At 70.7% G+C, this 57,671-nt stretch carries 53 protein-coding genes (2 of these 53 running past the window's edge); 47 read left to right on the top strand and 6 right to left on the bottom strand.

Translation table 11 applies throughout. The annotated features are described in order from the left end of the window. The 10 genes from pdxT to SSP24_RS11310 all read left to right on the top strand — a co-directional run. Positions 1–14, top strand: partial view of a pyridoxal 5'-phosphate synthase glutaminase subunit PdxT gene (gene pdxT / locus SSP24_RS11260; protein ID WP_141309363.1) — the 3' end only. Its footprint begins 598 nt before the window's first position; 14 of the gene's 612 nt are visible here — the last part of the coding sequence; its start codon lies off the left edge, out of view; it ends in the stop codon at positions 12–14. A 49-nt stretch (positions 15–63) separates the two neighbouring features. Beyond that, positions 64–816: a YebC/PmpR family DNA-binding transcriptional regulator gene (locus SSP24_RS11265; RefSeq protein ID WP_141309364.1), complete on the top strand. Its 753-nt coding sequence runs from the start codon at positions 64–66 to the stop codon at positions 814–816. A gap of 127 nt (positions 817–943) precedes the next feature. Further along, positions 944–1,489 (top strand): crossover junction endodeoxyribonuclease RuvC, encoded by a 546-nt coding sequence (gene ruvC, locus SSP24_RS11270; protein ID WP_141309365.1) that lies wholly within the window; start codon positions 944–946, stop codon positions 1,487–1,489. Continuing rightward, entirely contained in the window at positions 1,486–2,091 is a 606-nt protein-coding gene (gene ruvA / locus SSP24_RS11275) for a Holliday junction branch migration protein RuvA (protein WP_141309366.1), read from the top strand. Before ruvC ends, ruvA begins: the two co-directional genes overlap by 4 nt. A 92-nt stretch (positions 2,092–2,183) precedes the next feature. Then, complete coding sequence (gene ruvB / locus SSP24_RS11280) at positions 2,184–3,254, top strand: Holliday junction branch migration DNA helicase RuvB (RefSeq protein WP_141309367.1); 1,071 nt, start codon at positions 2,184–2,186, stop codon at positions 3,252–3,254. A gap of 174 nt (positions 3,255–3,428) precedes the next feature. Continuing rightward, positions 3,429–3,914, top strand: coding sequence for a preprotein translocase subunit YajC (gene yajC, locus SSP24_RS11285; protein ID WP_268255078.1), 486 nt, complete (start codon positions 3,429–3,431; stop codon positions 3,912–3,914). Between the two features lie 131 nt (positions 3,915–4,045). Continuing rightward, positions 4,046–5,815 carry a protein translocase subunit SecD gene (secD, locus tag SSP24_RS11290; RefSeq protein ID WP_141309368.1) on the top strand — a complete coding sequence of 590 codons (1,770 nt, stop codon included), beginning with the start codon at positions 4,046–4,048 and terminating at the stop codon, positions 5,813–5,815. 1 nt (position 5,816) lies between these two features. Next, on the top strand, positions 5,817–6,932 hold the full coding sequence (secF, locus tag SSP24_RS11295; RefSeq protein WP_141309369.1) for a protein translocase subunit SecF: 1,116 nt from the start codon (positions 5,817–5,819) through the stop codon (positions 6,930–6,932). Then, positions 6,929–7,477 carry an adenine phosphoribosyltransferase gene (locus SSP24_RS11300; RefSeq protein ID WP_141309370.1) on the top strand — a complete coding sequence of 183 codons (549 nt, stop codon included), beginning with the start codon at positions 6,929–6,931 and terminating at the stop codon, positions 7,475–7,477. The genes secF and SSP24_RS11300 overlap by 4 nt, the downstream gene beginning before the upstream one ends. A 288-nt stretch (positions 7,478–7,765) precedes the next feature. Continuing rightward, positions 7,766–10,333, top strand: coding sequence for a RelA/SpoT family protein (locus SSP24_RS11310; RefSeq protein ID WP_141309372.1), 2,568 nt, complete (start codon positions 7,766–7,768; stop codon positions 10,331–10,333). Between the two features lie 63 nt (positions 10,334–10,396). Here SSP24_RS11310 and SSP24_RS11315 read toward each other — a convergent pair whose 3' ends face one another. Together SSP24_RS11315 and SSP24_RS11320 are read right to left on the bottom strand one after the other, a co-directional pair. Further along, on the bottom strand, positions 10,397–11,626 hold the full coding sequence (locus SSP24_RS11315; RefSeq protein WP_141309373.1) for a DUF349 domain-containing protein: 1,230 nt from the start codon (positions 11,624–11,626) through the stop codon (positions 10,397–10,399). A 136-nt stretch (positions 11,627–11,762) separates the two neighbouring features. Continuing rightward, the gene (locus SSP24_RS11320) at positions 11,763–12,605 is read right to left on the bottom strand and encodes a peptidylprolyl isomerase (protein ID WP_141309374.1); all 843 of its coding nucleotides are present in this window, start codon (positions 12,603–12,605) and stop codon (positions 11,763–11,765) included. A gap of 168 nt (positions 12,606–12,773) precedes the next feature. On the opposite strand from SSP24_RS11320, the gene SSP24_RS11325 reads away from it, so the two are divergent. From SSP24_RS11325 to nusB, 18 genes are all read left to right on the top strand, one after another. After that, positions 12,774–13,481 (top strand): MBL fold metallo-hydrolase, encoded by a 708-nt coding sequence (locus tag SSP24_RS11325; RefSeq protein ID WP_141309375.1) that lies wholly within the window; start codon positions 12,774–12,776, stop codon positions 13,479–13,481. A 13-nt stretch (positions 13,482–13,494) separates the two neighbouring features. Continuing rightward, positions 13,495–14,757: a histidine--tRNA ligase gene (gene hisS / locus SSP24_RS11330; protein ID WP_141309376.1), complete on the top strand. Its 1,263-nt coding sequence runs from the start codon at positions 13,495–13,497 to the stop codon at positions 14,755–14,757. Positions 14,758–14,931: 174 nt separating this feature from the next. Further along, complete coding sequence (locus SSP24_RS11335) at positions 14,932–15,588, top strand: vitamin K epoxide reductase family protein (RefSeq protein WP_174864640.1); 657 nt, start codon at positions 14,932–14,934, stop codon at positions 15,586–15,588. 47 nt (positions 15,589–15,635) lie between these two features. Further along, positions 15,636–16,991: a replication-associated recombination protein A gene (locus tag SSP24_RS11340; protein WP_141309378.1), complete on the top strand. Its 1,356-nt coding sequence runs from the start codon at positions 15,636–15,638 to the stop codon at positions 16,989–16,991. 299 nt (positions 16,992–17,290) lie between these two features. Beyond that, complete coding sequence (gene rpsD, locus SSP24_RS11345; RefSeq protein ID WP_141309379.1) at positions 17,291–17,905, top strand: 30S ribosomal protein S4; 615 nt, start codon at positions 17,291–17,293, stop codon at positions 17,903–17,905. A 197-nt stretch (positions 17,906–18,102) separates the two neighbouring features. Continuing rightward, positions 18,103–18,537, top strand: a complete 435-nt coding sequence (locus SSP24_RS11350; protein WP_167529564.1) for a DUF948 domain-containing protein — start codon at positions 18,103–18,105, stop codon at positions 18,535–18,537. A gap of 8 nt (positions 18,538–18,545) precedes the next feature. Further along, positions 18,546–18,896: a hypothetical protein gene (locus SSP24_RS11355; RefSeq protein ID WP_141309381.1), complete on the top strand. Its 351-nt coding sequence runs from the start codon at positions 18,546–18,548 to the stop codon at positions 18,894–18,896. Continuing rightward, complete coding sequence (gene alaS, locus SSP24_RS11360) at positions 18,896–21,568, top strand: alanine--tRNA ligase (RefSeq protein WP_141309382.1); 2,673 nt, start codon at positions 18,896–18,898, stop codon at positions 21,566–21,568. Before SSP24_RS11355 ends, alaS begins: the two co-directional genes overlap by 1 nt. Positions 21,569–21,592: 24 nt before the next feature. Beyond that, positions 21,593–22,057: a Holliday junction resolvase RuvX gene (gene ruvX / locus SSP24_RS11365; RefSeq protein ID WP_141309383.1), complete on the top strand. Its 465-nt coding sequence runs from the start codon at positions 21,593–21,595 to the stop codon at positions 22,055–22,057. A 122-nt stretch (positions 22,058–22,179) separates the two neighbouring features. Further along, positions 22,180–23,865 (top strand): endolytic transglycosylase MltG, encoded by a 1,686-nt coding sequence (mltG, locus tag SSP24_RS11375; protein ID WP_141309384.1) that lies wholly within the window; start codon positions 22,180–22,182, stop codon positions 23,863–23,865. Next, a complete protein-coding gene (locus SSP24_RS11380; protein ID WP_141309385.1) occupies positions 23,865–24,692 on the top strand; it encodes a shikimate dehydrogenase in 828 nt (275 codons plus the stop codon). The genes mltG and SSP24_RS11380 overlap by 1 nt, the downstream gene beginning before the upstream one ends. A 200-nt stretch (positions 24,693–24,892) precedes the next feature. Continuing rightward, positions 24,893–26,077: a chorismate synthase gene (gene aroC / locus SSP24_RS11385; protein WP_141309386.1), complete on the top strand. Its 1,185-nt coding sequence runs from the start codon at positions 24,893–24,895 to the stop codon at positions 26,075–26,077. After that, the gene (locus SSP24_RS11390) at positions 26,074–26,589 is read left to right on the top strand and encodes a shikimate kinase (RefSeq protein ID WP_141309387.1); all 516 of its coding nucleotides are present in this window, start codon (positions 26,074–26,076) and stop codon (positions 26,587–26,589) included. The genes aroC and SSP24_RS11390 overlap by 4 nt, the downstream gene beginning before the upstream one ends. Further along, entirely contained in the window at positions 26,586–27,677 is a 1,092-nt protein-coding gene (gene aroB, locus SSP24_RS11395) for a 3-dehydroquinate synthase (RefSeq protein WP_141309388.1), read from the top strand. Before SSP24_RS11390 ends, aroB begins: the two co-directional genes overlap by 4 nt. 173 nt (positions 27,678–27,850) lie before the next feature. Beyond that, a complete protein-coding gene (locus SSP24_RS11400; RefSeq protein WP_141309389.1) occupies positions 27,851–28,717 on the top strand; it encodes a Pro-rich N-terminal domain-containing protein in 867 nt (288 codons plus the stop codon). A gap of 343 nt (positions 28,718–29,060) precedes the next feature. Next, a complete protein-coding gene (locus tag SSP24_RS11405; protein WP_141309390.1) occupies positions 29,061–30,167 on the top strand; it encodes an aminopeptidase P family protein in 1,107 nt (368 codons plus the stop codon). Between the two features lie 61 nt (positions 30,168–30,228). Continuing rightward, complete coding sequence (efp, locus tag SSP24_RS11410) at positions 30,229–30,795, top strand: elongation factor P (RefSeq protein WP_141309391.1); 567 nt, start codon at positions 30,229–30,231, stop codon at positions 30,793–30,795. Positions 30,796–30,797: 2 nt separating this feature from the next. After that, positions 30,798–31,235: a transcription antitermination factor NusB gene (gene nusB, locus SSP24_RS11415; RefSeq protein ID WP_141309392.1), complete on the top strand. Its 438-nt coding sequence runs from the start codon at positions 30,798–30,800 to the stop codon at positions 31,233–31,235. A 178-nt stretch (positions 31,236–31,413) separates the two neighbouring features. On the opposite strand, the gene bldD is transcribed toward nusB, so the two are convergent. Beyond that, positions 31,414–31,917 (bottom strand): transcriptional regulator BldD, encoded by a 504-nt coding sequence (gene bldD, locus SSP24_RS11420; RefSeq protein ID WP_004990661.1) that lies wholly within the window; start codon positions 31,915–31,917, stop codon positions 31,414–31,416. Positions 31,918–32,193: 276 nt separating this feature from the next. On the opposite strand from bldD, the gene pyrR reads away from it, so the two are divergent. The 14 genes from pyrR to SSP24_RS11490 all read left to right on the top strand — a co-directional run bounded on the left by pyrR (position 32,194) and on the right by SSP24_RS11490 (position 48,710). Continuing rightward, positions 32,194–32,754, top strand: a complete 561-nt coding sequence (gene pyrR, locus SSP24_RS11425) for a bifunctional pyr operon transcriptional regulator/uracil phosphoribosyltransferase PyrR (RefSeq protein ID WP_141309393.1) — start codon at positions 32,194–32,196, stop codon at positions 32,752–32,754. Between the two features lie 104 nt (positions 32,755–32,858). Continuing rightward, positions 32,859–33,836 (top strand): aspartate carbamoyltransferase catalytic subunit, encoded by a 978-nt coding sequence (locus SSP24_RS11430; protein ID WP_141309394.1) that lies wholly within the window; start codon positions 32,859–32,861, stop codon positions 33,834–33,836. Between the two features lie 5 nt (positions 33,837–33,841). Continuing rightward, positions 33,842–35,128 (top strand): dihydroorotase, encoded by a 1,287-nt coding sequence (locus SSP24_RS11435; RefSeq protein WP_141309395.1) that lies wholly within the window; start codon positions 33,842–33,844, stop codon positions 35,126–35,128. Further along, on the top strand, positions 35,125–35,694 hold the full coding sequence (locus tag SSP24_RS11440; RefSeq protein ID WP_141309396.1) for a PH-like domain-containing protein: 570 nt from the start codon (positions 35,125–35,127) through the stop codon (positions 35,692–35,694). Before SSP24_RS11435 ends, SSP24_RS11440 begins: the two co-directional genes overlap by 4 nt. Beyond that, on the top strand, positions 35,691–36,833 hold the full coding sequence (carA, locus tag SSP24_RS11445; RefSeq protein WP_141309397.1) for a glutamine-hydrolyzing carbamoyl-phosphate synthase small subunit: 1,143 nt from the start codon (positions 35,691–35,693) through the stop codon (positions 36,831–36,833). Before SSP24_RS11440 ends, carA begins: the two co-directional genes overlap by 4 nt. Then, entirely contained in the window at positions 36,826–40,134 is a 3,309-nt protein-coding gene (gene carB / locus SSP24_RS11450) for a carbamoyl-phosphate synthase large subunit (protein WP_141309398.1), read from the top strand. The genes carA and carB overlap by 8 nt, the downstream gene beginning before the upstream one ends. Before the next feature lie 94 nt (positions 40,135–40,228). Then, positions 40,229–41,335 carry a quinone-dependent dihydroorotate dehydrogenase gene (locus SSP24_RS11455; RefSeq protein ID WP_141309399.1) on the top strand — a complete coding sequence of 369 codons (1,107 nt, stop codon included), beginning with the start codon at positions 40,229–40,231 and terminating at the stop codon, positions 41,333–41,335. After that, positions 41,332–42,174, top strand: a complete 843-nt coding sequence (gene pyrF / locus SSP24_RS11460; RefSeq protein WP_141309400.1) for an orotidine-5'-phosphate decarboxylase — start codon at positions 41,332–41,334, stop codon at positions 42,172–42,174. Before SSP24_RS11455 ends, pyrF begins: the two co-directional genes overlap by 4 nt. Before the next feature lie 253 nt (positions 42,175–42,427). Continuing rightward, positions 42,428–42,751 carry an integration host factor gene (locus SSP24_RS11465; protein ID WP_003977346.1) on the top strand — a complete coding sequence of 108 codons (324 nt, stop codon included), beginning with the start codon at positions 42,428–42,430 and terminating at the stop codon, positions 42,749–42,751. 59 nt (positions 42,752–42,810) lie between these two features. Beyond that, positions 42,811–43,368 carry a guanylate kinase gene (gmk, locus tag SSP24_RS11470; protein ID WP_141309401.1) on the top strand — a complete coding sequence of 186 codons (558 nt, stop codon included), beginning with the start codon at positions 42,811–42,813 and terminating at the stop codon, positions 43,366–43,368. 51 nt (positions 43,369–43,419) lie between these two features. Next, the gene (gene rpoZ / locus SSP24_RS11475) at positions 43,420–43,692 is read left to right on the top strand and encodes a DNA-directed RNA polymerase subunit omega (protein WP_003988945.1); all 273 of its coding nucleotides are present in this window, start codon (positions 43,420–43,422) and stop codon (positions 43,690–43,692) included. A gap of 107 nt (positions 43,693–43,799) precedes the next feature. Continuing rightward, positions 43,800–45,005 (top strand): bifunctional phosphopantothenoylcysteine decarboxylase/phosphopantothenate--cysteine ligase CoaBC, encoded by a 1,206-nt coding sequence (gene coaBC, locus SSP24_RS11480; protein WP_141309402.1) that lies wholly within the window; start codon positions 43,800–43,802, stop codon positions 45,003–45,005. Between the two features lie 237 nt (positions 45,006–45,242). Next, on the top strand, positions 45,243–46,451 hold the full coding sequence (gene metK, locus SSP24_RS11485; protein ID WP_141309403.1) for a methionine adenosyltransferase: 1,209 nt from the start codon (positions 45,243–45,245) through the stop codon (positions 46,449–46,451). Between the two features lie 105 nt (positions 46,452–46,556). Beyond that, positions 46,557–48,710 (top strand): primosomal protein N', encoded by a 2,154-nt coding sequence (locus SSP24_RS11490; RefSeq protein WP_141309404.1) that lies wholly within the window; start codon positions 46,557–46,559, stop codon positions 48,708–48,710. 132 nt (positions 48,711–48,842) lie between these two features. Here SSP24_RS11490 and SSP24_RS11495 read toward each other — a convergent pair whose 3' ends face one another. Continuing rightward, positions 48,843–49,385, bottom strand: coding sequence for a hypothetical protein (locus tag SSP24_RS11495; protein WP_141309405.1), 543 nt, complete (start codon positions 49,383–49,385; stop codon positions 48,843–48,845). Positions 49,386–49,643: 258 nt separating this feature from the next. Between SSP24_RS11495 and fmt the strand changes: the two genes are divergently transcribed. Together fmt and SSP24_RS11505 are read left to right on the top strand one after the other, a co-directional pair. Beyond that, positions 49,644–50,576: a methionyl-tRNA formyltransferase gene (gene fmt, locus SSP24_RS11500; protein ID WP_141309406.1), complete on the top strand. Its 933-nt coding sequence runs from the start codon at positions 49,644–49,646 to the stop codon at positions 50,574–50,576. A 69-nt stretch (positions 50,577–50,645) separates the two neighbouring features. After that, entirely contained in the window at positions 50,646–52,064 is a 1,419-nt protein-coding gene (locus SSP24_RS11505; RefSeq protein ID WP_141309407.1) for an RsmB/NOP family class I SAM-dependent RNA methyltransferase, read from the top strand. Here the strand turns inward: SSP24_RS11505 and SSP24_RS11510 are convergent. Beyond that, on the bottom strand, positions 52,045–54,237 hold the full coding sequence (locus SSP24_RS11510) for a beta-galactosidase (protein ID WP_141309408.1): 2,193 nt from the start codon (positions 54,235–54,237) through the stop codon (positions 52,045–52,047). The two genes, SSP24_RS11505 and SSP24_RS11510, sit on opposite strands and share 20 nt — an antisense overlap. A gap of 28 nt (positions 54,238–54,265) precedes the next feature. Then, the gene (locus SSP24_RS11515; RefSeq protein ID WP_167529565.1) at positions 54,266–55,354 is read right to left on the bottom strand and encodes a LacI family DNA-binding transcriptional regulator; all 1,089 of its coding nucleotides are present in this window, start codon (positions 55,352–55,354) and stop codon (positions 54,266–54,268) included. A 233-nt stretch (positions 55,355–55,587) separates the two neighbouring features. On the opposite strand from SSP24_RS11515, the gene rpe reads away from it, so the two are divergent. The 3 genes from rpe to SSP24_RS11530 form a co-directional block, all read left to right on the top strand. Beyond that, on the top strand, positions 55,588–56,274 hold the full coding sequence (gene rpe, locus SSP24_RS11520; protein ID WP_141309409.1) for a ribulose-phosphate 3-epimerase: 687 nt from the start codon (positions 55,588–55,590) through the stop codon (positions 56,272–56,274). Between the two features lie 89 nt (positions 56,275–56,363). Beyond that, a complete protein-coding gene (locus SSP24_RS11525) occupies positions 56,364–57,407 on the top strand; it encodes a sugar-binding transcriptional regulator (RefSeq protein ID WP_141309410.1) in 1,044 nt (347 codons plus the stop codon). A gap of 76 nt (positions 57,408–57,483) precedes the next feature. Continuing rightward, positions 57,484–57,671 carry the 5' portion of a barstar family protein gene (locus tag SSP24_RS11530; protein WP_141309411.1) on the top strand. It continues 124 nt past the right edge of the window, so 188 of the gene's 312 nt are visible here — the first part of the coding sequence; it begins with the start codon at positions 57,484–57,486; the stop codon falls past the right edge of the window.

Below are 57,671 nucleotides of genomic sequence, written 5' to 3' on the forward strand. Positions count from 1 at the left end.
CGGAGTCCTTGTAGGATCTCTGGCGTTCGTTGCAGAGATGGGTTACGCGAAGGAGACAGGCAGATGTCCGGCCACTCTAAATGGGCCACGACGAAGCACAAGAAGGCCGTGATCGATGCCAAGCGCGGCAAGCTCTTCGCGAAGCTGATCAAGAACATCGAGGTCGCCGCCCGAATGGGCGGCGCGGACCCCGAGGGCAACCCGACGCTGTACGACGCCATCCAGAAGGCGAAGAAGTCGTCGGTCCCCAACAAGAACATCGACTCGGCGGTCAAGCGCGGCGCGGGCCTGGAGGCCGGCGGTGCCGACTACGAGACGATCATGTACGAGGGTTACGGCCCGAACGGCGTCGCGGTGCTCATCGAGTGCCTCACCGACAACCGCAACCGCGCCGCTTCCGAGGTCCGCGTCGCCATGACCCGCAACGGCGGCTCCATGGCCGACCCGGGCTCCGTGTCGTACCTGTTCAACCGCAAGGGCGTCGTCATCGTCCCCAAGGGCGAGCTGACCGAGGACGACGTCCTGGGTGCCGTCCTGGACGCGGGCGCCGAGGAGGTCAACGACCTCGGTGAGAACTTCGAGGTGATCAGCGAGGCCACCGACCTGGTCGCGGTCCGCACGGCCCTGCAGGACGCCGGCATCGACTACGACTCCGCCGAGGCCAACTTCGTGCCGTCCGTCCAGGTCGAGCTGGACGAGGAGGGCGCCAAGAAGATCTTCAAGCTGATCGACGCGCTGGAGGACAGCGACGACGTGCAGAACGTCTTCGCCAACTTCGACGTGAGCGACGAGATCATGGAGAAGGTCGAGGCGTAACGCCGTCGCACGAGCGCCACGGGCCGACGGGACACCCCGTCGGCCCGTCGCTTTGCCGGGCGTTGGAGCGGGGCGTTGTCGGTGGCACCCGATAGCCTGCACAAACAGGCGAGCGAAGGAGGGGCGGGTGCGCGTACTGGGGGTGGACCCGGGGCTGACCCGGTGCGGCGTCGGCGTCGTCGAGGGGGTTCCCGGGCGGCCGCTCACGATGCTCGGCGTCGGAGTCGTCCGCACGCCGGTGGACGCGGAGTTGGGGCTCCGGCTGGTCGCCATCGAGCGGGGCATCGAGCAGTGGCTCGACGAGCACCGGCCCGAATTCGTGGCCGTGGAGCGGGTGTTCAGCCAGCACAACGTGCGCACGGTGATGGGCACCGCCCAGGCCAGCGCCGTCGCCATGCTCTGCGCGGCCCGCCGCGGCATCCCCGTCGCCCTGCACACCCCCAGCGAGGTCAAGGCCGCCGTCACCGGCACCGGACGCGCCGACAAGGCGCAGGTCGGCACCATGGTCACCCGGCTGCTAAGGCTCGACGCACCGCCGAAACCGGCCGACGCCGCCGACGCCCTCGCACTCGCCATCTGCCACATCTGGCGCGCCCCCGCCCAGAACCGCCTCCAGCAGGCCGTCGCCCTGCACACCGCAAAAGCAACCGCATCGAAAGGCCGTACGGCATGATCGCCTTCGTCAGCGGCACGGTCGCCGCACTCGCTCCCGACGCCGCGGTGGTCGAGGTCGGCGGTGTCGGCATGGCCGTCCAATGCACGCCCAACACGTTGTCGACGCTCCGGGTCGGCAAGCCCGCCAAGCTCGCCACCTCCCTCGTCGTACGGGAGGACTCCCTCACGCTGTACGGCTTCGCGGACGACGACGAGCGGCAGGTCTTCGAGCTGCTCCAGACCGCGAGCGGGGTCGGCCCCCGGCTCGCCCAGGCCATGCTCGCCGTGCACACCCCGGACGCCCTGCGGCGCGCCGTCGCGACCGGCGACGAGAAGGCGCTCACGGCCGTCCCCGGCATCGGCAAGAAGGGTGCGCAGAAGCTGCTGCTGGAGCTGAAGGACCGCCTGGGCGAGCCGATCGGCGCCCCCGCGGTCGGCGCGCCGGTCAGCACCGGCTGGCGCGACCAGCTGCACGCCGCCCTGATCGGCCTCGGGTACGCGACCCGGGAGGCCGACGAGGCGGTCGCCGCGGTCGCCCCCCAGGCCGAGGCCACCGACGGCACGCCCCAGGTGGGGCAGTTGCTGAAGGCGGCGTTGCAGACTCTGAACAGAGCGCGCTGAAACAGGCGGGGCCCGCGTCCGAAGCGGCCTGAAACAGCCCCCGTACGACCCGTCCGACCGCAACCCCAACCGCAACCCCCGAGGCACACTCCATGAACTGGGACGACTCGACCGACACCCCCGCCCCCGAGCGGCTCGTCGGTGCGTCCGCCGACCGTGAGGACCAGGCCGTCGAGGCCGCGCTGCGGCCCAAGGACCTGGGCGAGTTCATCGGCCAGGAGAAGGTCCGCGAGCAGCTCGACCTCGTCCTGCGCGCCGCACGCGCGCGGGGCGCCACCGCCGACCATGTGCTGCTCTCCGGCGCCCCGGGCCTCGGCAAGACCACCCTCTCCATGATCATCGCGGCCGAGATGGGCGCCCCGATCCGCATCACGTCCGGCCCCGCCATCCAGCACGCCGGCGACCTCGCCGCCATCCTCTCCTCCCTCCAGGAGGGCGAGGTCCTCTTCCTCGACGAGATCCACCGCATGTCCCGGCCCGCCGAGGAGATGCTGTACATGGCGATGGAGGACTTCCGCGTCGACGTCATCGTCGGCAAGGGCCCCGGCGCCACCGCCATCCCCCTGGAGCTGCCCCCGTTCACCCTGGTCGGGGCCACCACGCGCGCGGGCCTGCTGCCGCCCCCGCTGCGCGACCGCTTCGGCTTCACCGCGCACATGGAGTTCTACGAGCCCGCCGAGCTGGAGCGCGTCATCCACCGCTCGGCGAACCTGCTCGACGTCGAGATCGACACCGACGGAGCCGCCGAGATCGCCGGCCGCTCCCGCGGCACGCCCCGGATCGCCAACCGGCTGCTGCGCCGCGTCCGGGACTACGCGCAGGTCAAGGCCGACGGGATCATCACGCGCGAGATCGCCGCGGCGGCGCTGCAGGTCTACGAGGTCGACGCCCGCGGCCTGGACCGCCTCGACCGCGGCGTGCTCGAAGCGCTGCTGAAGCTGTTCGGCGGCGGACCGGTCGGCCTGTCCACGCTCGCCGTGGCGGTGGGGGAGGAGCGCGAGACCGTAGAAGAGGTCGCCGAGCCGTTCCTCGTAAGGGAGGGCCTGCTCGCCCGCACCCCGCGCGGCCGGGTCGCCACACCCGCCGCCTGGGCGCATCTCGGCCTGACCCCGCCCCGCTCGGGCGCCGCGGGAAACGGACAACAGGACCTGTTCGGGGCGTGACGGCAGGCATGACGGCGAGGGATTGGCCGGACCAGGAACCCGGGTGCCATGCTGAGCGTTGTTCCATGCGCGCGGACTCGCTTAGACTCCGCCGATGCCGCCATCCTCGGCGGCTGACATACCCCCAGCCAACAGGCCGCCCACCTGCGCGGTCGTGCGAAGGAAAATCGTCCCGTGAATAGCCTCGTGACCCTCCTCCCGTTCATTGTGCTCATCGGGGCCATGATCCTGATGACCCGCTCGGCCAAGAAGAAGCAGCAGGCCGCCGCCGACATGCGGAACCAGATGCAGCCCGGTTCCGGAGTCCGCACCATCGGGGGCATGTACGCAACGGTCAAGGAGGTCAACGAGGACACGGTCCTCCTCGACGCCGGCCCGGGCGTCGACCTCCTGTTCGCCAAGAACTCCATCGGTGCGGTGCTCTCCGACGACGAGTACAACCGCATCGTGCACGGCATCGAGCACGACCTGAAGGCCGACGCGGACACCGTCCCGGACGACGCCTCCTCCCTCACCGAGACCGACGAGCCGGTCGACGCCGCCCCCTCCGACGAGAAGTCCGTCGACCTCGGCAAGAAGGACGCGGACGAGGAGCCCGCCGCCGAGGCGAAGCAGGGCGAGGAGCCGAAGAAGACCGACGGCGACGCCGACGCGAAGTAGTCATGTCCCGGTGTGCGCGGGCCGGGCTCGCGTGCCCGGGACATGCGCATCCCGCACGGGATCCCGACACCATGTCATGGCCGCCCGCCCGCTGACCCGGAGTGAGGCGGCCCGAGAGGGAGTACGAGAAGGTGGCAGCACCTAAAAAGGGCCGGAGCGCGAGCGCTCAGAGCAAGCCATGGCGCTCGCTGGTCCTGATCCTGATCGCCATCGTGGCGCTCACCGGGGGAATGTTCGCCTCCGGGCACACCACTCCGCGTCTCGGCATCGACCTGGCCGGTGGTACGAGCATCACGCTCGGGGCTGTTCCCGAGGACGGCAACGAGGCCGCGATCAACCCGACCAACATGAAGACCGCGGTCGACATCATGGAGCGCCGCGTCAACGGTCTGGGTGTCTCGGAGGCCGAGGTCCAGACGCAGGGCGATCGCAACATCATCGTCAACATTCCCAAGGGCACCAACTCACAGCAGGCCCGGGAACAGGTCGGCACCACCGCCAAGCTCTACTTCCGCCCGGTCCTGGCCACCGAGCCCTCCGGCGGCAACGGCGCGCCGACCCCCTCGCCCAGCGCCTCCTCCAGCGCCTCCTCCGGCGACAAGGACAAGGCCACCGGCTCGGCGAGCCCCTCCGCGTCGGACTCCGCGAGCCAGAGCGCGACCCCCTCGGCCACCGCGACCACCCAGGGCCGTGCCGTCACGGACGCGCTGAAGGCCGACCCCACCCCCTCGGCGACCGGCTCCGCCTCTCCCAGCGGCTCCCCGTCGGCGAGCAGCGGCGCCACCGGCGACGACGACAGCAAGCTCCAGGCGGAGTACGCGGCGCTGGACTGCAGCAAGAAGGCCGTCCGCGCCACCACCGGCGAAGGCGCCAAGCCCACCGAGTCCACCGTGGGCTGCGGTGAGATCGACGGCGTCTGGTACAAGTACCTGCTCGGCCCGGCCGCCGTCGACGGCACCGAGGTCGACGACGCGCAGGCCGTCTACGACACCCAGAGCGGCGCCGGCTGGAAGGTCCAGATGGACTTCACCGACGCCGGTGCCAAGAAGTTCGCCGACATCACCGGCAAGCTCGCCCAGAACCAGTCCCCGCAGAACCAGTTCGGCATCGTCCTCGACGGCGAGGTCGTCTCCAGCCCCTACGTCAGCCAGTCGATCACCGGCGGCAACGCCGAGATCTCCGGCAGCTTCACGCAGGAGGAAGCCCAGGGCCTCGCCAACATGCTGTCGTACGGCGCCCTGCCGCTGACCTTCCGCGAGGAGAGCGTCACCACGGTGACCGCGGCGCTCGGCGGCGACCAGCTTCAGGCCGGTCTGATCGCGGGCGCCATCGGTCTCGCCCTGGTCGTGATCTACCTGCTGGTCTACTACCGCGGCCTGTCGTTCATCGCGATCCTCTCGCTGCTGGTCTCCGCCGCCCTCACCTACACGATCATGTCGGTGCTCGGCCCGACCATCGGCTTCGCGCTGAACCTGCCGGCCGTCTGCGGTGCCATCGTCGCCATCGGCATCACGGCGGACTCGTTCATCGTGTACTTCGAACGGGTCCGGGACGAGATCCGCGAGGGCCGCTCGCTGCGCCCCGCCGTCGAGCGGGCCTGGCCGCGCGCCCGGCGCACCATCCTGGTCTCCGACTTCGTGTCGTTCCTCGCCGCCGCGGTGCTGTTCATCGTCACGGTCGGCAAGGTGCAGGGCTTCGCGTTCACGCTCGGCCTGACCACCCTGCTCGACGTGGTCGTGGTGTTCCTCTTCACCAAGCCGCTGCTGACCCTGATGGCCCGCCGCAACTTCTTCGCGAGCGGCCACAAGTGGTCCGGCCTCGACCCGAAGAGCCTGGGTGCCAAGCCGCCGCTGCGCCGCACCCGACGTCCCGTCGCCCCCGTCGAAACGAAGGAGGCGTGAGATGTCGAAGCTCGGCAACCTCGGCGCCCGACTGCATCGTGGCGAGATCGGCTACGACTTCGTCAAGAACCGCAAGATCTGGTACGGCATCTCCATCCTGATCACCATCACGGCGATCGTCGGCCTGGCGGTGCGCGGCCTGAACATGGGCATCGAGTTCCAGGGCGGTGCCGTCTTCACCACGCCGAAGACGTCCGTCTCGGTCTCCCAGGCCGAGGAGTACGCGGAGGAGGCCTCCGGGCACGACGCGATCGTCCAGCAGCTCGGCAACGGCAGCCTCCGCATCCAGATCGCGGGCATCGACACGGGCCAGGCGGACCGGATCAACCAGGCGCTGGCCGAGGACATGAAGGTCGACGCCGAGAAGATCAACGCCGAACTGGTCGGCCCCAGCTGGGGCGAGCAGATCGCCAACAAGGCCTGGCAGGGCCTCGCGATCTTCCTGGTGCTCGTCGTGATCTATCTGGCGATCGCCTTCGAATGGCGTATGGCGATCGCCGCGTTCGTCGCCCTGATCCACGACATCACCATCACGGTCGGCATCTACGCCCTCGTGGGCTTCGAGGTCACACCGGGCACGGTGATCGGTCTGCTGACGATCCTCGGTTACTCGCTCTACGACACGGTCGTGGTCTTCGACAGCCTCAAGGAACAGACGAAGGACATCGGCAAGCAGACCCGCTGGACCTACAGCGACATCGCCAACCGCTCCATCAACAGCACCCTGGTCCGCTCGATCAACACCACGGTCGTCGCACTGCTGCCGGTGGCGGGCCTGCTGTTCATCGGTGGCGGTGTGCTCGGCGCGGGCATGCTCAACGACATCTCGCTGTCGCTGTTCGTCGGCCTCGCGGCCGGTGCGTACTCCTCGATCTTCATCGCCACGCCGCTCGTCGCCGACCTCAAGGAGCGCGAGCCGCAGATGAAGGCGCTGAGGAAGCGGGTCCTCGCCAAGCGGGCCCAGGGTGCCGACCAGGGCGAGACGGTGGCCGTCGACGGCGCCGGTGAACCGCTCGCCGACGAGCCGGAGGACGCCGCTCCCGCGGTCGTCGGCCCGCGCAACCAGCCCGCGTCCCGCACGCGCGGGCGTGGGCGACCGTCGGGGAAGCGCCGATGACCGAGCTCACCGACATCAGGGCGCTGCTGCTCAGCCGCATCCGTGACGTGGCCGACTATCCGGAGCCGGGCGTGATGTTCAAGGACATCACCCCGCTGCTGGCGGACCCGTCGGCGTTCACCGCGCTGACGGACGCGCTGGCCGAGATCGTGGAGCGCACCGGCGCCACGAAGGTTGTCGGCCTGGAGGCCCGCGGCTTCATCCTCGGCGCCCCGGTCGCCGTGCGGGCCGGCGTCGGCTTCATCCCCGTACGCAAGGCGGGCAAGCTCCCCGGCGCGACCCTGAGCCAGGCATACGACCTGGAGTACGGCTCGGCGGAGATCGAGGTGCACGCCGAGGACCTCACCGAGGTCGACCGCGTCCTGGTCGTCGACGACGTCCTCGCCACCGGCGGCACGGCGGAGGCCTCCCTGGAGCTCATCCGCCGGGCCGGCGCCGAGGTCGCGGGCCTGGCCGTCCTGATGGAACTCGCCTTCCTGAACGGCCGTACCCGCCTGGAACCGGCTCTCGCCGGTGCCCCGCTGGAGGCCCTGCTCACGGTCTGACGGACAGCACCCTGCCTGTGAAGGCGCCCCTCACCATCCGAGGGGCGCCTTCGCTGCTTCGGGGAGCGCTCGCCGGGTGCCCGCAAGCCGCGCGTAAGGCGCAGGCAAGGCGTGCGCAAGGCGTGTGACACCGTTGAGGTGGGGGCGGAGGAATCCGAAACCCGTCTCAGGCGTTGCTCGGGTAGACGGCCCTCACATCGGCCTGAAGGCGATCCTGGAGCTCAGGATCGCTACCATGGGGTCTCCGGAGCCTGACCGGGGGACCCGGATCGCGCACGAGGAGCCCTCTTGCCAGACGAGGCCCAGCACCTGACCGCCGCCAAGCCCGAGCGCGCCTCGGACCCCGCGGCTCAGCCCGCGCAGCACGCGAAGAACGACACGCGCGGGTCGGTCGAGCACGCCCAGTCCGCGCCCGTCGCGAAGGCCGCCGAGCAGCCGCGCCCCAAGCCTTCCCCGGCTTCCGACTCCGCACGAGCGGGTGGGCCCCCCTCTCCCGAGCGCCCCGCGCCTACGCCCCCGATCCGCCCCGCCGCGACGCCCCAGACGCCCCGCTCCGGCTCCTCCAACCGCGTCCGCGCCCGCCTGGCCCGCCTCGGCGTCCAGCGCGCCAACCCGTACAACCCGGTCCTGGAACCCCTGCTGCGGATAGTCCGCAGCAACGACCCCAAGATCGAGACATCGACGCTGCGCCAGATCGAGAGGGCCTACCAGGTCGCCGAGCGCTGGCACCGCGGCCAGAAGCGCAAGAGCGGCGACCCGTACATCACGCACCCCCTCGCGGTGACGACGATCCTCGCCGAGCTGGGCATGGATCCGGCCACTCTCATGGCGGGCCTGCTGCACGACACCGTCGAGGACACCGAGTACGGCCTGGAGGACCTGCGCCGCGACTTCGGCGACGTGGTCGCCCTGCTCGTCGACGGCGTCACCAAGCTGGACAAGGTCAAGTTCGGCGAGGCCGCGCAGGCCGAGACCGTGCGCAAGATGGTCGTCGCCATGGCCAAGGACCCGCGCGTCCTGGTCATCAAGCTCGCCGACCGCCTGCACAACATGCGCACCATGCGCTACCTCAAGCGCGAGAAGCAGGAGAAGAAGGCGCGCGAGACCCTGGAGATCTACGCGCCGCTCGCCCACCGCCTCGGCATGAACACCATCAAGTGGGAACTGGAGGACCTCGCCTTCGCGATCCTCTACCCCAAGATGTACGACGAGATCGTACGGCTGGTGGCCGAGCGGGCTCCGAAGCGTGACGAGTATCTGGCCATAGTGACCGACGAGGTCCAGCAGGACCTGCGCGCCGCCCGCATCAAGGCGACCGTCACCGGCCGCCCGAAGCACTACTACAGCGTCTACCAGAAGATGATCGTCCGCGGCCGTGACTTCGCGGAGATCTACGACCTGGTGGGCATCCGTGTCCTTGTCGACACCGTCCGCGACTGCTACGCCGCCCTCGGCACCGTGCACGCGCGATGGAATCCGGTCCCCGGCCGGTTCAAGGACTACATCGCGATGCCCAAGTTCAACATGTACCAGTCGCTGCACACGACGGTCATCGGGCCCAACGGCAAGCCGGTCGAACTCCAGATCCGTACGTTCGACATGCACCGCCGCGCCGAGTACGGCATCGCCGCGCACTGGAAGTACAAGCAGGAGGCCGTCGCCGGCGCCTCCAAGGTGCGCACCGACGTGCCCAGGGCGTCGGGCAAGGACAAGGACGCCATCAACGACATGGCGTGGCTGCGGCAGCTCCTCGACTGGCAGAAGGAGACCGAGGACCCCAGCGAGTTCCTGGAGTCGCTGCGCTTCGACCTGTCCCGCAACGAGGTCTTCGTCTTCACCCCCAAGGGCGACGTCATAGCGCTCCCCGCGGGTGCCACCCCCGTGGACTTCGCGTACGCCGTGCACACCGAGGTCGGTCACCGCACCATAGGGGCGCGGGTCAACGGCCGTCTCGTACCGCTCGAATCCACCCTGGACAACGGCGACCTGGTGGAGGTCTTCACCTCCAAGGCGGCCGGCGCGGGCCCCTCCCGCGACTGGCTGGGCTTTGTGAAGTCGCCGCGCGCCCGCAACAAGATCCGGGCGTGGTTCTCCAAGGAGCGCCGCGACGAGGCGATCGAGCAGGGCAAGGACGCCATTGTCCGCGCGATGCGCAAGCAGAACCTGCCGATCCAGCGCATCCTCACCGGCGACTCCCTCGTCACCCTCGCGCACGAGATGCGCTACCCGGACATCTCCGCGCTGTACGCGGCGATCGGCGAGGGCCATGTCTCCGCGCAGAACGTCGTGCAGAAGCTCGTCCAGGCCTTCGGCGGCGAGGAGGCGGCCACCGAGGAGATCGACGAGAGCGTGCCGCCCACGCGCGGGCGCGGCCGCAAACGCCGTACCAGCGCCGACCCCGGCGTGGTCGTCAAGGGTGTCGATGACGTGTGGGTCAAGCTGGCCCGCTGCTGTACGCCCGTCCCCGGTGACCCGATCATCGGTTTCGTCACGCGCGGTAGCGGTGTATCGGTTCACCGCAGCGACTGTGTGAACGTGGAGTCGCTGTCCCGTGAGCCCGAGCGCATCCTCGACGTCGAGTGGGCGCCCACCCAGTCGTCGGTCTTCCTGGTCGCCATCCAGGTCGAGGCCCTGGACCGCTCCCGGCTGCTGTCGGACGTCACGCGCGTGCTGTCCGACCAGCACGTCAACATCCTGTCCGCGGCCGTCCAGACCTCACGCGACCGCGTCGCCACCTCACGCTTCACCTTCGAGATGGGCGACCCGAAGCACCTCGGGCACGTCCTGAAGGCGGTCCGGGGCGTGGAGGGCGTGTACGACGTGTACCGGGTGACGTCGGCGCGCAGCAGGTCGTAACCGCCGTACGGACACGAAGAAGGGGCTCCCCGCAGGGAGCCCCTTCTCATCTCGGCCGGATCGTCAGCCGCCGAACTCCTGCAGACCCTTCAGCGCCTGGTCCAGCAGCGCCTGGCGGCCCTCCAGCTCCTTTTCGAGCTTGTCGGCCTTGGCGTTGTTGCCCTGGGCGCGCGCCTGCTCGATCTGCTTCGTGAGCTTGTCCACGGCGGCCTGGAGCTGGCCGGTCAGACCCTCGGCACGCGCGCGTGCCTCCGGGTTCGTCCGGCGCCACTCGGCCTCCTCGGCCTCCTGGATGGCCCGCTCCACGGCGTGCATCCGGCCCTCGACCTTCGGCCGGGCGTCGCGCGGCACATGGCCGATGGCCTCCCAGCGCTCGTTGACCGAGCGGAAGGCGGCCCGTGCGGCCTTCAGGTCGGTGACCGGGAGGATCTTCTCGGCCTCCTCGGCCAGCTCCTCCTTGAGCTTGAGGTTCTCCGCCTGCTCCGCGTCCCGCTCGGCGAAGACCGAGCTGCGGGCGGCGAAGAACACGTCCTGGGCGCCGCGGAAGCGGTTCCACAGGTCGTCCTCGTGCTCGCGCTGAGCGCGGCCCGCCGCCTTCCACTCCGTCATCAGCTCGCGGTAACGCGCGGCCGTCGGACCCCAGTCCGTCGAGCTCGACAGCGCCTCCGCCTCGGCGACCAGCCGCTCCTTGGTCTTGCGGGCCTCCTCGCGCTGCGCGTCCAGCTGCGCGAAGTGCGCCTTGCGGCGCTTGGAGAACGCCGACCGGGCGTGCGAGAAGCGGTGCCACAGCTCGTCGTCCGACTTGCGGTCCAGCCGCGGCAGCCCCTTCCAGGTGTCCACCAGGGCCCGCAGCCGCTCACCGGCAGCCCGCCACTGGTCGGACTGGGCCAGCTCCTCCGCCTCGGCGACCAGCGCCTCCTTGGCATGCCGGGCCTCGTCGGTCTGCCGCGCCCGCTGCGCCTTGCGCTCCTCCCGGCGCGCCTCCACGGTCTGGACGAGCTTGTCCAGCCGGGCCCGCAGCGCGTCCAGATCACCGACCGCGTGGTGCGCGTCGACCTGCTCGCGCAGATGGTCGATGGCCGCCATCGCGTCCTTCGCCGACAGGTCGGTGGTCTGCACTCGCTTCTCGAGGAGGCCGATCTCGACAACCAGGCCTTCGTACTTGCGCTCGAAGTAGGCCAACGCTTCCTCGGGGGAGCCGGCCTGCCAGGAACCGACGACCTGCTCGCCGTCGGCCGTACGCACGTACACGGTCCCCGTCTCGTCGACGCGGCCCCACGGGTCGCTGCTCACAGCGCCTCCTCCACATGATGCCTGCATGGGGCTTCAGCACCCCCGGGCATCGTCCACAGTTTCGTCACGGCCAACATAGGCGACCGGCGGGTTACCTGTCCGCATCCCGCGCGACCGAAATTGTGCAGTTGGGCGGTCAGGACGCGCTGACCGTGGCCTTGTTGATCACCACCGTCGCGTTCGGCGCGGTGTTGCCCGTCGTGGGGTCGGGGGCCTGCGCACCGGCGTCGGCGATCTTCTTGAGGACGGTCATGCCCGCCTCGGACACCGTGCCGAACGGCGTGTAGTCGGGCGGCAGCGGACTGTCCTGGTAGACGAGGAAGAACTGGCTGCCGCCGGAGTTGCGGCCCTCGCCGGTCTGCGCGTTGTACTGGTTGGCCATCGCGACCGTGCCCGCCGGGTAGACGTCGCCCTTGAGGCTCTTGTCCTTGAGGTTCTCGTCCGGAATCGTGTACCCGGGACCGCCGCTGCCGGTGCCCGTCGGGTCGCCGCACTGCAGCACGAAGATGCCGCTGTCGGTCATCCGGTGGCACTTGGTGTGGTCGAGGTAGCCCTTGTTCGCGAGGAAGTTGAACGAGTTCACCGTACGCGGAGCGGCCGACGCCTTGAGCGCGATGTCTATGTCACCGCAGGTCGTCGAGAGCTTCATCGTGTAGTCGGCCGACTTGTCGATGGTCATCGCCGGCTCCTTCTTCCAGGTCTCCGTCTTGACCTTGCCGGCGGCCGGCTTGTCGCACGGGTCCGGTGCCTTGGACGGCGAGGCGCTCTCCGTGACCTCCGCGCCCGCGTTGGTCTTGTCGACGTCCTTGAGCACGCCGGTCGTGTACAGCGCGAGGCTGCCGATCAGGACCACGCCGAGCGCCGAAGCGATCACGGCATTGCGCGTGCGCGCCTTGCGCCGGGCGTCGGTGCGCCGCTGCTGCTGCCGCAAGAACTTCTCCCGGGCGAGCTGACGCCGCCGCTGTTCCTGGCTGACCACCGGATTTACTCCTCATGCGTCTCGTACGTCGACCGGTACGCGTGCGTTGTGCGGGCCGACCGCCTGCGTGTGCCCCGTACCGTATATGGGTTCGCTGAGGAATCGGCAGCGCCGGTAGGCTCTTGACCACTGCCGTAGCCGCCCGTATCGACACAACGAAGGACGATCGTGCTCATTGCCGGGTTCCCCGCCGGGGCCTGGGGGACGAACTGCTATCTCGTCGCCCCCGCCGCCGGTGAGGAGTGCGTGATCATCGACCCGGGCCACGAAGCGGCCCCCGGAGTCGAGGAAACGCTGAAGAAGCATCGGCTCAAGCCCGTCGCCGTCGTCCTCACCCACGGCCACATCGACCACGTGGCCTCGGTCGTCCCGGTCTGCGGAGCACACGACGTACCCGCCTGGATCCACCCCGACGACCGGTACATGCTGAGCGACCCCGAGAAGGCGCTCGGCCGTTCCATCGGGATGCCGCTGATGGGCGAGCTGACCGTGGGGGAGCCGGACGACGTCAAGGAGCTGACCGACGGGGCGAAGCTGGAGCTGGCCGGTCTGGAGTTCTCCGTCGCGCATGCACCGGGCCATACCAAGGGGTCGGTGACCTTCCGGATGCCCGAGGCCGCGGACATCCCGTCCGTGTTCTTCTCCGGGGATCTGCTCTTCGCCGGCTCCATCGGACGCACCGACCTGCCCGGCGGTGACATGGCCGAGATGCTCGACTCGCTGGCCCGTGTGTGCCTGCCGCTCGACGACTCGACCGTGGTGCTGTCCGGCCACGGCCCCCAGACCACCATCGGCCAGGAGCGCGCCACCAACCCTTATCTGCGGCAGGTGGCCGCCGGCCAGGGAGTCCCCGGGACTCCCCGACGAGGAATGTGACGAGAGACCTTCCGTGAGCACCTTCAAGGCCCCCAAGGGCACGTACGACCTGATCCCGCCGGACAGCGCCAAGTACCTGGCCGTCCGCGAGGCGATCGCGGCCCCGCTGCGTAACTCCGGCTACGGCTACATCGAGACGCCCGGCTTCGAGAACGTCGAGCTGTTCGCGCGCGGTGTCGGCGAGTCCACCGACATCGTCACCAAGGAGATGTACGCCTTCGAGACCAAGGGCGGCGACAGGCTCGCCCTGCGCCCCGAGGGCACGGCGTCCGTGCTGCGCGCCGCCCTCGAGGCCAACCTGCACAAGGCGGGCAACCTGCCGGTCAAGCTCTGGTACTCGGGCTCGTACTACCGCTACGAGCGCCCCCAGAAGGGCCGTTACCGCCACTTCTCCCAGGTCGGTGCCGAGGCCATCGGCGCGGAGGACCCCGCCCTCGACGCCGAGTTGATCATCCTGGCCGACCAGGCGTACCGCTCGCTGGGCCTGAGCAACTTCCGGATCCTGCTCAACAGCCTGGGCGACAAGGAGTGCCGTCCCGTCTACCGGGCCGCCCTTCAGGACTTCCTGCGCGGCCTGGACCTCGACGAGGACACCCTGCGCCGGTCCGAGATCAACCCCCTGCGCGTCCTCGACGACAAGCGCGAGTCGGTCCAGAAGCAGCTGACCGGCGCCCCGCTGCTGCGCGACTACCTCTGCGACGCCTGCAAGGCCTACCACGAGGAGGTCCGCGAGCTGATCAGCGCGGCGGGCGTCGCCTTCGAGGACGACCCGAAGCTGGTGCGCGGCCTGGACTACTACACGCGGACCACCTTCGAGTTCGTCCACGACGGACTCGGCTCGCAGTCCGCGGTGGGCGGCGGCGGCCGCTACGACGGCCTGTCCGAGATGATCGGCGGCCCCGCGCTGCCGTCCGTCGGCTGGGCCCTCGGCGTCGACCGCACGGTGCTCGCCCTGGAGGCGGAGGGCATCGAGCTGGAACTCCCCGCCGCCACCAGCGTGTTCGCGGTACCGCTCGGCGAGGAGGCCCGCCGGGTGCTGTTCGCCAAGGTCACCGAGCTGCGCAAGGTCGGCATCGCCGCCGACTTCTCCTACGGCGGCAAGGGCCTCAAGGGCGCCATGAAGAACGCCAACCGCAGCGGCGCCCGCTACACGATCGTGGCCGGCGAACGCGACCTCGCCGAGGGCGTGGTCCAGCTCAAGGACATGGAGTCCGGCGAGCAGACGGCCGTCGGCGTCAACGAGATCGTGGCCGAACTGGAAGCCCGGCTGGGCTGATCACGTCGGTGAGGGCGCCAGAGGTCCTACGGGACATCCGGTGCCCTCACATATGTCCGGAACCGATCGGCGGGCCGCATGCGTCCCTTGTGTGCAACGGTGGACTTACAGGCGCGTGCGGCACAATGTCGCCTGCCGGAAGCAGATCTCTCCTCAAGTGACGGAATCGGCGTGATGAGCAAGACCACAATCAACGACGTCTCCACCGAGCCCCAGCCGCGTGGCACGGCCGTCGAGCCGCGTACGGTCGGCGGCAGCCGGGCCTTCGCCCTGCTGTTGGTGATCACGGGCGCGGCAGGACTGCTCGCCGCGTGGGTCATCACGCTCGACAAGTTCAAGATCCTCGAAGCCAAGGCCCGTGGCGAGACGTTCACGCCGAGCTGCAGCCTCAACCCGATCGTCTCCTGCGGCAGCGTCATGGAGAGCCCCCAGGCCTCCGCCTTCGGATTCCCCAATCCGATGCTGGGCCTGGTCACCTACGGCATCGTGATTTGCGTCGGCATGAGCCTGCTCGCCCGGGCCCGCTTCCCGCGCTGGTACTGGCTCACCTTCAACGCCGGCACACTCTTCGGGGTGATCTTCTGCGCCTGGCTGATGTTCCAGTCGCTGTACCGGATCAACGCGCTGTGCCTGTGGTGCTCGCTGGCCTGGGTCGCCACGATCGTCATGTTCTGGTACGTGACCTCGTTCAACATCCGCAACGGCTTCCTGCCCGCGCCGGACGGCCTCAAGCGGTTCTTCGCCGAGTTCACCTGGGTGCTGCCGGTCACGCACGTCGGCATCATCGTCATGCTGATCCTGACCCGCTGGGGCAGCCAGCTCTGGGCCTGAGGCCACGCCCGGCGGCGTTGTCAGTGCCGTGATTTAGGGTTTCTGGCGTGGAGCCCGACCTGTTCACCGCCGCCGCAGAAGAACGCCAGGAGAAGGACCCGACCGCGAGTCCCCTGGCGGTGCGGATGCGCCCACGCACCCTCGACGAGGTCGTGGGCCAGCAGCACCTGCTGAAACCCGGCTCACCTCTGCGCCGACTGGTCGGCGAGGGCGCCGGGGGACCGGCGGGCCCGTCCTCGGTGATCCTGTGGGGCCCGCCCGGCACCGGCAAGACGACCCTGGCGTACGTCGTCTCCAAGGCGACCAACAAGCGGTTCGTGGAGCTGTCCGCGATCACCGCCGGCGTCAAGGAGGTCCGCGCGGTCATCGACGGCGCCCGCCGCGCCACCGGCGGCTTCGGCAAGGAGACCGTCCTCTTCCTCGACGAGATCCACCGCTTCAGCAAGGCCCAGCAGGACTCTCTCCTGCCCGCCGTCGAGAACCGCTGGGTGACGCTGATCGCGGCCACGACCGAGAACCCGTACTTCTCGGTGATCTCCCCCCTGCTCTCCCGCTCCCTGCTGCTGACCCTCGAACCCCTCACGGACGACGACATACGCGGCCTGATCCAGCGCGCCCTCACCGACGAACGTGGCCTGAACAGCGCGGTCTCCCTCCCCGAGGACACCGAGGCCCACCTTCTGCGGATCGCGGGCGGTGACGCCCGCCGCGCCCTGACCGCCCTGGAGGCCGCCGCCGGCGCCGCCCTCGACAAGGGCGAGACCGAGGTCGGGCTCACGACGCTGGAGGAGACGGTCGACCGCGCCGCCGTGAAGTACGACCGCGACGGCGACCAGCACTACGACGTGGCCAGCGCCCTCATCAAGTCGATCCGCGGCTCCGACGTCGACGCCGCGCTGCACTATCTGGCCCGGATGATCGAGGCCGGCGAGGACCCCCGCTTCATCGCCCGCCGTCTGATGATCTCCGCCAGCGAGGACATCGGCCTCGCCGACCCGAACGCCCTGCCCATCGCGGTGGCCGCCGCCCAGGCCGTCGCCATGATCGGCTTCCCCGAGGCCGCCCTCACCCTCAGCCACGCCACCATCGCCCTGGCCCTCGCGCCCAAGTCCAACGCCGCGACCACCGCGATCGGCGCCGCCCTGGACGACGTACGCAAGGGGTTGGCGGGGCCGGTGCCCGCGCATCTGCGCGACTCGCACTACAAGGGCGCGAGCAAGCTCGGTCACGGGCAGGGGTACGTCTACCCGCACGACCTGCCCGAGGGCATCGCCGAGCAGCAGTACGCGCCGGACGCCCTCAAGGACCGCGAGTACTACACCCCGACCCGGCACGGCGCGGAGGCGCGGTACGCGGACGCGGTCGAGTGGACCAGGAGGCACCTCGGGCGAAAGCAGTCCTGAGCCCCCTGTAGACTTTTCTGCAGTGCTGAGTCCCGTGTCCGACTCCGGTCGGCGCCTCAGGCGGGACATCCAGCCGGATCTTTTGATCCAGGAGCGTCGCGCACCGTCGTAGGTGTCGCGGGCAGCCCACCACCGCCCGGAATCCCGGGACCGGTCGGTGGGCCGTTCGTGTGCTGCACGTATGTGCCCAGACCAGGGAGCGGCTGCCCGACGGGTCCCTCATGGACCTGGCGGGAATCCCCGGCTGCGGATGCGACCTCCCCTAACCCTGAGGCAGCCGACAAGGAAAAGGAAAAGAAGTGGCGAACCAGTCCCGCCCCAAGGTCAAGAAGTCGCGTGCCCTCGGCATCGCGCTGACCCCGAAGGCCGTCAAGTACTTCGAGGCCCGTCCGTACCCGCCGGGTGAGCACGGCCGTGGCCGCAAGCAGAACTCGGACTACAAGGTCCGTCTGCTGGAGAAGCAGCGTCTGCGCGCCCAGTACGACGTGTCCGAGCGCCAGCTCGTCCGCGCCTACGAGCGTGCCTCCAAGGTTCAGGGCAAGACCGGTGAGGCCCTGATCATCGAGCTCGAGCGCCGTCTCGACGCCCTGGTCCTGCGTTCGGGCATCGCCCGCACGATCTACCAGGCCCGTCAGATGGTCGTTCACGGCCACATCGAGGTCAACGGCCAGAAGGTCGACAAGCCGTCCTTCCGCGTCCGCCCGGACGACGTCGTGATGGTCCGCGAGCGCAGCCGTGACAAGACGCTCTTCCAGGTCGCCCGCGAGGGTGGCTTCGCCCCCGACGGCGAGACCCCGCGCTACCTCCAGGTGAACCTCAAGGCCCTGGCGTTCCGCCTGGACCGCGAGCCGAACCGCAAGGAGATCCCGGTGATCTGCGACGAGCAGCTCGTCGTCGAGTACTACGCCCGCTGACCCGGACGTAGCACCACCCGCGCAACAGCCCGCCGTCTCCCTGCCCCTTTCGGGTGGGCGAGGCGGCGGGCTTGCGCATATTCGACCGGGCCGTAATCCGGTACGGAGCGCAAGCCCCGGCGCGATAGGCTCGGTGCACGACTTTTTCGATGTTCAGGCACGTTCAGGTGCAGGCACGTTTAGGGAGCGGGTGCGCAGTGTCCGGTGGAGAGGTGGCCGGGATCCTGGTGGCCGTCTTCTGGGCGATCCTGGTCTCCTTCCTCGCCGTGGCCCTGGCGAGGCTGGCCCAGACGCTCAGGGCGACCACCAAGCTGGTGGCGGACGTGACCGACCAGGCCGTCCCACTGCTGGCGGACGCCTCCTCCGCGGTGCGCTCCGCGCAGACCCAGATCGACCGGGTCGACGCGATCGCCTCGGACGTCCAGGAGGTCACCTCGAACGCCTCCGCGCTGTCCACGACCGTCGCCTCCACCTTCGGCGGCCCGCTGGTCAAGGTCGCCGCCTTCGGGTACGGCGTGCGCCGGGCCCTCGGCGGCCGCCGGGAGGACGTGCCCGCGAAGCCGTCGAGGCGTACCGTGATCGTGGGCCGGACAGTCCCGGCCGCGCGGCGGGTCAAGCGGAAGAAGGACTGAGACCAGCGATGTTCCGCCGTACGTTCTGGTTCACCACGGGCGTCGCCGCCGGGGTGTGGGCCACCACCAAGGTCAACCGCAAGCTGAAGCAGCTGACCCCCGAGAGCCTCGCCGCCACGGCCGCGAACAAGGCGATCGAGGCGGGCCACCGGCTCAAGGACCGGGCGGTGGGCTTCGCCCTCGACGTCCGCGCCAACATGGCGCAGCGGGAGGCCGAACTCGAGGACGCGCTGGGCCTGCACGCGGACCCGGAACTGCCCCCCACGCGGCGTTACGCCGTCATCGAGAACCGCAACAAGCCGAAGACGTACGTCATCGACAACACGACGTACTCGTACAACCGGAATGAGGACCACTGATGGAGTCGGCTGAGATCCGCCGTCGCTGGCTGAGCTTCTTCGAGGAGCGCGGGCACACCGTCGTCCCTTCGGCGTCGCTCATCGCGGACGACCCGACTCTGCTCCTCGTCCCGGCCGGCATGGTGCCCTTCAAGCCCTACTTCCTGGGCGAGGTCAAGCCGCCGTTCCCGCGCGCCACCAGCGTGCAGAAGTGCGTGCGCACGCCGGACATCGAGGAGGTCGGCAAGACCACCCGGCACGGCACGTTCTTCCAGATGTGCGGCAACTTCTCCTTCGGCGACTACTTCAAGGAAGGCGCCATCAAGCTCGCCTGGGAGCTGCTCACCACGCCCCAGGACAAGGGCGGTTACGGCCTCGACCCCGAGCGCCTGTGGATCACCGTCTACAAGGACGACGACGAGGCCGAACGCATCTGGCACGAGGTCGTCGGTGTGCCCATGGAGCGCATCCAGCGCCTGGGCATGAAGGACAACTTCTGGTCCATGGGCGTCCCCGGCCCCTGCGGACCCTGCTCCGAGATCAACTACGACCGCGGCCCCGAGTTCGGCGTCGAGGGCGGCCCCGCCGTCAACGACGAGCGGTACGTGGAGATCTGGAACCTCGTCTTCATGCAGTACGAGCGCGGCGAGGGCATCGGCAAGGACAACTTCGAGATCCTCGGGGACCTGCCGAGCAAGAACATCGACACGGGCCTCGGTATGGAGCGGCTCGCCATGATTCTGCAGGGCGTGCAGAACATGTACGAGATCGACACCTCCATGGCCGTGATCAAGAAGGCCACCGAGCTGACCGGCGTGGCCTACGGCGACGCCCACGACTCGGACGTCTCCCTGCGCGTGGTCACCGACCACATGCGCACCTCCGTGATGCTCATCGGTGACGGCGTCACCCCCGGCAACGAGGGCCGCGGCTACGTGCTGCGCCGCATCATGCGCCGCGCCATCCGCAACATGCGCCTCCTCGGCGCCACCGGCCCGGTCGTCAAGGACCTGATCGACACGGTCATCGAGATGATGGGCCAGCAGTACCCCGAGCTCATCACCGACCGCGAGCGCATCGAGAAGGTCGCCGTCGCCGAGGAGAACGCCTTCCTCAAGACGCTGAAGGCCGGCACCAACATCCTCGACACCGCGGTCAGCGACACCAAGGCCGCCGGTGGCACCGTCCTTCCCGGCGACAAGGCCTTCCTGCTCCACGACACCTGGGGCTTCCCGATCGACCTCACCCTGGAGATGGCCGCCGAGCAGGGCCTGACCGTGGACGAGGACGGCTTCCGCCGCCTGATGAAGGAGCAGCGGGAGCGCGCCAAGGCCGACGCCCAGGCCAAGAAGACCGGCCACGCCGGCGTCGGCGCCTACCGCGAGATCGCCGACAGCGCCGGCGAGACCGAATTCATCGGCTACACCGACACCGAGGGCGAGTCGACGATCGTCGGCATCCTGGTCGACGGCGCCTCCTCGCCCGCCGCCACCGAGGGCGACGAGGTCGAGATCGTCCTCGACCGCACCCCGTTCTACGCCGAAGGCGGCGGCCAGATCGGCGACACCGGCCGGATCAAGGTCGACACCGGCGCCGTCATCGAGATCCGCGACTGCCAGAAGCCGGTCCCGGGTGTGTACGTCCACAAGGGCGTCGTCCAGGTCGGCGAGGTCACCGTGGGTGCCAAGGCCCACGCCACGATCGACGCCCGCCGCCGCACGGCCATCGCCCGCGCCCACTCGGCCACCCACCTCACCCACCAGGCCCTGCGTGACGCCCTCGGCCCGACGGCCGCCCAGGCCGGTTCCGAGAATCAGCCCGGCCGCTTCCGCTTCGACTTCGGCTCCCCGTCCGCCGTCCCGACGGCCGTGATGACCGACGTCGAGCAGAAGATCAACGAGGTGCTCGCCCGCGACCTCGCCGTGCACGCCGAGGTCATGGGCATCGACGAGGCCAAGAAGCAGGGCGCCATCGCGGAGTTCGGCGAGAAGTACGGCGACCGGGTGCGCGTCGTGACCATCGGCGACTTCTCCAAGGAGCTGTGCGGCGGCACGCACGTGCACAACACCGCCCAGCTGGGCCTGGTGAAGCTGCTCGGCGAGTCGTCCATCGGCTCCGGTGTACGCCGTATCGAGGCCCTGGTCGGCGTGGATGCCTACAACTTCCTCGCCCGCGAGCACACGGTCGTCAACCAGCTCACCGAGCTGCTCAAGGGCCGCCCGGAGGAGCTGCCGGAGAAGGTCTCCGCCATGCTCGGCAAGCTGAAGGACGCCGAGAAGGAGATCGAGAAGTTCCGCGCCGAGAAGGTGCTCCAGGCCGCCGCCGGTCTCGCCGAGTCCGCCAAGGACGTACGCGGCGTGGCTCTGGTCACCGGCCAGGTCCCGGACGGCACCACCGCCGACGACCTGCGCAAGCTGGTGCTCGACGTGCGCGGCCGCATCCAGGGCGGCCGGGCCGCCGTGGTGGCGCTGTTCACGACGGTCAACGGCAAGCCGCTGACGGTCATCGCCACCAACGAGGCCGCCCGCGAGCGCGGCCTGAAGGCCGGTGACCTGGTCCGTACGGCCGCGAAGACGCTCGGTGGCGGCGGTGGCGGCAAGCCGGACGTCGCCCAGGGCGGTGGCCAGAACCCGGCCGCGATCGGCGAGGCCGTCGACGCCGTCGAGCGCCTGGTCGCCGATACCGCCAAGTAAGACAAGTAAGAAACGGCCGAAAACATGCGCAGAGGACGTCGACTCGCGATCGACGTCGGGGACGCCCGCATCGGGGTCGCCTCGTGCGACCCCGACGGGATCCTCGCCACGCCCGTCGAGACGGTCCCCGGGCGGGACATCCCGGCAGCGCACCGTCGGCTGAAGCAGCTCGTCGAGGAGTACGAGCCGATCGAGGTCGTCGTCGGCCTGCCTCGCTCTCTCAAGGGGGGCGAGGGCCCGGCCGCGGTCAAGGTCCGCGGCTTCGCCCAGGAGCTGGCCAAGGGCATCGCCCCGGTCCCGGTCCGGCTCGTGGACGAGCGGATGACGACCGTCACCGCCGGACAAAGCCTTCGGGCTTCCGGGATGAAATCCAAGAAGGGCCGCTCGGTCATCGATCAGGCCGCCGCTGTCATCATCCTGCAGCAGGCGCTGGAATCCGAACGGGTGTCAGGCAAAGCACCCGGCGAGGGCGTCGAAGTGGTCATCTGATCGCGATACGGTAACGTTCCGCGCGATGCGGCAGCATTCGAACGGCCGCCGCACAGCAAGAGGCGGGACGGGAGCCGAGCCGGGAAGCCACGCGACCGCCGCCTCGCGGCTCTAGGGGATCGATGACTGAGTATGGCCGGGGCCAAGGCTCCGAACCGTGGCATCCGGAGGACCCGTTGTACGGGGACGGCGGATGGGGAGGACAGCAGGCCCAGCCTGGCCAGCAGTCCCCCTACGGCGGCCAGCCGCAGCACCATCCAGAGCAGCCGCAGCAGCCGCAGTACGGCGACTGGGGCACCGGCGAGCACCCCGGATACGGTCAGGCGCAGCAGCAGTACCAGCAGCAGTACGACCAGCAGCAGTACGACCAGCAGCAATACGCCGGACAGGCGCAGCAGACGTACGACACCCAGCAGCAGTACGACACCGGCACCTGGGCCACCGGCCCGCAGCCGCACCTGCCGTACACCGGCGACCCGACGGACCCGTACCCCCAGCAGACGGCTGCCTTCGGCGGGGAACAGCCCGACCTCTACGGCACGCCCGACGCCTATCCGCCGCCCGAGCCGCCCAGCCGCCGGCGTGCCGAGCCGGAACCCAAGACCGACTGGGATCCGGGCCCCGACCAGGGCGAGCACGCCTTCTTCTCGGGCGAGGGCGATGACGACGACGAGCCGGGGGACCGGCGCGGACGCGGTGAGCGGCGGGGCCGCGGCGGCAAGAGCAAGAAGAGCCGCAACGGATGCGCCTGCCTGGTGGTGGCCCTGGTCTTCGGCGGCGGCCTGGCCGGGGTCGGCTACTTCGGCTACCAGTTCTACCAGGATCGTTTCGGCGCGGCCCCGGACTACGCGGGCGACGGCACGAGCGAGCAGGTGACCGTCGAGGTCCCCAAGGGGGCGAGCGGAGCCGAGATCGGCCGCCGGCTGAAGGCGGCCGGTGTCGTCAAGAGCGTCGACGCGTTCGTGGCCGCGCAGTCGCAGAACCCCGACGGGGACTCGATCCAGGCCGGCGCCTATCTGCTGAAGAAGCAGATGTCCGCCGCGAGCGCCGTCGAGATGATGCTCGACCCGAAGAGCCAGAACAACGTGATGGTCACTCCGGGCCAGCGCAACGTGGCCGTCTACAACAAGATCGACGAGAAGCTCGGCCTGGAGTCCGGCACCACCAGGGACGTCGCCGAGAAGCAGTACAAGAGCCTCGGTCTGCCCAGCTGGGCGAACAACAACGGCGACATCAAGGACCCGCTGGAAGGATTCCTCTACCCGGGCACCTATCCCGCGGCCAAGGGCATGAAGCCCGAGGCGGTCCTCAAGGAAATGGTCACCCAGGCCAACCGGCAGTACGCCCAGTACGACCTCGCCGCCAAGGCCGAAGCGCTGGACCTGGAGAACCCGCTGCAGGTCATCACGGTCGCCAGCCTCGTCCAGGCCGAGGGCAAGACGGAGGACGACTTCCGCAAGATGGCCGAGGTGGTCTACAACCGCCTCTCGTCCGACAACACGGAGACCAACCAGCTGCTCCAGTTCGACTCGACCTTCAACTACCTGAAGGGCGAGAGCAACATCGACATCGGTGCGGACGAGATCAACAGCAACCAGGACCCGTACAACACCTACACCAACAAGGGCCTGCCTCCCGGCCCGATCGGCAATCCCGGTGACGAGGCACTGAAGGCCACGCTGAACCCGACGGACGACGGCTGGATGTACTTCGTCGCCACGGACGGCAAGCACAGGACCGAGTTCGCCAAGACGATCGAGGAACACCAGAGGCTGGTCGACGAGTTCAACGCGTCGAGGGACAACTGATGCCCGTATCTCGAAGGGCCGCAGTACTCGGCTCTCCGATCGCCCACTCCCTCTCCCCGGTGCTGCACCGCGCCGCGTACGCCCAACTGGGCCTGCAGGGGTGGACGTACGACCGCTTCGAGATCGACGAGGCGGCGTTGCCGGGCTTCTTCAGCACGCTCGGCCCCGAGTGGGCGGGGCTGTCGCTGACCATGCCGCTGAAGCGGGCCGTGATCCCGCTGCTCGACGAGATCAGTGACACCGCCGCCTCGGTCGAGGCGGTCAACACGGTCGTGTTCACCGACGACGGCCGCCGCGTCGGCGACAACACCGACATCCCCGGCATGGTCGCGGCCCTGCGCGAGCACGGCATCGAGCAGGCCGACTCGGCCGCGATCCTCGGCGCCGGCGCCACCGCGTCCTCGGCCCTCGCCGCGCTGGCCCGGATCTGCACCGGCGAGATCGTCGTGTACGTCCGCAGCGCGGCCCGGGCCGCCGAGATGCGTCAGTGGGGCGAGCGGCTCGAGGCCGAGGTACGGATCGCGGACTGGGCGGACGCGGCCGAGGCCCTGCGCCGCCCACTGGTCGTCGCCACCACCCCGGCCGGTACGACCGACGCGCTCGCCTCCGCCGTGCCGGAGCGGCCCGCGACGCTCTTCGACGTGCTGTACGACCCGTGGCCGACCATGCTGGCGGCGCGCTGGTCGGCGTACGGAGGGGCCGTCGTCAGCGGGCTCGACCTGCTGGTGCACCAGGCCGCACTCCAGGTGGAGCAGATGACGGGCCGCGCGCCCGCGCCGCTGGACGCGATGCGCAAGGCCGGTGAGCACGCCCTCGCCGGTCGTTAGCGGTCCCAGCCGGACGGCGTGCCTTCGGTCTCTTCCTGACATATTCGCGTCCGCCTGCTGGACCGGCGGCCTGGTCGACGGCCGCGACGTGGGAGGATCGAACGTGGCGGGCCAGGGCCGCGCACCCCGGTCGCGCCATCGCGATACGCGAGCAGACGCGTACGCGAGGCAGTACCGGGCGCGAGCACAGAGGAGCACCGTTGAGCAGGTTGCGCTGGCTGACCGCGGGGGAGTCCCACGGTCCCGCACTCGTCGCGACGCTGGAGGGCCTTCCCGCCGGCGTGCCGATCACCACGGAGATGGTGGCGGACCACCTGGCGAGGCGGCGGCTCGGCTATGGACGCGGTGCGCGCATGAAGTTCGAGCAGGACCAGGTCACCTTCCTCGGCGGCGTCCGGCACGGCCTGACCCTGGGCTCGCCGGTCGCCATCATGGTCGGCAACACCGAGTGGCCGAAGTGGGAGAAGGTCATGGCGGCCGATCCCGTGGACCCGGCCGAGCTGGCCGAGCTGGCCCGCAACGCGCCGCTGACCCGCCCGCGCCCTGGTCACGCCGACCTCGCGGGTATGCAGAAGTACGGCTTCGACGAGGCCCGTCCGGTGCTGGAGCGGGCGTCGGCGCGGGAGACCGCGGCCCGCGTGGCACTGGGCGCGGTGGCGCGGTCGTACCTGAAGGAGACCGCCGGCATCGAGATCGTCAGCCATGTCGTGGAGCTCGCGGCGGCGAAGGCCCCGTACGGCGTCTACCCGACCCCGGCCGACGTCGAGAAGCTCGACGCCGACCCCGTGCGCTGCCTGGACGCCGACGCGTCGAAGGCGATGGTCGCGGAGATCGACCAGGCCCACAAGGACGGCGACACACTCGGCGGTGTCGTCGAGGTGCTCGCGTACGGCGTGCCGGTCGGCCTCGGCTCGCACGTGCACTGGGACCGCCGGCTGGACGCACGGCTGGCCGCCGCGCTGATGGGCATCCAGGCGATCAAGGGCGTCGAGGTCGGCGACGGCTTCGAGCTGGCCCGGGTGCCGGGCTCGAAGGCGCACGACGAGATCGTCAGCACCGACGAGGGCATCCGGCGCGCCACCGGCCGCTCCGGCGGCACCGAGGGCGGACTGACCACCGGTGAGCTGCTGCGGGTGCGGGCCGCGATGAAGCCGATCGCGACCGTGCCGCGCGCGCTGAAGACGGTCGACGTGGTCACCGGCGAGGCCACTCAGGCCCACCACCAGCGCTCGGACGTGTGCGCGGTCCCGGCGGCCGGGATCGTGGCCGAGGCGATGGTCGCGCTGGTGCTCGCGGACGCGGTGGCGGAGAAGTTCGGCGGCGACAGCGTGGCCGAGACCGCCCGCAACGTGCGGTCCTACCTCGACAACCTGGCGATCCGATGAGCGGGCCGCTGGTCGTGCTGGTCGGCCCGATGGGGGTCGGCAAGTCCACCGTGGGCCAGCTGCTCGCCGAGCGGCTCGGCGTCGGCTTCCGGGACACCGACGAGGACATCGTGGCCCAGCAGGGCCGCACCGTCGCCGACATCTTCGTCGAGGACGGCGAGCCCGCGTTCCGTGCGCTGGAGAAGCAGGCGGTGCACACGGCTCTGGCCGAGCACACCGGGGTGCTGGCGCTGGGCGGCGGCGCGATCCTCGACGCCGGCACGCGCGAGCTGCTCGCCGGGCGCCACGTCGTGTACCTGTCCATGGACGTGGAGGAGGCGGCCCGGCGCACCGGCCTGAACACCGCCCGGCCGCTGTTGGCCATCAACCCGCGCAAGCAGTGGCGGGAGCTGATGGAGGTCCGACGGCATCTGTACGAGGAGGTGGCACGCTCGGTCGTGACCACCGACGGCCGTACGCCCGAAGAGGTCACCCAAGAAGTGGTGAACGCCCTGGAGTTGAAGGAAGCATGAGCGAGTCAGTGACGCGGATCCAGGTCGGCGGCACCGCGGGCAGTGAGCCGTACGAGGTCCTGGTCGGCCGTCAACTGCTCGGCGAACTCGGCGGTCTGGTGGGCGAGAAGGCCAAGCGGGTCGCCGTCATCCACCCCGAGGCGCTGGCCGAGACCGGCGAGGCGCTGCGCGCCGACCTGGCCGAGCAGGGCTACGAGGCGGTCGCCATCCAGGTGCCCAACGCGGAGGAGGCCAAGACGGCCGAGGTCGCCGCGTACTGCTGGAAGGCGCTGGGCCAGTCCGGCTTCACCCGCACCGACGTGGTCGTAGGCGTCGGCGGCGGCGCGACCACCGACCTCGCGGGCTTCGTGGCCGCGACCTGGCTGCGCGGGGTGCGCTGGATCGCTATCCCCACCACCGTCCTGGCCATGGTCGACGCGGCCGTGGGCGGCAAGACCGGCATCAACACGGCCGAGGGCAAGAACCTGGTGGGCGCCTTCCACCCGCCCGCGGGCGTCCTGTGCGATCTCGCGGCGCTGGACTCCCTCCCGGTCAACGACTACGTCTCCGGACTGGCCGAGGTCATCAAGGCGGGCTTCATCGCCGACCCGGTGATCCTGGAGCTCATCGAGTCCGACCCGCAGGCCGCGCGCACCCCGGCGGGCCCGCACACGGCCGAGCTCATCGAGCGCTCCATCCGCGTGAAGGCCGAGGTGGTCTCCTCCGACCTGAAGGAGTCGGGTCTGCGGGAGATCCTCAACTACGGCCACACGCTCGGCCACGCCATCGAGAAGAACGAGCGCTACAAGTGGCGGCACGGCGCCGCGGTCGCCGTGGGCATGCACTTCGCCGCCGAACTCGGCCGCCTGGCGGGCCGGTTGGACGACGCCACGGCCGACCGGCACCGCACGATCCTCGAGTCGGTCGGGCTGCCGCTGCACTACCGCTACGACCAGTGGCCCAAGCTGCTGCAGACGATGAAGGTCGACAAGAAGTCCCGCGGCGACATGCTGCGCTTCATCGTCCTGGACGGCCTGGCCAAGCCGACGGTCCTGGAGGGCCCCGACCCGGCGATGCTGCTGGCGGCATACGGCGAGGTCGGGCAGTAAGCCCGGTACGTCCCCCGAGGCCCTTTCCGCCCGATTCTCCTTGCCCCGTCGGGCACTTCGGGCCGTCCCCCGCCGTTCACCAAACAGCGGTGGGGGACGGTACCGTTCGGTAGCGCGTGGGGTTCGCCCCCGCCGCCAGCGCCAATTGCCTGTACGAGACGGAGTGGCACCGGATGCAGCACGCAGTGGGGTCTCCGCTGCCGCCGCCCCGCCAGCCGGGGCACGAGCCGGCCGCCGGCTGGTCGCCGGCCGCACACCACCCGGGTCCGGGTCCCCACCACCAGGGGCCCCCGCCCGTGCCGCAGGGCTCCGCCCCCGTGCCCCCGCCCCCGGGCTTCACCGGAGCCCCGCCATCGGCGCCGCACCAGCCCCCGATGGCACCCCCGCCGCCCCCGGACACCACAGGCCACGTCCGACTGCCACCCGGCGGCCCGGTGACGATGCCGCCCGCACCGGCCACGACCACTGTCCCCGACCCGGCGACCACCACCCTCGCGGTGCTGCTCATCGGCCCGGCGGGCGCGGGCAAGACCAGCGTGGCGAAGTACTGGGCGGACCATCGCAGGGTCCCCACGGCCCACATCAGCCTCGACGACGTACGCGAGTGGGTCCGCTCGGGCTTCGCCGACCCCCAGTCCGGCTGGAACGACCACTCCGAGGCTCAGTACCGCCTGGCCCGCCGCACCTGCGGCTTCGCCGCGCGCAACTTCCTGGCCAACGGCATCTCGTGCATCCTCGACGACGCGGTCTTCCCCGACCGCCCCGTCGTGGGCCTCGGCGGCTGGAAACGCCACGTGGGCCCCGGCCTGCTGCCCGTCGTCCTCCTGCCCGGCCTGGACATCGTCCTGGAGCGCAACGCCGAACGCACGGGCAACCGCCGCCTCACCGACGAGGAGGTGGCCCGCATCCACGGCCGCATGGCCGGCTGGTACGGCTCGGGCCTCCCCATCATCGACAACTCCCAACTCGACGTCCCCGGCACAGCCCGCGTCCTGGACGAGGTCCTGACGAGGTCGATAGCAAGCCCGCCGACCTGGTGACGCAGGGGACTGAGCCCACCTGAAGGGGCGCGGGGAACTGCGCGCCAAGCCCCCACCGGCCTGAAGGGGCGCGGGGAACTGCGCGCCAAGCCCCCACCGGCCGGAACCCGCCGAGACAGTTCCCCGCACCACCGTCGGCGCCGGACCCACGCCTGGTGACGGAGGGGACCGCACCGACCTGAAGGGGCGCGGGGAACTGCGCGACAAGCCCCCAGGCACCCGCAGACGGCACACAACATCAAGTGGCACCCTCACGGCGCCCTCCCAACCCGCACAATCCAGACACCGCCCACTCAGACCCCCTCAACCGGCGCGAACCCAGCGAAGCTCGTACGCTCGGCACATGTCAGAGGTGTACGCGACCCGCCGAACCCGGCTACGGGAGCGCTGCAACGCGGCCGGCAGCGCGGCGGCGCTGGTTTCCCGGCCCGCCAACGTGCGCTACCTCGCGGGCGCGGCGCCCCACGGTGCCGTACTGCTGCTGGGCAAGCGCGAGGACCTGCTGGTCTGCGCCGGCCCACCGGACGACCGCCCCACCGAGGGCCGCCCCGACGAGACCCTGCGCCTGCACACCCTCCCCAGCCCCGGCGGCGACCCCGCCGTCGCCGCCGCCGACCTCGCCACGGCCCAGGACGCCGACTCCCTCGCCGTCGAGGAACACCACCTCACCGTCTCCCGCCACCGAGCCATCGGCTCGGTCGCCCCCGCCCTCCGCCTCGCCGACCTCGGCAACGCGGTCGAACAGCTCAGAGTCGTCAAGGACGAGGAAGAGATCTCCTGCCTGCGCATCGGCGCCGAAATCGCCGACCAGGCCCTCGGTGAACTCCTGGAGTCCATCCTCGTGGGCCGCACCGAACGCCACCTCGCCCTCGAACTCGAACGCCGCCTCGTCGACCACGGCGCCGACGGCCCCGCCTTCCCCACCTCCGTCGCCACCGGCGCCAACGCCGGCAGACGAGGCCACCGCCCCACCGACCGCCGCGTCGAGGAGGGCGACTTCCTCTCCGTCTGCCTGGGCGCCACCTATCGCGGCTACCGCTGCGAGATCGGCCGCACCTTCGTGATCGGCACCTCCCCCGCGGACTGGCAGATCGAGCTGTACGACCTGGTCTTCGCCGCCCAGCGCGCCGGCCGTGAGATGCTCGCCCCGGGCGCCGCCTACCGCGATGTGGACCGCGCCGCACGCCAGGTGCTGGACTCCGCCGGGTACGGAGAGGGCCTCCCGGCGCTCATCGGCCACGGTGTGGGACTCGAAATCGACGAGGACCCTCAGCTGGCCCCCACGGCCATGGGTAAACTGGACGCTTGCGTGCCGGTCACCGTCGAACCGGGGGTCCACCTCCCGGGCCGGGGCGGTGTCCGGATCGATGACACGCTCGTCGTACGCCCAGAGGCGGACGGCGGACCCGAGCTACTCACCATCACGACCAAGGAGCTGCTCGCGCTCTAGCCTCAGAGCTGTCGCGCCTGCCCCGGGGTCGTCCACGTAAGTCCAGGAGATTGAAGCAACCGTGGCTTCCACGAACGACCTCAAGAACGGCATGGTGCTCAAGCTCGAAGGCGGCCAGCTCTGGTCCGTCGTCGAGTTCCAGCACGTCAAGCCCGGCAAGGGCCCGGCCTTCGTGCGCACCAAGCTCAAGAACGTGCTCTCGGGCAAGGTCGTCGACAAGACCTTCAACGCCGGCGTGAAGGTCGAGACGGCCACCGTCGACAAGCGCGACATGCAGTTCTCCTACATGGACGGCGAGTACTTCGTCTTCATGGACATGGAGACTTACGACCAGCTCATGGTCGACCGCAAGGCCGTCGGTGACGCCGCGAACTTCCTCATCGAGGGCTTCATGGCCACCGTCGCCCAGCACGAGGGCGAGGTGCTCTTCGTCGAGCTGCCGGCCGCCGTCGAGCTGACCATCCAGGAGACCGAGCCGGGCGTCCAGGGCGATCGCTCCACCGGCGGCACCAAGCCCGCCATCCTGGAGACCGGTCACCAGATCCAGGTGCCGCTCTTCATCACCACCGGTGAGAAGATCAAGGTCGACACGCGCACCAGCGACTACCTCGGCCGGGTGACCAGCTAACCGTGGCTGCCCGTAACACGGCCCGCAAGCGCGCCTTCCAGATCCTCTTCGAGGGTGACCAGCGCGGCGCCGACGTCCTGACCGTCCTCGCGGACTGGGTCCGGCTCTCGCGGACCGACCCCCGGCAGCCGCCGGTGAGCGAGTACACGATGCAGCTGGTCGAGGGCTACGCGGAGCACGCGACGCGGATCGACGAGCTGATCGCCCAGTACTCGGTCGGCTGGACGCTCGACCGGATGCCGGTCGTCGACCGCAACATCCTGCGTCTCGGCGCATACGAGCTGATCTGGGTCGACGAGACCCCGGACGCCGTGGTGCTGGACGAGATGGTGCAGCTGGCGAAGGAGTTCTCCACGGAGGAGTCGCCCTCGTTCGTCAACGGTCTGCTCGGCCGACTGAAGGAGCTCAAGCCCTCGCTGCGACGCACCGCCGAGGACTGAGACACCCGAGAACGCCGGAGGGCCGCAGCGCACGCTGCGGCCCTCCGGCGTTTTCATATCACCGGTGCCCCCTGGATACGTCCGTGGCCCCCGAGGCGCTCAGAAAGCCGCCGGGGTGGCCGGAACCGTGAAGTTCCGGCCACCCCGGCGGCACGTTTCTGCTGAAGCGGTGGAGTGCTCAGCTCTCCTCGTGCGAGGCCACCGCGCGGCGCGCGTCCGCGTCCAGCACGCCCCAGCTGATCAGCTGCTCGGTGAGGACCGAGGGCGACTGGTCGTAGATGACGGCGAGTGTGCGCAGGTCGTCCTGGCGGATCGAGAGCACCTTGCCGTTGTAGTCACCGCGCTGCGACTGGATCGTCGCCGCGTACCGCTGCAGGGGGCCCGCCTTCTCGGCCGGCACCGTGGCCAGCCGCTCCAGGTCCAGGACCAGCTTCGGCGGCGGCTCGGCGGCGCCGCCGGGGGTGGTGCCCGGAAGGAGCTCCTGCACGGGAACGCCGTAGAAATCCGCCAGCTCGGCAAGGCGCTGCACGGTCACGGCGCGGTCGCCGCGCTCGTAGGACCCGACCACGACCGCCTTCCAGCGTCCCTGGGACTTCTCCTCGACACCGTGGAGGGAAAGGCCCTGCTGGGTGCGGATGGCCCGGAGCTTGGCCCCGAGCTGTTTGGCGTATTCGCTGGACATATGGCTCCCCGGACACTGTGTCGACGCGACTGGAGTGATTCCATGCCGCGCGGCTGGTAACTCACTGTGAGGTTACGCAGCGTTACTCTCCTGCGTCAAGCCGAATGGTCCGCACCGACTCTTCCGTGGTATCGGCGGCCGGTTGCGCCGAGCGGGTGATCCCGTGGCCCCGAGGGGGGTGATCCGGGGTGTCGCCGCGGCCTGCTACGGTGGATGGCGCAATCCCGACGTCCTTTAAGGTCCGTCCCGTGAGGCGGAGAAGGAGGTCCGTTTCGTATGGACACGCAAGCGTCCGATGCGAGGCCCGTTCTCGAGGGTCCCGACATCGCGCGGGTGCTGACCCGCATCGCCCACGAGATCGTCGAGCGCGCCAAGGGCGCCGACGACGTGGTGCTCCTCGGCATTCCGACCCGAGGCGTCTTCCTCGCCCAGCGGCTCGCCGCCAAGCTCGAAGAGATCACCGAGCGCAAAGTCCCGTGCGGTTCGCTGGACATCACGATGTACCGCGACGACCTGCGCATGCACCCGCCGCGTGCGCTGGCCCGCACCGACATCCCCGGTGACGGCATCGACGGCAGGCTCGTCGTCCTCGTCGACGACGTCCTCTTCTCCGGCCGCACCATCCGCGCCGCCCTCGACGCCCTGAACGACATCGGGCGCCCGCGCGCGGTCCAGCTCGCGGTCCTCGTCGACCGCGGCCACCGCGAACTGCCCATCCGCGCCGACTACGTCGGCAAGAACCTCCCCACGTCGCTGCGGGAGACGGTCAAGGTCCAGCTCGCCGAGGAGGACGGTCGCGACACCGTGCTGCTCGGCGTGAAGCAGACCGCCCAGTAGCAACCGAAGGCGTACGGCCGCTGCCGTGCGCCGGCTCGGCGCGCCCCAGCATGCGCCCGGTTGCCCGAATTCTCCCGAATGAACTGCCTTACGGAGCCTGACAGATGCAGCGCCATCTCATCTCGGCCGCCGACCTCACCCGCGACGACGCCGTCCTGATCCTCGACACCGCCGAGGAGATGTCCCGGGTCGCCGACCGGCCGATCAAGAAGCTGCCGACCCTGCGCGGCCGCACCGTGGTGAACCTCTTCTTCGAGGACTCGACCCGCACCCGGATCTCCTTCGAGGCCGCCGAGAAGCGGCTGTCCGCGGACGTCATCAACTTCTCCGCCAAGGGATCGTCGGTGTCCAAGGGCGAGTCCCTGAAGGACACCGCGCAGACCCTGGAGGCCATGGGCGTCGACGCGGTCGTCATCCGGCACGGCGCGTCCGGTGCCCCGTACCGGCTGGCCAACTCCGGCTGGATCGACGCGGCCGTCATCAACGCCGGCGACGGCACCCACCAACACCCCACCCAGGCACTGCTCGACGCGTTCACCATGCGCCGCCGCCTCGTCGGCCGGGATGCCGGGCTCGGCCACGACCTGGCCGGCAAGCGCGTCACCATCGTCGGCGACGTCCTGCACAGCCGGGTCGCCCGCTCCAACGTCGACCTGCTGCACACCCTCGGCGCCGAGGTCACCCTCGTCGCCCCGCCCACCCTGCTGCCGGTCGGCATCGGGACCTGGCCGTGCGAGGTGTCGTACGACCTCGACAGCACCCTGCCCAAGTCCGACGCGGTGATGATGCTGCGCGTGCAGCGCGAGCGCATGAACGCCGCGTTCTTCCCGACCGAGCGCGAGTACTCGCGGCGCTACGGCCTGGACGGCGACCGGATGGCGAAGATGCCCGAGCACGCCATCGTGATGCACCCCGGCCCGATGGTCCGCGGCATGGAGATCACCGCCCAGGTCGCCGACTCCGAGCGCTGCACCGCGATCGAGCAGGTCGCAAACGGAGTCTCCATCCGGATGGCCGTTCTGTATCTGCTGCTCGGTGGAAACGAACCCGCCCTCACGAACACCCGTACCGAGGAGAAGTAAGACAGATGAGCAAGATCCTGATCCGTGGTGCGAAGGTGCTCGGCGGCGAACCGCAGGACGTGCTGATCGAGGGCTCGACGATCGCCGCCGTGGGCCACGGCCTGCCGGACGAGGGCGCCGAGGTCGTCGAGGCCGGCGGCAAGGTGCTGCTCCCGGGCCTGGTCGACCTGCACACCCATCTGCGCGAGCCCGGCCGTGAGGACTCCGAGACCGTGCTGACCGGCACGCGCGCGGCCGCCGCCGGCGGCTACACCGCCGTGTTCGCCATGGCCAACACCTTCCCGGTCGCGGACACCGCCGGTGTCGTCGAGCAGGTCTGGCGACTGGGCCGGGAGCACGGCTACTGCGATGTGCAGCCGATCGGCGCCGTCACCGTGGGCCTGGAGGGCAGGAAGCTCGCCGAGCTGGGCGCCATGCACGAGTCGGCCGCCGGGGTCACCGTCTTCTCCGACGACGGCAAGTGCGTCGACGACGCCGTGATCATGCGCCGGGCCCTGGAGTACGTGAAGGCCTTCGACGGGGTCGTCGCCCAGCACGCGCAGGAGCCGCGGCTGACCGAGGGCGCCCAGATGAACGAGGGTGTCGTCTCCGCCGAGCTGGGGCTGGGCGGCTGGCCCGCGGTGGCCGAGGAGTCGATCATCGCCCGGGACGTCCTGCTCGCCGAGCACGTCGGCTCCCGTGTGCACATCTGCCACCTGTCGACCGCCGGGTCCGTGGAGATCGTGCGCTGGGCCAAGTCCCGGGGCATCCGGGTGACCGCCGAGGTCACCCCGCACCACCTCCTCCTCACCGACGAGCTGGTGCGGACGTACAACCCGGTCTACAAGGTGAACCCGCCGCTGCGCACCGAGCGGGACGTGCTGGCGCTGCGCGAGGCCCTCGCCGACGGCACGATCGACATCGTCGCCACCGACCACGCCCCGCACCCGCACGAGGACAAGGACTGCGAGTGGGCCGCCGCCGCGATGGGGATGGTCGGCCTGGAGACCGCGTTGTCAGTGGTCCAGGAGACGATGGTCGACACAGGGCTGCTCGACTGGGCCGACGTGGCGGACCGCATGTCCTTCGCGCCGGCCCGGATCGGGCAGGCCACGGGGCACGGACGTCCCGTCTCGGCAGGTGAGCCCGCCAACCTCACCCTCGTCGACACGGCATACCGTGGGCCCGTGGACCCCGCGGGCTTCGCCTCGCGCAGCCGCAACACCCCGTACGAGGGTCGTGAGCTGCCGGGCCGTGTCACGCACACGTGGCTCCGGGGCAAGGCCACGCTCGTCGACGGGAAGCTCACGTGACACCTGTAATCCTGCTGGCCGCCGAGAAGGAATCGGCGGAAGTGACCGACTGGGCCGCCCGCATCGGCTGGGTCGTCGGCCTCGCCCTGTTCGTCGCGCTCGTCTACTGGCTGATGCGCGAGGGCTGGAAGTGGCGCGGCACCCTCCAGGGCGACCTGCCGGAGCTGCCCACCGCGCCGGACGAGCCGGGTAAGGCGAAACTGACGATGACCGGCCGCTACCACGGCTCCACCACCGCCGGTCATTGGCTGGACCGCATCGTGGCGCACGGCCTGGGCACCCGCAGCCGGGTCGAGCTCACGCTGACGGACGCGGGACTGGACGTCGTACGCCCCGGCGCGACCGACTTCTTCGTCCCCGTGGCGGCCCTGCGCGAGGCCCGGCTCGACAAGGGCATCGCCGGCAAGGTCCTCACCGAGGGCGGACTGCTCGTCGTGACCTGGGCGCACGGCGAGAAGCTGATCGACTCCGGGTTCCGCTCCGACCGCGCGGCCGAGCACACCGAGTGGGTCGACGCAATCAACTCCATGATCACCACCAGCACCACGGAAGGCGCCGAACGATGACGACCTCCACAGGGGGAACCACGAAGGTCCCCGCCGTACTCGTCCTGGAGGACGGCCGGATCTTCCGCGGCCGTGCCTACGGGGCCGTGGGGGAGACCTTCGGCGAGGCCGTGTTCTCCACCGGCATGACCGGCTACCAGGAGACCCTCACCGACCCGTCGTACCACCGCCAGGTCGTCGTGATGACCGCCCCGCACGTCGGCAACACCGGCGTCAACGACGAGGACCCCGAGTCCAAGCGCATCTGGGTCGCGGGCTACGTCGTACGCGACCCCGCGCGCGTGCCCTCCAACTGGCGGGCCAAGCGCTCGCTGGACGAGGAGCTCCGCCACCAGGGCGTCGTCGGCATCTCGGGCATCGACACGCGCGCGCTGACCCGGCACCTGCGCGAGCGCGGCGCCATGCGCGTCGGCATCTTCTCCGGCAACGCGCTGCCCGACGAGGGCACCATGCTCGCCGAGGTGCGCCAGGCCCCCGAGATGAAGGGCGCGAACCTCTCCGCCGAGGTCGCCACCAAGGAGCCGTACGTCGTCCCGGCGATCGGCGAGAAGAAGTTCACCGTCGCCGCCGTCGACCTCGGCATCAAGGGCATGACCCCGCACCGGATGGCCGAGCGCGGCATCGAGGTGCACGTACTGCCCGCCACGGCGACCGTCGAGGACGTGTACGCGGTCAACCCGGACGGCGTGTTCTTCTCCAACGGCCCCGGCGACCCGGCCACCGCCGACCACGCCGTCTCCGTGATGCAGGGCGTCCTGGAGCGCGGCACGCCGCTGTTCGGCATCTGCTTCGGCAACCAGATCCTGGGCCGCGCCCTCGGCTTCGGCACCTACAAGCTGAAGTACGGCCACCGAGGCATCAACCAGCCGGTGCAGGACCGTACGACCGGCAAGGTCGAGGTCACCGCGCACAACCACGGCTTCGCCGTCGACGCCCCGCTCGACCAGGTGTCCGACACTCCGTACGGCCGCGCCGAGGTCTCCCACGTCTGCCTCAACGACAACGTGGTGGAGGGCCTCCACCTGCTCGACAAACCGGCCTTCAGCGTCCAGTACCACCCCGAAGCGGCAGCGGGCCCGCACGACGCCGCCTACCTGTTCGACCGCTTCGTTTCCCTGATGGAGGGCCAGCGTGCCTAAGCGCACCGATATCCAGTCCGTCCTGGTCATCGGCTCCGGCCCGATCGTCATCGGCCAGGCCGCCGAGTTCGACTACTCCGGCACCCAGGCGTGCCGCGTCCTGAAGGCCGAAGGCCTGCGGGTCATCCTCGTGAACTCCAACCCGGCGACGATCATGACCGACCCGGAGATCGCCGACGCCACCTACGTCGAGCCGATCACCCCGGAGTTCGTCGAGAAGATCATCGCCAAGGAGCAGCCCGACGCGCTGCTGCCCACCCTGGGCGGTCAGACGGCGCTCAACACGGCGATCTCGCTGGACGAGAACGGCGTCCTGGAGAAGTACGGCGTCGAGCTGATCGGCGCCAACGTGGCGGCGATCCACAAGGGCGAGGACCGCGACCAGTTCAAGGATGTCGTGGAGGAGGTCCGGCGGAAGATCGGGCACGGCGAGTCCGCCCGCTCGGTGATCTGCCACTCCATGGACGAGGTGCTCGCAGGCGTCGAGCAGCTCGGCGGCTACCCGGTCGTGGTCCGCCCCTCCTTCACCATGGGCGGCGCCGGTTCCGGCTTCGCGCACGACGAGGAGGAGCTGCGCCGCATCGCAGGCCAGGGCCTCACGCTCTCCCCGACCACCGAGGTGCTCCTGGAGGAGTCCATCCTCGGCTGGAAGGAGTACGAGCTGGAGCTGATGCGCGACAAGCACGACAACGTCGTGGTCGTCTGCTCCATCGAGAACTTCGACCCGATGGGCGTGCACACCGGCGACTCGATCACGGTCGCGCCCGCGATGACGCTCACCGACCGCGAGTACCAGATCCTGCGGGACATCGGCATCGCCGTGATCCGCGAGGTCGGCGTCGACACCGGCGGCTGCAACATCCAGTTCGCGGTGAACCCGGACGACGGCCGCGTGATCGTCATCGAGATGAACCCGCGCGTGTCGCGCTCCTCGGCCCTCGCCTCCAAGGCGACCGGCTTCCCGATCGCGAAGATCGCCGCCAAGCTCGCCGTCGGCTACACCCTCGACGAGATCCCCAACGACATCACCCAGGAGACCCCGGCGTCCTTCGAGCCGACCCTGGACTATGTCGTCGTCAAGGCACCCCGCTTCGCCTTCGAGAAGTTCCCGCAGGCCGACTCCACGCTGACCACCACCATGAAGTCGGTCGGCGAGGCCATGGCCATCGGCCGCAACTTCACCGAGGCGTTCCAGAAGGCGCTGCGCTCGCTGGAGAAGAAGGGCAGCCAGTTCACGTTCGTGGGCGAGCCCGGGGACAAGGCCGAGCTGCTGGCCGAGGCCGTCCGCCCGACCGACGGGCGGATCAACTCGGTCATGCAGGCCATCCGCGCGGGCGCCACGCCCGAGGAGGTCTTCGAGGCGACGAAGATCGACCCGTGGTTCGTCGACCAGCTGTTCCTCATCAAGGAGATCGCCGACGAGCTGGCCCAGGCGCCGGAGCTGACCACCGACCTGCTCGCCGAGGCCAAGCGGCACGGCTTCTCCGACCAGCAGATCGGCGAGATCCGCGGCCTGCGCGAGGACGTCGTCCGCGAGGTCCGGCACGCGCTCGGCATCCGCCCGGTCTACAAGACGGTCGACACCTGCGCCGCCGAGTTCGCCGCCAAGACGCCGTACTTCTACTCGTCCTACGACGAGGAGACCGAGGTCGCGCCGCGCGAGAAGCCCGCGGTGATCATCCTCGGCTCCGGGCCCAACCGCATCGGCCAGGGCATCGAGTTCGACTACTCCTGCGTGCACGCCTCCTTCGCGCTGTCGGACGCCGGGTACGAGACCGTGATGGTCAACTGCAACCCGGAGACGGTCTCCACGGACTACGACACCTCCGACCGGCTGTACTTCGAGCCGCTCACGCTGGAGGACGTGCTGGAGATCGTGCACGCCGAGCAGCAGGCCGGCCCGATCGCGGGCGTGGTCGTGCAGCTGGGCGGCCAGACCCCGCTGGGCCTGGCGCAGGCCCTGAAGGACAACGGCGTGCCGATCGTCGGTACGCCCCCGGAGGCGATCCACGCCGCCGAGGACCGCGGCGCCTTCGGCCAGGTCCTGAAGGAGGCCGGTCTGCCGGCCCCCAAGCACGGCACGGCCACCACCTTCCCCGAGGCCAAGGCCATCGCCGACGAGATCGGCTACCCGGTCCTCGTCCGGCCGTCGTACGTTCTCGGCGGCCGCGGCATGGAGATCGTCTACGACGAGGCCCGGCTGTCGTCCTACATCGCCGAGTCCACCGAGATCAGCCCCTCCCGGCCGGTGCTGGTCGACCGGTTCCTCGACGACGCGATCGAGATCGACGTCGACGCGCTGTACGACGGTGAGGAGCTGTACCTCGGCGGCGTCATGGAGCACATCGAGGAGGCCGGCATCCACTCCGGCGACTCGGCGTGCGCCCTGCCCCCGATCACGCTCGGCGGCTTCGACATCAAGCGACTGCGCGCCTCGACGGAGGCGATCGCCAAGGGCGTCGGCGTCCGCGGCCTGATCAACATCCAGTTCGCGATGGCGGGCGACATCCTGTACGTCCTCGAAGCCAACCCGCGCGCGTCGCGCACGGTCCCCTTCACCTCGAAGGCGACCGCGGTGCCGCTGGCCAAGGCCGCCGCCCGGATCTCGCTGGGCGCCACCATCGCCGAACTGCGCGCCGAGGGCCTGCTGCCCGCGCGCGGCGACGGCGGCGAGCTGCCGCTGGACGCGCCGATCTCCGTCAAGGAGGCCGTGATGCCCTGGACCCGCTTCCGGGACACCTCCGGACGCGGCGTCGACACCGTCCTCGGCCCCGAGATGCGCTCCACCGGCGAGGTCATGGGCATCGACTCCGTCTTCGGCACGGCGTATGCCAAGTCGCAGGCCGGCGCGTACGGTCCGCTGCCCACCAAGGGCCGCGCCTTCATCTCGGTCGCCAACCGCGACAAGCGCTCGATGATCTTCCCGGCGCGTGAACTGGTCGCCCACGGCTTCGAACTGCTCGCCACGTCCGGCACGGCCGAGGTGCTCAAGCGCAACGGCATCCACGCCACCGTCGTGCGCAAGCAGTCCGAGGGCACCGGCCCGAACGGCGAGCGGACCATCGTCCAGCTCATCCATGACGGCGAGGTCGACCTGATCGTCAACACCCCGTACGGCACGGGCGGCCGCCTCGACGGCTACGACATCCGTACGGCGGCCGTGGCGCGGTCCGTGCCCTGCCTGACGACGGTCCAGGCGCTCGCCGCCGCCGTCCAGGGCATCGACGCGCTCAACCACGGAGACGTGGGCGTCCGATCGCTCCAGGAACACGCGGAACTCCTGACCGCGGCCCGCGACTAGCCCCGAGGGGGACACCGGAAACGGTGTCCCCCTCTTCGTGAGGACACCTGTTTCGTGAGGACACCTGTCTTCGCACCTGTCTTCGTGAGGACACATGTACAAGATCTTCTTCAGTCTCGTCTTCCGGCACATGGACCCGGAGCGGGCGCACCACCTCGCCTTCCGCTGGATCCGCCTCGCCGTCCGCATTCCCGTCCTGCGCACCTTCGTCGCGGCCGTGCTGGCGCCCCGCTACAAGGAGCTGCGCACGGAGGCCCTCGGGCTGCGCATGCACGGCCCCTTCGGGCTCGCCGCCGGCTTCGACAAGAACGCCGTCGCGATCGACGGCATGTCGATGCTCGGCTTCGACCACGTCGAGATCGGCACGGTGACGGGTGAGCCGCAGCCCGGCAACCCCAGGAAGCGGCTGTTCCGGCTGGTCCCGGACCGGGCGGTGATCAACCGCATGGGCTTCAACAACGACGGCTCGCTGGCCGTCGCCGCCCGCCTGGCGTCACGCGAGCCGGTCTTCAGGACCGTCGTGGGCGTCAACATCGGCAAGACCAAGGTGGTTCCCGAGGCCGAGGCGGTCGCGGACTACGTGAAGTCGGCGGAGCGGCTGGCGCCGTACGCCGACTACCTGGTCGTGAACGTCTCCTCGCCCAACACGCCCGGACTGCGCAACCTCCAGGCGGTCGAGCATCTGCGCCCGCTGCTGACCGCCGTCCGTGAGGCCGCCGACCGTACCGTCACCTCCCGGCGCGTTCCGCTCCTGGTGAAGATCGCGCCCGACCTGGCCGACGAGGACATCGACGCGGTCGCCGATCTCGCCGTCGAGCTGGGCCTGGACGGGATCATCGCCACGAACACCACCATCGCGCGCGCGGGACTCGGTCTGAAATCCCAACCCGCCATGGTCAAGGAGGTCGGCGGCCTATCCGGCGCCCCGCTGAAGGCCCGCTCCCTGGAGGTCCTGCGCCGCCTGTACGCGCGCGTGGGCGACCGCATCACCCTCGTGGGGGTCGGCGGCATCGAGAACGCCGAGGACGCCTGGCAGCGCATCCTGGCCGGCGCCACGCTGGTGCAGGGCTACAGCGCCTTCATCTACGAGGGCCCCTTCTGGGCCCGCGCGATTCACAAGGGCCTCGCCGCACGCCTGCGCACAAGCCCGTACGCCACGCTCGCCGACGCCGTCGGCGCCGATGTGAGGAGAGCCGCATGAGCCAGGAACCCTTTGGCGCACGTCTGCGCCGTGCCATGGACGAGCGCGGCCCGCTGTGCGTCGGCATCGACCCGCACGCGTCCCTGCTCGCCGACTGGGGGCTGAACGACGACGTGGCCGGGCTGGAGCGGTTCAGCCGCACGGTCGTCGAGGCGATGGCCGACCGGGTCGCCGTCCTGAAGCCGCAGAGCGCGTTCTTCGAGCGCTTCGGCTCACGCGGCCTGGCCGTCCTGGAGAAGGCGGTCGCCGAGGCCCGGGCGGCGGGCGCACTGGTCGTCATGGATGCCAAGCGCGGCGACATCGGCTCCACCATGGCCGCGTACGCCGAGTCCTTCCTGCACAAGGACGCCCCGCTGTTCTCCGACGCGCTGACCGTCTCGCCGTACCTCGGCTACGGGGCGCTCAGGCCCGCCGTGGAGCTGGCGCGGGAGAACGGCGCGGGCCTGTTCGTGCTGGCGCTGACCTCCAACCCCGAGGGCGCGGAGGTCCAGCACGCGGTCGGCGCCGACGGCCGCAGCGTCGGCGCGACCATGCTGGCCCACCTGGCAGCCGAGAACGCGGGGGAGGAGCCGATGGGCTCCTTCGGCGCGGTCGTCGGCGCCACGCTCGGTGACCTCTCGTCGTACGACCTCGACATCAACGGTCCCCTCCTCGCCCCCGGGATCGGCGCCCAGGGAGCCACCCCGGCCGATCTCCCCGGGGTTTTCGGGGCCGCCGTGCGCAACGTCGTGCCGAACGTCAGCCGGGGTGTGCTGCGTCACGGTCCCGACGTGGTCGCTCTGCGTACCGCCGCGGCCCGCTTCGCGGAGGAGATCCGGGCCGCGGTCGCGGGGGTCTGAGGGTCCCGACCAGGGGTTCGGAGCGCCTTGAGGCTGGATACATCCTCAAATCCAGGGCAGTATGTCTGAAATATCCGGTCCTGACAGAGGCTGACCAGGACTTTTCCGCTGTTCTCGCTGACTCTGGCGGACTTGACCGCTAGTCTCCGACGAGAGAACGGGCAAGCGTGTTGCTCGTGGCTCCCCAGGTGTGGGGCGACTAGGTTCCTCACCGGTCCGTATCCGACAGTTCGACATCCGAGGTGACGTAGGCGTGGCTCTTCCGCCCCTTACCCCCGAACAGCGCGCAGCCGCGCTCGAAAAGGCCGCCGCGGCTCGCCGGGAGCGGGCCGAGGTCAAGAATCGACTCAAGCACTCCGGCGCCTCCCTTCACGAGGTCATCAAGCAGGGCCAGGAGAACGACGTCATCGGCAAGATGAAGGTCTCCGCCCTTCTTGAGTCCCTGCCGGGCGTGGGCAAGGTCCGCGCCAAGCAGATCATGGAGCGACTCGGTATCTCCGAGAGCCGCCGCGTGCGTGGTCTCGGTTCCAACCAGATCGCCTCGCTCGAGCGTGAGTTCGGCAGCACCGGTTCCTGACCTTCGGAGGACTCCGGGACTGGTCCCGGGCACTCCGGTACAGCTGGAATAATCGCTGCATGAGTGAACGTCCGCGGCTGACCGTGCTCTCCGGACCCTCCGGGGTCGGCAAGAGCACGGTCGTCGCCCATATGCGCAAGGAACACCCCGAGGTCTGGCTCTCGGTGTCGGCGACGACCCGCAAGCCGCGCCCCGGCGAGCGGCACGGAGTCCACTACTTCTTCGTCACCGACGAGGAGATGGACAAGCTGATCGCCAACGGCGAACTGCTGGAGTGGGCCGAGTTCGCCGGCAACCGCTACGGCACGCCGCGTGCGGCCGTGCTGGAGCGGCTGGAGAAGGGTGAGCCCGTCCTGCTGGAGATCGATCTCCAGGGTGCCCGGCAGGTGCGGGAGTCCATGCCCGAGGCTCAGCTGGTGTTCCTCGCTCCGCCCTCCTGGGAGGAGCTGGTGCGCAGACTCACCGGCCGGGGCACCGAGCCGCCCGAGGTGATCGAGCGCCGGCTTGCCGCGGCGAAGGTCGAACTGGCGGCGGAGCCGGAGTTCGACGAGACCCTGGTCAACACCTCCGTCAAGGACGTGGCGCGTGAGCTGCTAGCCTTGATGGACGTTGTGTGATCGTCACCGATCATGCACACTGAATCTTTCCCATCCATCGGAAGGTAGAGCGTGTCCTCTTCCATCTCCGCGCCCGAGGGCATCATCAACCCGCCGATCGACGAGCTCCTCGAGGCCACCGACTCGAAGTACAGCCTCGTGATCTACGCGGCCAAGCGGGCCCGCCAGATCAACGCGTACTACTCGCAGCTCGGCGAGGGTCTGCTCGAGTACGTCGGTCCGCTCGTGGACACCCACGTCCACGAGAAGCCGCTCTCGATCGCCCTTCGTGAGATCAATGCGGGGCTGCTGACGTCCGAGGCCGTTGAGGGCCCGGCGCAGTAATATTTCCTGCTTGCAGCAGACTTATCCACAGGCCCGGCAGTACGACTGTCGGGCCTGTGGTGTGTCATAGACGCGTACGCCGTACGTGTCGAGTCCGGGGAGAGACGGTGGACAAGCCCAAGGTCGTTCTGGGGGTGAGCGGTGGCATCGCCGCGTACAAGGCCTGTGAGCTGCTGCGGCGGCTGACGGAGTCGGGCCACGACGTGCGCGTCGTCCCCACCGCCTCCGCGCTGCACTTCGTCGGCGCCGCGACCTGGTCCGCGCTGTCCGGCCACCCCGTCTCCACGGAGGTCTGGGACGACGTCCACGAGGTCCCGCACGTCCGCATCGGACAGCAGGCCGACCTGGTGGTCGTCGCCCCGGCCACCGCCGACATGCTCGCCAAGGCCGCCCACGGCCTCGCCGACGACCTGCTGACCAACACCCTGCTCACCGCCCGCTGCCCGGTCGTCTTCGCCCCCGCCATGCACACCGAGATGTGGGAGCACCCGGCGACCCAGGAGAACGTGGCGACGCTGCGCCGCGGGGGCGCGGTCGTCATCGAGCCCGCCGTCGGCCGCCTCACCGGCGTCGACACCGGCAAGGGCCGGCTGCCCGAGCCCGCCGAGATCTTCGAGGTCTGCCGCCGCGTGCTGGCCCGCGGTGTCACCGAGCCGGACCTCAAGGGCCGCCACGTCGTCGTCAGCGCCGGCGGCACCCGCGAGCCGCTCGACCCCGTCCGCTTCCTCGGTAACCGCTCCTCCGGCAAGCAGGGCTACGCCCTCGCGCGTACGGCCGCCGCGAGGGGCGCCCGCGTCACGTTGGTCGCCGCGAACACCACCGGGCTGCCCGACCCGGCGGGCGTGGACGTCGTCCAGGTCGGCACGGCCGTCCAACTGCGCGAGGCGGTGCTGAAGGCGGCCGCCGAGGCCGACGCGGTCGTGATGGCGGCGGCGGTCGCCGACTTCCGCCCGGCGACGTACGCGGCCGGGAAGATCAAGAAGCAGGACGGCCAGGACCCGGAACCGGTCGTGCTCATACGGAATCCGGACATCCTCGCGGAGATCTCGGCCGACCGCGCCCGCCCGGGACAGGTGATCGTCGGCTTCGCCGCCGAGACCGACGACGTCCTCGCCAACGGCCGCAAAAAACTTCAGCGCAAGGGCTGCGATCTGCTCGTGGTGAACGAGGTCGGCGAGCGCAAGACCTTCGGTTCGGAGCAGAACGAAGCGGTGGTGCTGGGTGCCGACGGCACCGAGACCCCCGTGCCGTACGGCCCCAAGGAGGCGCTGGCCGACATGGTCTGGGATCTCGTCGCGGAACGTCTGGGGTGATGGCCGCACGTTCTGTACGCCCCCTGGAACCGCCCATTCGCGGTGTGGCGCCCCTGGCCAACGTCACCGCACATTGGGCAGAATGCCCGTGCCGCAGGTCACAGGCCTCCCGAGAGGCGAGACGGGTGACCTCGTGGCGGAGAGCGACCGATAAACTGTTGTCGGACGTCGTCGGGCGCAGCCCCCGTCCCGTCCACCAATGATCAGCCAGCAGCCGCTGCAACCCCAGGGAGCGTTGTGTCCCGTCGCCTGTTCACCTCGGAGTCCGTGACCGAGGGTCACCCCGACAAGATCGCTGACCAGATCAGCGACACCATTCTCGACGCGCTCCTGCGCGAGGACCCGACGTCCCGGGTCGCCGTCGAGACCCTGATCACGACCGGTCTGGTGCACGTGGCCGGCGAAGTCACGACCAAGGCCTACGCACCGATCCCGCAGCTGGTCCGGGACAAGATCCTGGACATCGGCTACGACTCCTCGAAGAAGGGCTTCGACGGCGCCTCCTGCGGCGTCTCGGTGTCGATCGGCGCGCAGTCCCCGGACATCGCGCAGGGTGTGGACACGGCGTACGAGACCCGGGTCGAGGGCGACGACGACGAGCTGGACCGGCAGGGCGCCGGTGACCAGGGCCTGATGTTCGGCTACGCCTCGGACGAGACGCCGACGCTGATGCCGCTGCCGATCTTCCTGGCGCACCGCCTGTCGAAGCGCCTGTCCGACGTGCGCAAGAACGGCACGATCCCCTACCTGCGCCCGGACGGCAAGACGCAGGTCACCATCGAGTACGACGGCGACAAGGCCGTCCGCCTCGACACGGTCGTCGTCTCCTCGCAGCACGCCAGCGACATCGACCTGGACTCGCTGCTCGCTCCCGACATCCGCGAGTTCGTCGTGGAGCCGGAGCTGAAGGCGCTCCTCGACGACGGCATCAAGCTCGACACCGAGGGCTACCGCCTCCTGGTCAACCCCACCGGCCGCTTCGAGATCGGTGGCCCGATGGGTGACGCCGGCCTGACCGGCCGCAAGATCATCATCGACACGTACGGCGGCATGGCCCGCCACGGCGGCGGCGCCTTCTCCGGCAAGGACCCGTCCAAGGTGGACCGCTCGGCGGCGTACGCGATGCGCTGGGTCGCCAAGAACGTCGTCGCCGCGGGCCTGGCGTCCCGCTGCGAGGTCCAGGTGGCCTACGCGATCGGCAAGGCCGAGCCGGTCGGTCTGTTCGTCGAGACCTTCGGCACCGCCAAGATCGACCATGAGAAGATCGAGAAGGCCATCGACGAGGTCTTCGACCTCCGCCCGGCCGCCATCATCCGCGACCTCGACCTGCTCCGCCCGATCTACGCCCAGACCGCGGCGTACGGCCACTTCGGCCGTGAGCTTCCCGACTTCACCTGGGAGCGCACGGACCGCGTGGACGCGCTGCGCGCGGCCGCGGGGCTGTAAGCCCGCCCTTCGCCCGACGCGAGGCCCGGTTTCCCTTCGGGGGCCGGGCCTCGGTGCGTTCCCGGGCGGCGTCGTTTGTCAGTGGCGTTTGGTAAGAATGCAAGCGTGAGCAGCGACAACAGCCGGGGGGACAGCGGCGCCGAGGGTGCGCCGCCGGAGCAGCTCGCGCTCATCCGGGAGAGCGTCCGCAAGGCCAAGGAGCCCCGGGCCAAGCCCCGTACTTGGCGAGGGGCCGCGCTGGCCAAGGAGCTGCCCGTCGCGCGGGTGCTCGTGGACAAGGGCGTGCTCCATCTCGACCGGTACTTCGACTACGCCGTGCCGGAGGAACTCGACGCCGAGGCACAGCCCGGGGTGCGGGTGCGGGTGCGGTTCGGGGCCGGACGGCATCGGGTGCGCGAAGGGCGCCGTGAGGGCGGGGGACTGATCGACGGGTTCCTCGTCGAGCGGCGGGCCGAGTCGGACTACTCGGGGCCGTTGGCGGCGCTGGCCCAGGTGGTGTCGCCGGAGCCGGTGCTGAGCGAGGAACTGCTGGGACTGGCCCGGGCCGTGGCCGACCGGTACGCCGGGAGCCTTGCCGATGTGCTGCAGCTCGCCGTGCCGCCGCGCAGCGCCCGGGCCGAGCAGCGACCGTCACCCGCGCCGCTGCCTCCGCCCCCCGCGCCCGAGGCGGGGTCCTGGGCACGCTACGAGCGGGGAGCCGCCTTCCTGGAGGCGCTGGCCTCCGGGGGCGCTCCACGGGCCGTGTGGAACGCCCTGGCCGGGCCCGAGTGGAGTGCGGAGCTGGCCCGCGCTGTCGCCGCGACCCTGGCCTCGGGGCGCGGCGCGCTGGTTGTCGTACCGGATGGCCGGACCGCCTCCCGGGTCGATGCCGAGTTGACGGCTCTCCTGGGTGAGGGGCGGCATGCGCTGTTGACGGCCGAGGCGGGGCCCGAGAAGCGGTACGGGGAGTGGCTTGCCGTGCGGCGCGGGTCGGTACGGGCCGTGGTGGGGACGCGGGCCGCGATGTTCGCGCCCGTTCAGGACCTCGGGCTGGTCGCCATCTGGGACGACGGGGACGACAGCCACAGCGAGCAGCACGCGCCGCAGCCGCATGCCAGGGACGTGCTGTTGCTGCGCGCCGCCCAGGACAAGTGCGCCTTCTTGCTCGGAAGTTGGAGCTGCACCGTGGAGGCGGCGCAGCTGGTGGAGAGCGGGTGGGCGCGCCCGTTGGTCGCCGTGCGGGACCAGGTGCGGGCCGCGGCCCCGCTGATACGGACCGTGGGTGATCAGGATCTGGCGCGGGACGAGGCCGCGCGCGCCGCCCGGCTGCCGAGCCTTGCCTGGCAGGTGGTCCGGGACGGGCTGCGGCACGGGCCGGTGCTGGTGCAGGTGCCGCGGCGCGGCTATGTACCGAGAATGGCCTGTGCGCAGTGCCGGGCGCCCGCGCGTTGCCGGCATTGCGCGGGGCCGCTTCAGGCGCGGGACGCCGGGGCGCTGCGCTGCGGGTGGTGCGGGCGCGAGGAGGGCTCGTGGCACTGCCCGGAGTGCGGGGCGTTCCGGCTGCGGGCGCAGGTCGTGGGGGCGCGGCGGACCGCCGAGGAGCTGGGGCGGGCGTTTCCGGCCGTGCCGGTGCGGACGTCCGGGCGGGAGCAGGTGCTGGACACGGTGCCGGGAGCGCCCGCGCTGGTGGTGAGCACGCCGGGGGCCGAGCCCGTCGCCGAGGGCGGGTACGCGGCGGCGCTGCTGCTCGACGGGTGGGCCATGCTCGGGCGGCCCGATCTGCGCGCCGGTGAGGACGCGTTGCGGCGCTGGATCGCGGCCTCGGCGCTCGTACGGCCGCAGGGTGACGGGGGCACCGTGGTCGTCGTCGCCGAGCCGACGTTGCGGCCCGTGCAGGCGCTGGTGCGGTGGGATCCCGTGGGGCATGCGGTACGGGAGCTGGCCGAGCGGGCCGAGCTGGGGTTTCCGCCGGTGTCGCGGATGGCGGCCGTGTCGGGGACGGCGGAGGCGGTCGCCGAGTTCCTGGCGATGGTCGAACTGCCGTCTCAGGCCGAGGTGTTGGGGCCCGTGCCGCTGCCGGTCACGCCGGTCGCGGCGGGGCGGTCGCGGCGGGCGGGGGCGCCGCCTGCCGGGGAGCAGTGGGTGCGGGCGCTGGTCCGTGTGCCGCCGGGGCGGGGGTCGGCGCTGGCGGCGGCGCTGAAGGCCGCGCAGGCGGCGCGGATGGCTCGGGGGAGTGGGGCGGCGCTGTGGGTGCGGATCGATCCGCCCGACATCGGCTGAGCTGCCCCGTTGGGCCGGGGTGGATCCCGGCGGGGTATACGGCTGCCCTCCCGGATGTGGCCGGGAGGGCGGGGTCTGGCAGCCGGGGGTGGGTCAGCCCTTGGGGTCAGCCGCAGGGGGCAGCCATCGGGGTCAGCCGTTGCGAGGGCCGGGGAAGGCGGTCGGCCTGGCCTCGTCGCGCAGTGCCGGGCTGCCCGCCGTCGGCTGGGTCGGCATCGAGCGGGCCGCGGGGACCGTCGGCACCGTGGAGATGCCGGTGCCGACGTTCACCGTGCGGGTGCCCGACGGCTCCGTGCTGCGCTCGGCCTCGGCGGTCGCCTGGGTGGTGGCGCGGCGCGAGCCGTAGCGGCGGTGCACCGCCTGTTTGGTGACTCCGAGGGCGGAGCCCACCGCGTCCCACGAGAAGCCGAGTGAACGGTCGAAGTCCACCGCGGCCGTGACCAGGGTCTCGACACTGTCCCGCAGTTCCTGGGCGAGACGGACCGTCGGGGCGGGGGCGCGTCCGTAGACGACGAAGCCCGTGGAGGGGCCGGAGCGGCGCGGGCGGTAGACGTTGCCCAACTGGGCCGTGAGCGTGCGGAGTGCGTCCACCTGCCGGCGGACCCGCTCGATGTCCCGCACCAGCAAGTGCAGGCTGGCCCGAGCCTGGGCGTCGTGGGTTGCGTGGTCGGCCATGAACAAGCCTCTCGAACCGGCGTTGAAGAGAAAGGATCGGGCCGCTGGGGCGGCCCGTTGGTCAACTCTTTCTTGACCAACGCGGATTCGCTCCGCGGGTCACGCTGTGGGGGCGTATGGGCATATGCGTGCGCCGTGCTGCGGGTGGAGCGCTGGGGGACCCATCCCGTGGGGGTTGATCGCCGTCGGCGGCTTGCTGGGCTTCTAGACTTGTGCGTTGCCCCTGACCAACCCCAGCCGAGAGGCCCGTGTCCGCACATGAAGCTTGTCTTCGCCGGTACCCCCGAGGTCGCTGTTCCCGCTCTGGACGCCCTGCTCGACTCCGGGCGGCACGAGGTGGTCGCCGTTGTCACGCGGCCGGACGCCCCGGCCGGGCGTGGGCGCAGGCTGGTCGCGTCCCCCGTGGCGGAGCGGGCGGAGGAGGCCGGTATCGAGGTGCTGAAGCCGGTCAGGCCGCGGGAGCCGGAGTTCCTGGAGCGGCTGCGGGAGATCGGGCCCGACTGCTGCCCCGTCGTGGCGTACGGGGCGCTGCTGCCCCGGGTCGCCCTCGACATCCCCACCCACGGCTGGGTCAACCTGCACTTCTCGCTGCTGCCCGCCTGGCGCGGCGCCGCGCCCGTGCAGCACGCCATCATGGCGGGCGACGAGATCACGGGCGCGTCCACGTTCCTCATCGAGGAGGGGCTCGACTCGGGGCCCGTCTACGGAACCGTCACCGAGACCGTCCGCCCCACCGACACCAGCGGTGACCTGCTGACCCGGCTCGCCTTCGCCGGCGCCGGGCTGCTCGCCGCGACCATGGACGGCATCGCGGACGGCACCCTGAAGGCCGTACCGCAGCCCGCCGACGGCGTGACCGTCGCACCGAAGATCACCGTCGAGGACGCCCGGGTGGACTGGTCGGCCCCCGCCCTGCGCGTGGACCGGGTGGTGCGCGGCTGCACGCCCGCGCCCGGCGCCTGGACCACCTTCCGGGGTGAGCGGCTCAAGCTCGTGCAGGTCGCGCTCGTACCCGACCGGACCGACCTCGCCCCGCGGCAGCTGTCCGTCGGCAAGAACAATGTGTACGTCGGCACCGGCTCGCACGCCGTCGAGCTGCTGTGGGTGCAGGCCCAGGGCAAGAAGCCGATGCGGGCCGCGGACTGGGCCCGTGGCGTGCGGATCGCGGACGGTGAGGTGCTCGGGGGCTGAGCCGCTGCGGCAGGCCGTTCGACGTACGCTGGGGTGCACACCGTATACAGAAATCCGGAGCACCTTTACGTGAGCGACACCTCCCGTCGGCCCCGCAAACCGGGCAAGCCCTATCGTCGGCCCAAGAAGGACCCCGTCCGCATCCTTGCCTTCGAGGCGCTGCGGGCCGTCGACGAGAGGGACGCGTACGCCAATCTCGTACTGCCGCCGCTGCTGCGGAAGGCGCGGGAGGGCGGGGACTTCGACGGGCGGGACGCGGCGCTGGCGACGGAGCTGGTGTACGGGACGCTGCGGCGGCAGGGGACGTACGACGCCGTGCTCGCGGAGTGCGTCGACCGGCCGCTCAGGGAGGTCGATCCGCCGGTCCTGGATGTGCTGAGCCTCGGTGTGCACCAGTTGCTCGGCACGCGGATCCCCTCGCACGCCGCCGTGTCCGCCACGGTGGAGCTGGCCCGGGTCGTGCTCGGGGACGGGCGGGCCAAGTTCGTGAACGCCGTGCTGCGCAAGGTCGCGCAGCACGACCTCGACGGGTGGCTGGAGCGGGTCGCGCCGCCCTACGACGAGGACCCCGAGGAGCACCTCGCCGTCGTGCACTCGCATCCGCGCTGGGTCGTCTCCGCGCTGTGGGACTCGCTCGGCGGTGGCCGGGCCGGTATCGAGGAACTGCTCGCCGCCGACAACGAGCGGCCCGAGGTGACGCTGGTCGCGAGACCGGGCCGGGCCACGACCGACGAGCTGCTACGCGAGGACGCCGCCGTGCCGGGGCGCTGGTCACCGTACGCGGTACGGCTCACCGAGGGCGGGGAGCCCGGGGCCATCGAGGCCGTACGGGAGGGCCGGGCCGGCGTGCAGGACGAGGGGAGCCAGCTGGTCGCGCTGGCCCTGGCGAACGCGCCGCTCGACGGGCCCGACGAGAAGTGGCTGGACGGGTGTGCCGGGCCGGGCGGCAAGGCGGCGCTGCTCGGCGCGCTCGCCGCCGAGCGGGGCGCCGCCCTGCTCGCCGCGGAGAAGCAGCCGCATCGGGCGGGGCTGGTGGCGAAGGCGCTGCACGGCAACCCCGGGCCGTACCAGGTCATCACCGCCGACGGGACCCGGCCGCCGTGGCGGCACGGCTCGTTCGACCGGGTGCTGATGGACGTGCCCTGCACCGGGCTCGGCGCCCTGCGCCGGCGGCCCGAGGCCCGGTGGCGGCGCCGCCCGGAGGACCTCGACGGGTTCGCTCCGCTCCAGCGCGGGCTGCTGCGCACGGCCCTGGAGTCCGTGCGGGTCGGCGGGATCGTCGGGTACGCCACCTGCTCGCCGCATCTCGCGGAGACGCGGGCCGTGGTCGCCGACGTGCTCAAGCAGTACCCGGAGGCCGAACTGGTCGACGCCCGGCCGCTGCTGCCGGGCGTACCGGACCTGGGGGACGGTCCGGACGTACAGCTGTGGCCGCATCTGCACGGGACGGACGCGATGTATCTGGCGATCATCCGCCGGACCGCCTGAGCTTCCACTCCTGCGAGCCGTCCCCGGCCGCGGAGTGGGCATGATGAGCGGTGCTCGCGGCGACCAACACCCGCACGTCCCAGGCGCCGAGGTCGAGCGCGGTGCCTGCGGGGAGGGAGCTGCCGTCCAGGAGGTCGGACAGCTCCACCGGGGTCGCGACGGTTGTCGGTTCCCAGCTCCAGTTGTGGATCACATGGACGCGGTGTCCCTCGGGGGACGTCCCGGTCGTCGCGGTGACGGTCTCCGGCAGGTGGTGCCAGCCGCTGATCGCGGACGGCACGAGCCACTCGGCCAGTGCCCGGGCGAAGCCGCGTCCCGGGACCGTGCCGACGTAGGTGATGCGGCCCGCGCCGTGGCGGCGGGTGGTGACCGTGGGCCAGCGGCCGAAGTGCGGGTGGTCGTACTCGGCGAGCACCTCGGCGTCGACGACGTTCAGGCACTCGATCCAGTGCGTCGCCGTCCCACCCGCCAGCGCTTTGAGCGGACCGTCCGCCGACGCACGCACCGGAACGTCTCCGGTCAGATTGCTGAATTCGTCGTACGTCACCCCCGCGACCTCGGCCAGACGTCCCGGCGCCGGTTCGAGTCGCGCTCGCGCCTCGTGGTCGGCGTACCCGGTGCGGGGACCGAGGACCAGGTGGCCGCCCGCGTGGGCGTAGGCGGCGAGCCAGTCGAGGGTCGCGTCGTCGGTGATGTACAGCGCCGGGGCCACCAGCACCGGGTGACGCCGTACGGCCGCTGCGGGAGTCGTCCGAGGCAGCTGCCGCGCGTGCACGATCCGCACCTGGCGGCCCGTGTCGAAGGCGCCCCGGTAGAACGGGTCGAAGATCCGGTGGTAGGCGGCCGGGTCCGGTTCGCCGTCGGGGGTCGCGAGCGGTGGGTACTTCTGCATCAGCCACTTGCTCGGCGTCGAGTAGACCATCGCGATGTCGGCGTCCGGTTCGAGCCCGGCGACGAGTTCTCCCGCCTTGTGGAACTCGGCGCCCAGGCGTGCCAGTTCGGCGTACGTTCGGCCCGGTTGTCCACTGTGCGGCAGGACTCCGCCCCAGTACGTCTCCGCGCCGAAGCGCAGGGTCTGCCACTGCCAGTACTCGATCATGCGCGCGCCGCGGGCCACGTGCGCCCAGGCGGCCTGGCGCCACTGGCCGTCGTAGGCGGGCCGGTTGTCCCATGGGAAGCCGATGGAGTTCGCGTTGGTCTCGGTGACCAGGAACGGCTCCTGACGTGAGGAGAACATCCAGTCCGCGGTCTGGTACATCGACCAGACGCCGGTCGTCTTCCACTTCTGTTCGTGCTGGTCGGGTGTGGGGTCGGGCAGCAGGAGGCCGTCCTGCATGTCGTAGTACGGGTTGCCGGAGGCGATGTCGAGCCGGGCGGACAGCTCGTCGTCCGCCACGCCTTGGCGGGTGTAGGAGATGCAGGTGGTGACGAACTGGCCGGGGCGGGCGTACTCCCGGACGATGTCGGCCTGCCAGCCGATGAACTCGATGACCTGGCGGGCCTGGAACGCCCGCCAGGCGACGTCGTACTGGGGCTGGGTGTTGCCGTCCGGCGTCCACAGGTCGGCCCACGTGGACAGGCGGTGCGACCAGTAGACCAGGCCCCACTCGCGGTTGAGGGTCTCGACGTCGCCGTAGGTGGCCCGCAGGTGGTCGACGAAGCGCTGGAAGACGCCGTGGTTGTGGAAGAGGTGCACACCCGGCTCGTTGTCCACCTGCCAGCCGATGACCGCCGGGTGCTCGGCGTACCGTGCGGCGATCTTCCGGATCACGCGCTCGGCGTGGAACCGGAAGGCCGGGTGGGTGAAGTCGGCCTCCTGGCGGCCGCCCCAGCCGAAGCGCTGGCCGGTGGCGTACTCCCCAGCGATCTCCGGGTACTGCCGGGCCAGCCACGGCGGTACGGCGTACGTCGGCGTGCCTAGGATGACGGAGATGCCGCGCTCGTGGGCGCCGTCGAGGACGGGCTGGAGCCAGTCGAGGTCGAAGCGGCCGTTCTCCGGTTCCCACGTCGACCACACCGACTCGCCGACCCGGATGACGGTGAAGTGCGCGTCGGCCATCAGATCGAGGTCGGTCTTGAGCCGTTCACCGGGCCGCAGTCCGGCGTCGTAGGCGGGCGTGTACTCGTGGTAGTAGGCGGCACCGAACAGGACGCGGGCGGGCAGATCCGCCATGGACAAACCTCCGGAAGAAGTTGGGGGTTTACTGCTTGGCGCCACCGGTGGTGAGCCCGCTCTGCACCCGGTTCGGCGGGGGCGCGGTCGAGGCGCGGACGATGAGGTCGACCGCTGGGACGCTCGCCGGAAGCGGATCGGCCTGCGGGTTCTCGATGGCGTGTACGAGACGCTTGAGCCCCTCCTGCGCCACGGCGTCGAACGGCTGGCGCACCGTGGTCAGGGGCGGTGTCACATAGGCGGCGACCGGGACGTCGTCGAAGCCGACGACGCTCACGTCCTGCGGCACGCGCCGGCCGGCTTCCGTCAGCGCGCGGATCAGGCCGATGGCCATGTCGTCGTTGGCGGCGAACACCGCGGTCACCTCCGGATCGGCGGCCAGGACGCGGCCCGCCGCGAAGCCGGACGCGGCCGACCAGTCGCCCTCGATGACCGGCGGCTCGTGCCTGCCGTGCGCGGCCAGCGCCGCCCGCCATCCGTCGAGACGGTCCCGGGCGGCATACCAGCGCTGCGGACCGGCGAGGTGATGGACCGTCGCGTGCCCGAGGCCCAGCAGGTGTTCGGTGGCCGCCCGCGCCATCAGGTCGGCGCCGCCGCCCGCGGCGAGTACCGTCGCGGCGTCGAACGGCGGCGGCGCGCCGAGGACCAGGACCGGCACGGCGACGGAGAGGTCGCGCTGATTCCCGCCGTCGCCCGGCTCGTCGATCGGCTCGGAGATGACGATGCCGTCCACGCCCTGGTCGAGGAGCGAGTCCACGGCACCCCAGATGCCGTCCGGGTCCCCTTCCACCGTGTTGACCACGCGCAGCGCGTACCCCGTGTCCCGGACAGCCCGCTCGATGCCCATGAGCAGTGAGGCGGGCCCGAACAGGGCGGTCCCCAGCGTCACCACGCCGATGGAGCGGGTTCGTCCCGAGGCCAGCGCCCGGGCGGCGTTGTTGCGCCGGTAGCCGAGTTCCTCGGCGGCCTCCAGGACGCGGCGGCGGACGGCGTCGGAGACGTAGGGCTCGTCGTTGAAGACCCGGGACACGGTCTTCTGGGAGACCCCCGCCAGCCGGGCCACGTCCACACTGCGCGGCGCGGCGGAACTCCCGTCCCGCCCTGTCCGTCGCGTCATGGTGTCTCCCGGCCGATGCGGTCGCTGTGACTGCGCTGTCATGACTGCGCCGTCATGTCTACGTATCCGAACAGGACCCGTCAAGACGTCGCGCACCGTTTTCGCGGGTGCGGTTCGCGGCGGACCCGATCTCGGCCATCTCAAGTCCCTTGGCGCCCCGCCCGGAAATCCGAAGAGCGTCCGATATGCCGAACGGCGCGAACATCCGTGCAGGGACATGGCACGCTTAGGGCATGGCCGTGCAGATCAACCCCAGCATCCTGTCCGCCGACTTCGCCCGTCTCGCCGACGAGGCGCGGGCGGTCGAAGGGGCCGACTGGCTCCACGTCGACGTCATGGACAACCATTTCGTCCCGAACCTCACGCTCGGCGTGCCGGTCGTGGAGTCCCTGGCCCGTGCGACGGACACCCCGCTGGACTGCCATCTGATGATCGAGGCCCCCGATCGGTGGGCCCCTCAGTACGTGGAGGCCGGTGCCTCCTCGGTCACCTTCCACGTCGAAGCGGCCGCCGCGCCGGTACGGCTGGCCCGGGAGATCCGGGCCAAGGGCGCCCGGGCGTCCATGGCGCTGAAGCCGGCGACGCCCATCGAACCGTACGAGGATCTGCTGCCCGAGCTCGACATGCTGCTGATCATGACGGTCGAGCCGGGCTTCGGCGGGCAGGCGTTCCTGGACATCATGCTGCCCAAGATCCGCCGTACCCGGGAACTGATCAGCAAGCACGGCCTGGAGCTGTGGCTCCAGGTCGACGGCGGAGTCTCGGACGCGACGATCGAGCGCTGCGCGGAAGCGGGCGCCGATGTCTTCGTGGCCGGTTCCGCCGTGTACGGGGCCGCCGACCCGGCCGCCGCGGTGCGTGCCCTGCGCGCCAAGGCGGAGACCGCGACAAAGCACGCGGCATGGGCGTGCGACCACTGAGCCACGGTTACGTGAACGGCGCCCGTCGGGCGCCCAGCAGGGCTGATCAAGCGCGCCGTATCTGCAAGGATGAACGGCGAATCCAGAGTGTGAACAGCAGTGAGGAGATCGCCGTGTCGGGTATGTCGGCGGGCCGGTCAGCCATGCGGATGGGACCCGCTGAGCTGGTGCAGGCGGCGGCCATGGCCCGCCGCTTCTACCTCGAGGGCAAATCCAAGATCCAGATCGCGGAGGAGTTCGGCGTCAGCCGCTTCAAGGTGGCCCGGGTCCTGGAGACCGCCCTCGAACGGGATCTCGTACGCATCGAGATCCGTGTGCCGGCCGAGCTGGACGCGGAGCGCTCGGACGCGCTGCGCGCCCGCTACGGCCTCAGGCACGCCGTCGTGGTCGAGTCCCCGGCCGAGGCCGAGGAGACCCCCGACCCCGAGAACCTGGGCGAGGTGGCCGCCGACCTGCTCGGCGAGCTGGTCAACGAGGGCGATGTGCTCGGGCTGGCCTGGGGCCGGTCCACCATCCACATGGCCGCCGCCCTCGACAAGCTGCCGCCCTGCACGGTGGTGCAGCTGACGGGCGTGTACGACGCCGGGACCGCCGAGCGCGGCTCGGTGGAGGCCGTCCGCCGGGCCGCGCAGGTCTCCGGCGGCGACGCCCACCCCATCTACGCGCCGATGCTGCTGCCGGACGCCGCCACCGCGGCCGCGCTGCGCCACCAGACGGGGATCGCCCGGGCCTTCGAGTACTTCGACAAGGTCACGGTCGCCTGTGTCTCCATCGGCTCCTGGGAGCCGGGCATCTCCACGGTGCACGACATGCTCAGCGACGAGGAGCGCTCCCACTACGCGTCCCTCGGTGTCGCCGCCGAGATGTCCGCGCACCTCTTCGACGCCGACGGCCGCCGGGTCGGCCGGGACCTGGGGGAGCGGTGCATCACGGTCAAGGCCGACCAGCTGCGCCGTATCCCCGAGGTGGTCGCGATCGCCGGCGGGCAGCGCAAGGCGGCCGCCATCGACGCGGTGCTGCGGTCCGGGCTCGTCACCAGCCTGGTCACGGACACCTCCGCGGCCGACTACCTGATGACGGTCGGACCGACGCCGCGCCCGGCGCTGAACCGGGCCGATCCTGACGGTCCCTGAGAGAACATCAGGAAGGGGGGCGGCCGCGGCCGCCCCCTCGTTCATCGACGATCACTACGACCTGGGCGGTGCCGAGATGACGGAACTCGTGGTCACTCTGGACCTCGACGGGGTCATGGACAAGCCGGACCTGATGGAACGCTGCGCCGAGACCCTGGAGTTGCCCGACTGGTTCGGCCGCAACTGGGACGCGCTCGCCGACAGCCTCTCCGATCCCTCCGTGTGGCCCGCGGAGGCCGCGGACGGGCTCCTGGTCGTCGTACG

It is taken from the genome of Streptomyces spinoverrucosus (assembly GCF_006539505.1).
GTDB lineage: Bacteria > Actinomycetota > Actinomycetes > Streptomycetales > Streptomycetaceae > Streptomyces > Streptomyces spinoverrucosus.

Bases quoted from the DNA above. Each gene is read 5' to 3' on its own strand.
- SSP24_RS11380 (WP_141309385.1), top strand. From the start codon at position 23,865: ATGCCCGTATCTCGAAGGGCCGCAGTACTCGGCTCTCCGATCGCCCAC.
- aroB (WP_141309388.1), top strand. From the start codon at position 26,586: ATGAGCGAGTCAGTGACGCGGATCCAGGTCGGCGGCACCGCGGGCAGT.
- SSP24_RS11405 (WP_141309390.1), top strand. From the start codon at position 29,061: ATGTCAGAGGTGTACGCGACCCGCCGAACCCGGCTACGGGAGCGCTGC.
- pyrF (WP_141309400.1), top strand. From the start codon at position 41,332: ATGAGCCAGGAACCCTTTGGCGCACGTCTGCGCCGTGCCATGGACGAG.
- SSP24_RS11510 (WP_141309408.1), bottom strand. From the start codon at position 54,237: ATGGCGGATCTGCCCGCCCGCGTCCTGTTCGGTGCCGCCTACTACCAC.
- SSP24_RS11335 (WP_174864640.1), top strand. From the start codon at position 14,932: ATGAGCAAGACCACAATCAACGACGTCTCCACCGAGCCCCAGCCGCGT.
- mltG (WP_141309384.1), top strand. From the start codon at position 22,180: ATGACTGAGTATGGCCGGGGCCAAGGCTCCGAACCGTGGCATCCGGAG.
- SSP24_RS11400 (WP_141309389.1), top strand. From the start codon at position 27,851: ATGCAGCACGCAGTGGGGTCTCCGCTGCCGCCGCCCCGCCAGCCGGGG.
- carA (WP_141309397.1), top strand. From the start codon at position 35,691: ATGACGACCTCCACAGGGGGAACCACGAAGGTCCCCGCCGTACTCGTC.
- fmt (WP_141309406.1), top strand. From the start codon at position 49,644: ATGAAGCTTGTCTTCGCCGGTACCCCCGAGGTCGCTGTTCCCGCTCTG.
- alaS (WP_141309382.1), top strand. From the start codon at position 18,896: ATGGAGTCGGCTGAGATCCGCCGTCGCTGGCTGAGCTTCTTCGAGGAG.
- bldD (WP_004990661.1), bottom strand. From the start codon at position 31,917: ATGTCCAGCGAATACGCCAAACAGCTCGGGGCCAAGCTCCGGGCCATC.
- ruvX (WP_141309383.1), top strand. From the start codon at position 21,593: ATGCGCAGAGGACGTCGACTCGCGATCGACGTCGGGGACGCCCGCATC.
- SSP24_RS11430 (WP_141309394.1), top strand. From the start codon at position 32,859: ATGCAGCGCCATCTCATCTCGGCCGCCGACCTCACCCGCGACGACGCC.
- rpe (WP_141309409.1), top strand. From the start codon at position 55,588: ATGGCCGTGCAGATCAACCCCAGCATCCTGTCCGCCGACTTCGCCCGT.
- SSP24_RS11515 (WP_167529565.1), bottom strand. From the start codon at position 55,354: ATGACGCGACGGACAGGGCGGGACGGGAGTTCCGCCGCGCCGCGCAGT.
- SSP24_RS11435 (WP_141309395.1), top strand. From the start codon at position 33,842: ATGAGCAAGATCCTGATCCGTGGTGCGAAGGTGCTCGGCGGCGAACCG.
- SSP24_RS11390 (WP_141309387.1), top strand. From the start codon at position 26,074: ATGAGCGGGCCGCTGGTCGTGCTGGTCGGCCCGATGGGGGTCGGCAAG.
- gmk (WP_141309401.1), top strand. From the start codon at position 42,811: ATGAGTGAACGTCCGCGGCTGACCGTGCTCTCCGGACCCTCCGGGGTC.
- SSP24_RS11495 (WP_141309405.1), bottom strand. From the start codon at position 49,385: ATGGCCGACCACGCAACCCACGACGCCCAGGCTCGGGCCAGCCTGCAC.
- secF (WP_141309369.1), top strand. From the start codon at position 5,817: ATGTCGAAGCTCGGCAACCTCGGCGCCCGACTGCATCGTGGCGAGATC.
- ruvA (WP_141309366.1), top strand. From the start codon at position 1,486: ATGATCGCCTTCGTCAGCGGCACGGTCGCCGCACTCGCTCCCGACGCC.
- pyrR (WP_141309393.1), top strand. From the start codon at position 32,194: ATGGACACGCAAGCGTCCGATGCGAGGCCCGTTCTCGAGGGTCCCGAC.
- SSP24_RS11455 (WP_141309399.1), top strand. From the start codon at position 40,229: ATGTACAAGATCTTCTTCAGTCTCGTCTTCCGGCACATGGACCCGGAG.
- SSP24_RS11300 (WP_141309370.1), top strand. From the start codon at position 6,929: ATGACCGAGCTCACCGACATCAGGGCGCTGCTGCTCAGCCGCATCCGT.
- ruvB (WP_141309367.1), top strand. From the start codon at position 2,184: ATGAACTGGGACGACTCGACCGACACCCCCGCCCCCGAGCGGCTCGTC.
- SSP24_RS11355 (WP_141309381.1), top strand. From the start codon at position 18,546: ATGTTCCGCCGTACGTTCTGGTTCACCACGGGCGTCGCCGCCGGGGTG.
- SSP24_RS11265 (WP_141309364.1), top strand. From the start codon at position 64: ATGTCCGGCCACTCTAAATGGGCCACGACGAAGCACAAGAAGGCCGTG.